At 67.9% G+C, this 49,964-nt stretch carries 47 protein-coding genes, 4 tRNA genes, 1 pseudogene and 1 riboswitch; of the genes and pseudogenes, 27 read left to right on the top strand and 25 right to left on the bottom strand.

Features of this window, described 5'->3' with window-relative positions:
• A partial coding sequence (locus ACPXB3_RS19480; RefSeq protein WP_425729154.1) for an HNH endonuclease occupies positions 1–207 on the top strand: 207 nt, incomplete at its 5' end.
• A 140-nt stretch (positions 208–347) separates the two neighbouring features.
• Here ACPXB3_RS19480 and ACPXB3_RS19485 read toward each other — a convergent pair.
• Positions 348–1,490, bottom strand: a complete 1,143-nt coding sequence (locus ACPXB3_RS19485) for an acyl-CoA dehydrogenase family protein (RefSeq protein WP_425729156.1) — start codon at positions 1,488–1,490, stop codon at positions 348–350.
• Between the two features lie 133 nt (positions 1,491–1,623).
• Between ACPXB3_RS19485 and ACPXB3_RS19490 the strand changes: the two genes are divergently transcribed.
• Complete coding sequence (locus ACPXB3_RS19490; protein ID WP_425706720.1) at positions 1,624–2,247, top strand: TetR/AcrR family transcriptional regulator; 624 nt, start codon at positions 1,624–1,626, stop codon at positions 2,245–2,247.
• On the opposite strand, the gene ACPXB3_RS19495 is transcribed toward ACPXB3_RS19490, so the two are convergent.
• Positions 2,219–5,059, bottom strand: coding sequence for a sacsin N-terminal ATP-binding-like domain-containing protein (locus ACPXB3_RS19495; protein WP_425729158.1), 2,841 nt, complete (start codon positions 5,057–5,059; stop codon positions 2,219–2,221). The genes ACPXB3_RS19490 and ACPXB3_RS19495 overlap by 29 nt on opposite strands.
• 23 nt (positions 5,060–5,082) lie before the next feature.
• The gene (locus tag ACPXB3_RS19500) at positions 5,083–5,910 is read right to left on the bottom strand and encodes a DUF3027 domain-containing protein (RefSeq protein ID WP_425729192.1); all 828 of its coding nucleotides are present in this window, start codon (positions 5,908–5,910) and stop codon (positions 5,083–5,085) included.
• Between the two features lie 117 nt (positions 5,911–6,027).
• On the opposite strand from ACPXB3_RS19500, the gene ACPXB3_RS19505 reads away from it, so the two are divergent.
• Entirely contained in the window at positions 6,028–8,037 is a 2,010-nt protein-coding gene (locus ACPXB3_RS19505; protein WP_425729159.1) for an MFS transporter, read from the top strand.
• 4 nt (positions 8,038–8,041) lie between these two features.
• The gene (locus ACPXB3_RS19510; protein ID WP_425729161.1) at positions 8,042–8,563 is read left to right on the top strand and encodes a DUF2771 family protein; all 522 of its coding nucleotides are present in this window, start codon (positions 8,042–8,044) and stop codon (positions 8,561–8,563) included.
• 58 nt (positions 8,564–8,621) lie between these two features.
• Here the strand turns inward: ACPXB3_RS19510 and ACPXB3_RS19515 are convergent, their stop codons facing one another.
• The gene (locus ACPXB3_RS19515) at positions 8,622–9,035 is read right to left on the bottom strand and encodes a cold-shock protein (protein ID WP_425706725.1); all 414 of its coding nucleotides are present in this window, start codon (positions 9,033–9,035) and stop codon (positions 8,622–8,624) included.
• Positions 9,036–9,283: 248 nt separating this feature from the next.
• Here ACPXB3_RS19515 and ACPXB3_RS19520 point away from each other — a divergent pair, with 248 nt between their 5' ends.
• The 5 genes from ACPXB3_RS19520 to ACPXB3_RS19540 all read left to right on the top strand — a co-directional run bounded on the left by ACPXB3_RS19520 (position 9,284) and on the right by ACPXB3_RS19540 (position 12,496).
• Positions 9,284–9,511 (top strand): hypothetical protein, encoded by a 228-nt coding sequence (locus tag ACPXB3_RS19520; protein WP_425706716.1) that lies wholly within the window; start codon positions 9,284–9,286, stop codon positions 9,509–9,511.
• A gap of 5 nt (positions 9,512–9,516) precedes the next feature.
• Positions 9,517–10,092 carry a flavin reductase family protein gene (locus tag ACPXB3_RS19525; RefSeq protein ID WP_425706715.1) on the top strand — a complete coding sequence of 192 codons (576 nt, stop codon included), beginning with the start codon at positions 9,517–9,519 and terminating at the stop codon, positions 10,090–10,092.
• Positions 10,089–11,180, top strand: coding sequence for a GTP 3',8-cyclase MoaA (moaA, locus tag ACPXB3_RS19530; protein ID WP_425706714.1), 1,092 nt, complete (start codon positions 10,089–10,091; stop codon positions 11,178–11,180). Before ACPXB3_RS19525 ends, moaA begins: the two co-directional genes overlap by 4 nt.
• A gap of 4 nt (positions 11,181–11,184) precedes the next feature.
• Positions 11,185–11,433, top strand: coding sequence for a MoaD/ThiS family protein (locus ACPXB3_RS19535; RefSeq protein ID WP_425729163.1), 249 nt, complete (start codon positions 11,185–11,187; stop codon positions 11,431–11,433).
• Positions 11,434–11,691: 258 nt separating this feature from the next.
• A riboswitch (cyclic di-AMP (ydaO/yuaA leader) is annotated at positions 11,692–11,868 on the top strand.
• Between the two features lie 7 nt (positions 11,869–11,875).
• Complete coding sequence (locus tag ACPXB3_RS19540) at positions 11,876–12,496, top strand: transglycosylase family protein (RefSeq protein WP_425706712.1); 621 nt, start codon at positions 11,876–11,878, stop codon at positions 12,494–12,496.
• A gap of 111 nt (positions 12,497–12,607) precedes the next feature.
• Here ACPXB3_RS19540 and ACPXB3_RS19545 read toward each other — a convergent pair whose 3' ends face one another.
• The 4 genes from ACPXB3_RS19545 to ACPXB3_RS19560 form a co-directional block, all read right to left on the bottom strand.
• Complete coding sequence (locus tag ACPXB3_RS19545; RefSeq protein ID WP_425706711.1) at positions 12,608–13,042, bottom strand: molybdenum cofactor biosynthesis protein MoaE; 435 nt, start codon at positions 13,040–13,042, stop codon at positions 12,608–12,610.
• Positions 13,043–13,055: 13 nt separating this feature from the next.
• A complete protein-coding gene (locus ACPXB3_RS19550; RefSeq protein ID WP_425706710.1) occupies positions 13,056–13,535 on the bottom strand; it encodes a MogA/MoaB family molybdenum cofactor biosynthesis protein in 480 nt (159 codons plus the stop codon).
• Positions 13,532–14,026: a cyclic pyranopterin monophosphate synthase MoaC gene (moaC, locus tag ACPXB3_RS19555; RefSeq protein ID WP_425729194.1), complete on the bottom strand. Its 495-nt coding sequence runs from the start codon at positions 14,024–14,026 to the stop codon at positions 13,532–13,534. Before moaC ends, ACPXB3_RS19550 begins: the two co-directional genes overlap by 4 nt.
• Before the next feature lie 105 nt (positions 14,027–14,131).
• Complete coding sequence (locus ACPXB3_RS19560; RefSeq protein WP_425706709.1) at positions 14,132–14,335, bottom strand: hypothetical protein; 204 nt, start codon at positions 14,333–14,335, stop codon at positions 14,132–14,134.
• 167 nt (positions 14,336–14,502) lie between these two features.
• On the opposite strand from ACPXB3_RS19560, the gene ACPXB3_RS19565 reads away from it, so the two are divergent.
• From ACPXB3_RS19565 to ACPXB3_RS19575, 3 genes are all read left to right on the top strand, one after another.
• Positions 14,503–17,037: a protein kinase domain-containing protein gene (locus tag ACPXB3_RS19565; protein WP_425729165.1), complete on the top strand. Its 2,535-nt coding sequence runs from the start codon at positions 14,503–14,505 to the stop codon at positions 17,035–17,037.
• A gap of 37 nt (positions 17,038–17,074) precedes the next feature.
• Positions 17,075–19,399 carry a helicase-associated domain-containing protein gene (locus ACPXB3_RS19570; protein WP_425706707.1) on the top strand — a complete coding sequence of 775 codons (2,325 nt, stop codon included), beginning with the start codon at positions 17,075–17,077 and terminating at the stop codon, positions 19,397–19,399.
• 221 nt (positions 19,400–19,620) lie between these two features.
• Positions 19,621–19,776, top strand: coding sequence for a hypothetical protein (locus ACPXB3_RS19575; RefSeq protein WP_425729166.1), 156 nt, complete (start codon positions 19,621–19,623; stop codon positions 19,774–19,776).
• An 88-nt stretch (positions 19,777–19,864) separates the two neighbouring features.
• Here ACPXB3_RS19575 and ACPXB3_RS19580 read toward each other — a convergent pair whose 3' ends face one another.
• Complete coding sequence (locus ACPXB3_RS19580) at positions 19,865–21,376, bottom strand: MFS transporter (RefSeq protein ID WP_425706705.1); 1,512 nt, start codon at positions 21,374–21,376, stop codon at positions 19,865–19,867.
• A 295-nt stretch (positions 21,377–21,671) separates the two neighbouring features.
• On the opposite strand from ACPXB3_RS19580, the gene ACPXB3_RS19585 reads away from it, so the two are divergent.
• Positions 21,672–23,339, top strand: a complete 1,668-nt coding sequence (locus ACPXB3_RS19585; RefSeq protein WP_425729168.1) for a DNA repair helicase XPB — start codon at positions 21,672–21,674, stop codon at positions 23,337–23,339.
• A gap of 11 nt (positions 23,340–23,350) precedes the next feature.
• Here the strand turns inward: ACPXB3_RS19585 and ACPXB3_RS19590 are convergent, their stop codons facing one another.
• Positions 23,351–25,120, bottom strand: coding sequence for a serine/threonine-protein kinase (locus ACPXB3_RS19590; protein WP_425729170.1), 1,770 nt, complete (start codon positions 25,118–25,120; stop codon positions 23,351–23,353).
• An 81-nt stretch (positions 25,121–25,201) separates the two neighbouring features.
• Positions 25,202–25,798 (bottom strand): pyridine nucleotide-disulfide oxidoreductase, encoded by a 597-nt coding sequence (locus ACPXB3_RS19595; RefSeq protein WP_425729172.1) that lies wholly within the window; start codon positions 25,796–25,798, stop codon positions 25,202–25,204.
• Between the two features lie 155 nt (positions 25,799–25,953).
• On the opposite strand from ACPXB3_RS19595, the gene ACPXB3_RS19600 reads away from it, so the two are divergent.
• The gene (locus tag ACPXB3_RS19600) at positions 25,954–27,108 is read left to right on the top strand and encodes a pyridoxal phosphate-dependent aminotransferase (RefSeq protein WP_425706701.1); all 1,155 of its coding nucleotides are present in this window, start codon (positions 25,954–25,956) and stop codon (positions 27,106–27,108) included.
• 39 nt (positions 27,109–27,147) lie between these two features.
• On the opposite strand, the gene ACPXB3_RS19605 is transcribed toward ACPXB3_RS19600, so the two are convergent.
• The 3 genes from ACPXB3_RS19605 to ACPXB3_RS19615 all read right to left on the bottom strand — a co-directional run bounded on the left by ACPXB3_RS19605 (position 27,148) and on the right by ACPXB3_RS19615 (position 30,908).
• On the bottom strand, positions 27,148–27,960 hold the full coding sequence (locus tag ACPXB3_RS19605) for a mycofactocin-coupled SDR family oxidoreductase (RefSeq protein ID WP_425706700.1): 813 nt from the start codon (positions 27,958–27,960) through the stop codon (positions 27,148–27,150).
• 70 nt (positions 27,961–28,030) lie between these two features.
• Entirely contained in the window at positions 28,031–28,657 is a 627-nt protein-coding gene (locus ACPXB3_RS19610; protein WP_425706699.1) for a TetR/AcrR family transcriptional regulator, read from the bottom strand.
• 10 nt (positions 28,658–28,667) lie between these two features.
• On the bottom strand, positions 28,668–30,908 hold the full coding sequence (locus ACPXB3_RS19615; protein ID WP_425706698.1) for an MMPL family transporter: 2,241 nt from the start codon (positions 30,906–30,908) through the stop codon (positions 28,668–28,670).
• 288 nt (positions 30,909–31,196) lie between these two features.
• On the opposite strand from ACPXB3_RS19615, the gene ACPXB3_RS19620 reads away from it, so the two are divergent.
• Entirely contained in the window at positions 31,197–31,835 is a 639-nt protein-coding gene (locus ACPXB3_RS19620) for an alpha-ketoglutarate-dependent dioxygenase AlkB (RefSeq protein WP_425706697.1), read from the top strand.
• 21 nt (positions 31,836–31,856) lie between these two features.
• Here the strand turns inward: ACPXB3_RS19620 and ACPXB3_RS19625 are convergent, their stop codons facing one another.
• The 3 genes from ACPXB3_RS19625 to ACPXB3_RS19635 all read right to left on the bottom strand — a co-directional run bounded on the left by ACPXB3_RS19625 (position 31,857) and on the right by ACPXB3_RS19635 (position 35,578).
• A complete protein-coding gene (locus ACPXB3_RS19625) occupies positions 31,857–32,744 on the bottom strand; it encodes an oxidoreductase (protein WP_425706696.1) in 888 nt (295 codons plus the stop codon).
• Between the two features lie 47 nt (positions 32,745–32,791).
• On the bottom strand, positions 32,792–34,426 hold the full coding sequence (locus ACPXB3_RS19630) for an adenylate/guanylate cyclase domain-containing protein (protein WP_425706723.1): 1,635 nt from the start codon (positions 34,424–34,426) through the stop codon (positions 32,792–32,794).
• A gap of 159 nt (positions 34,427–34,585) precedes the next feature.
• Entirely contained in the window at positions 34,586–35,578 is a 993-nt protein-coding gene (locus tag ACPXB3_RS19635) for a helix-turn-helix transcriptional regulator (protein ID WP_425706695.1), read from the bottom strand.
• A gap of 102 nt (positions 35,579–35,680) precedes the next feature.
• Between ACPXB3_RS19635 and ACPXB3_RS19640 the strand changes: the two genes are divergently transcribed.
• Positions 35,681–36,103 (top strand): VOC family protein, encoded by a 423-nt coding sequence (locus ACPXB3_RS19640; protein WP_425706694.1) that lies wholly within the window; start codon positions 35,681–35,683, stop codon positions 36,101–36,103.
• 585 nt (positions 36,104–36,688) lie between these two features.
• The gene (locus ACPXB3_RS19645; RefSeq protein WP_425729174.1) at positions 36,689–38,314 is read left to right on the top strand and encodes an ABC-F family ATP-binding cassette domain-containing protein; all 1,626 of its coding nucleotides are present in this window, start codon (positions 36,689–36,691) and stop codon (positions 38,312–38,314) included.
• A 63-nt stretch (positions 38,315–38,377) separates the two neighbouring features.
• On the opposite strand, the gene ACPXB3_RS19650 is transcribed toward ACPXB3_RS19645, so the two are convergent.
• Positions 38,378–38,740: an Rv2640c family ArsR-like transcriptional regulator gene (locus ACPXB3_RS19650; RefSeq protein WP_425706692.1), complete on the bottom strand. Its 363-nt coding sequence runs from the start codon at positions 38,738–38,740 to the stop codon at positions 38,378–38,380.
• 98 nt (positions 38,741–38,838) lie between these two features.
• Here ACPXB3_RS19650 and ACPXB3_RS19655 point away from each other — a divergent pair, with 98 nt between their 5' ends.
• Entirely contained in the window at positions 38,839–39,333 is a 495-nt protein-coding gene (locus tag ACPXB3_RS19655) for an ArsI/CadI family heavy metal resistance metalloenzyme (protein WP_425706691.1), read from the top strand.
• A gap of 26 nt (positions 39,334–39,359) precedes the next feature.
• On the opposite strand, the gene ACPXB3_RS19660 is transcribed toward ACPXB3_RS19655, so the two are convergent.
• The 5 genes from ACPXB3_RS19660 to ACPXB3_RS19680 form a co-directional block, all read right to left on the bottom strand.
• The gene (locus ACPXB3_RS19660) at positions 39,360–39,773 is read right to left on the bottom strand and encodes a low molecular weight phosphatase family protein (protein ID WP_425729176.1); all 414 of its coding nucleotides are present in this window, start codon (positions 39,771–39,773) and stop codon (positions 39,360–39,362) included.
• Positions 39,766–40,851, bottom strand: coding sequence for an ACR3 family arsenite efflux transporter (gene arsB / locus ACPXB3_RS19665; RefSeq protein WP_425706722.1), 1,086 nt, complete (start codon positions 40,849–40,851; stop codon positions 39,766–39,768). The genes ACPXB3_RS19660 and arsB overlap by 8 nt, the downstream gene beginning before the upstream one ends.
• The gene (locus tag ACPXB3_RS19670) at positions 40,848–41,210 is read right to left on the bottom strand and encodes an ArsR/SmtB family transcription factor (RefSeq protein WP_425729178.1); all 363 of its coding nucleotides are present in this window, start codon (positions 41,208–41,210) and stop codon (positions 40,848–40,850) included. Before ACPXB3_RS19670 ends, arsB begins: the two co-directional genes overlap by 4 nt.
• A 240-nt stretch (positions 41,211–41,450) precedes the next feature.
• Positions 41,451–41,642, bottom strand: coding sequence for a hypothetical protein (locus tag ACPXB3_RS19675; RefSeq protein WP_425729180.1), 192 nt, complete (start codon positions 41,640–41,642; stop codon positions 41,451–41,453).
• A gap of 110 nt (positions 41,643–41,752) precedes the next feature.
• Positions 41,753–41,828 (bottom strand) — tRNA-Lys (locus tag ACPXB3_RS19680).
• Between the two features lie 180 nt (positions 41,829–42,008).
• On the opposite strand from ACPXB3_RS19680, the gene ACPXB3_RS19685 reads away from it, so the two are divergent.
• The 6 genes and pseudogenes from ACPXB3_RS19685 to ACPXB3_RS19710 all read left to right on the top strand — a co-directional run bounded on the left by ACPXB3_RS19685 (position 42,009) and on the right by ACPXB3_RS19710 (position 44,766).
• Positions 42,009–42,081, top strand: a tRNA-Glu gene (locus tag ACPXB3_RS19685).
• 33 nt (positions 42,082–42,114) lie between these two features.
• Positions 42,115–42,191, top strand: a tRNA-Asp gene (locus ACPXB3_RS19690).
• A gap of 29 nt (positions 42,192–42,220) precedes the next feature.
• Positions 42,221–42,294, top strand: a tRNA-Phe gene (locus ACPXB3_RS19695).
• A 147-nt stretch (positions 42,295–42,441) separates the two neighbouring features.
• Complete coding sequence (locus ACPXB3_RS19700; RefSeq protein WP_425706687.1) at positions 42,442–43,083, top strand: nucleotidyltransferase domain-containing protein; 642 nt, start codon at positions 42,442–42,444, stop codon at positions 43,081–43,083.
• Positions 43,083–43,470: pseudogene (locus ACPXB3_RS19705) on the top strand (hypothetical protein). Before ACPXB3_RS19700 ends, ACPXB3_RS19705 begins: the two are co-directional and overlap by 1 nt.
• 444 nt (positions 43,471–43,914) lie before the next feature.
• Positions 43,915–44,766 (top strand): SDR family oxidoreductase, encoded by an 852-nt coding sequence (locus ACPXB3_RS19710; RefSeq protein WP_425729182.1) that lies wholly within the window; start codon positions 43,915–43,917, stop codon positions 44,764–44,766.
• Between the two features lie 21 nt (positions 44,767–44,787).
• Here the strand turns inward: ACPXB3_RS19710 and ACPXB3_RS19715 are convergent, their stop codons facing one another.
• The gene (locus ACPXB3_RS19715) at positions 44,788–45,747 is read right to left on the bottom strand and encodes a cytochrome c oxidase assembly protein (protein ID WP_425729184.1); all 960 of its coding nucleotides are present in this window, start codon (positions 45,745–45,747) and stop codon (positions 44,788–44,790) included.
• Positions 45,748–45,909: 162 nt separating this feature from the next.
• Here ACPXB3_RS19715 and ACPXB3_RS19720 point away from each other — a divergent pair, with 162 nt between their 5' ends.
• Positions 45,910–46,566: an NUDIX hydrolase gene (locus ACPXB3_RS19720; RefSeq protein WP_425729186.1), complete on the top strand. Its 657-nt coding sequence runs from the start codon at positions 45,910–45,912 to the stop codon at positions 46,564–46,566.
• Positions 46,567–46,699: 133 nt separating this feature from the next.
• On the top strand, positions 46,700–47,251 hold the full coding sequence (locus tag ACPXB3_RS19725) for a YceI family protein (RefSeq protein WP_425729188.1): 552 nt from the start codon (positions 46,700–46,702) through the stop codon (positions 47,249–47,251).
• 238 nt (positions 47,252–47,489) lie between these two features.
• Here ACPXB3_RS19725 and ACPXB3_RS19730 read toward each other — a convergent pair whose 3' ends face one another.
• Positions 47,490–48,401: an alpha/beta fold hydrolase gene (locus tag ACPXB3_RS19730; protein WP_425706681.1), complete on the bottom strand. Its 912-nt coding sequence runs from the start codon at positions 48,399–48,401 to the stop codon at positions 47,490–47,492.
• 127 nt (positions 48,402–48,528) lie between these two features.
• On the opposite strand from ACPXB3_RS19730, the gene ACPXB3_RS19735 reads away from it, so the two are divergent.
• On the top strand, positions 48,529–49,446 hold the full coding sequence (locus ACPXB3_RS19735; protein WP_425729190.1) for an alpha/beta fold hydrolase: 918 nt from the start codon (positions 48,529–48,531) through the stop codon (positions 49,444–49,446).
• Positions 49,447–49,964 lie beyond the last annotated feature (518 nt).

A 49,964-nucleotide genomic window follows, 5' to 3' on the forward strand; every position in this document is an offset into this window, starting at 1 on the left:
CACTGGATTGACGGTGGGGCCACCGACCTCGACAACGGCTGCTTGCTGTGCACCAGCTGCCACCACGACGTCCACGATAGTGGGTGGGACGTGATCATCGGCTTCGACCGGCATCCGTGGCTGATCCCACCCGCCACGGTCGACCCCCGACGACGACCACTACCGGCCTACAACCGACGCTCACTACGCCTCGACGACGCTGCCTGAAACCGATTGCCTGAAATCAGCTGCGTGACATCAGCCACCTGACTGTGGTCACCTGACTGTGGTCACCTGACTGTGGCCGCCCGGACCGTGCTTCTGCGGAAGCCACTGTGTACCTTGACAACTCCATAGTGAATGGGCGCTCAGCCGTGTGCCAGCGCCCTGCTGATCACCAGACGCTGGATCTGGTTGGTGCCCTCGAAGATCTGGGTGATCTTGGCTTCACGCATCAGTCGCTCGACCCGGAAGTCGCGGGTGTAGCCATTTCCGCCGAGCACCTGCACCGCATCCGTGGTGACCTTCATCGCGGCGTCGGTGGCGACGAGTTTCGCGGTGGCGGCAGCGCGTGAATACGGTTGTCCCGCATCGCGGCGCCGGGCGGCGTCGAGATAGGTGGCGCGTGCAGAGTCGACTGCCGCGGCCATGTCGGCGAGCAGGAATCCGAGACCTTGGTGGTCGATGATCTTGCGGCCGAACGTCGTCCGCTCCTGGGCATACTCGATCGCGGCGTCCAGTGCGGACTGGGCCAGTCCGGTGGCGCACGCGGCGATACCCAGACGTCCGGAGTCCAAGGCGGAGAAGGCGATCGGCAGGCCCTGCCCCTCGACACCGATCAGCCGGTCGGTGTCGACGATGGCGTCGTCATAGGTGGCCGAGGTCGTCGGGACCGCGTGCAGACCCATCTTCTCCTCGGGCCTGCCGAAGGTGAGACCGTCGGTGTCGCGGGCGACCAGGAAGCACGAAATCCCCTTGGACCCTTCGCCGGTCCGCGCGAACAGGTTGTAGAGGTCGGCGATACCGCCGTGCGTGATCCACGCTTTGGTACCGGTGACGTGGTAACCGCCATCGGCAGGGACGGCACGGCAGTTCAGCGCAGCCGCATCCGATCCGGCCTGCGGCTCGGACAGACTGTACGCGCCGATGAGTTTGCCGTTCAACAGGTCCGGCAGCCAGCGCTGCTTCTGCTCGTCGGTACCGAAGTGGAACAGCGGGTGGCACGCCAGACCGTGCACACTGGTCGCGACGGCCACCGCAGCCCACCGCGCCGCAAGTTCCTCTAGCACCTGCAGGTACACCTCATACGGCTGGCCGCCGCCGTCCCACTCGACCGGGTACGGCAATCCGAGCAGACCCGCCGCACCCAATTCGGCGAACAGGCCCATGGGATACGTCTCGGCCTTCTCGTGCTCGTCGACGATCGGGGCGAGCCGCTTGTCGGCGATGTCGCGGGTCAACGCGATGAGGTCACGCGCCTCGTCGTCGGGGAGCAGACGGTCAACAGCCATTATCCGGAACCTCTCGTTCACAACATTCTCAAATCAGTACCCAAGTACGGTCTACGGTACTATTCGGAGAGCGGGAACACCATCGGCACCCCAACTTGCCGACATCGCGGCCCGCTGAACGAGAGGAGAGTCCGTGGCCGGCCCACAGCACCCCGACTTCGGTACGCGCAGACGCGCCGCATTGTTCGACGACCTTCTCGCATTGTTGCTGGCGGAAGGCTTCGCGCATCTGTCGGTCGCCGATCTCGCGACCCGGCTGCGCTGCTCCAAGTCGACGATCTACACCCTCGCCGACAGCAAGGAACAGCTGGTCACCAAGACCGTCACGCACTTCTTCCGCACCGCCACCGAGCGCGTCGAGGCGCACGTCGCCGCCGCCGGGTCTCCGCGCGTGGCCGTCGTGGACTACCTGATCGCGGTCGGCGAGGAGCTGTCGCCGGCGTCGGAGGAGTTCATGAGCGACCTACATGCGTTCGGTCCGACCCGTGACTTGTACGAGCGCAACACCGCGACCGCCGCGCGCCGAGTGCGGGAGCTGATCGACGCGGGCGTGCGCGCCGGCGAATTCCGCGACGTCAACGCCGCCTTCGCCGCCGACATGGCCGCGACCATGATGAGCCGGATTCAGCGTCGCGAGGTCACCGCGACCACGGGACTCGGCGACGCAGCTGCCTACCGGCAGCTCGCGGCACTGCTGACCACCGGTATCGACGCGCCGTCCGCGCAGGTCAGTCGCGACGCCGGGACAAATGCGTGACACCGTGCCGATCAACCCACCAGCGCACCCGGACCTCGCGCGCACCCGACGAACCGTTCCGCGACAGCAGGATTCGAAGGTCATCGTGAATACGAACCTCGCCCGCCGGTGACCGCCCGGTCTCCGCGGAGAACAGCACCACCTCGGTCGAGGCCGCCGTCGTATACGTCCCGGCATCGATCGGGTCGGCGGTGAATTCCTCCGACGCCGGCGGGAGATCGAGGATGTCGGCGAGCGTGCCGGCGGCCTCGGCATCGGATGGTCCGACGACGAGCAGGTCGGGGTCGACGGCCTGCGCCCACCACGGTTCGTCGAGTATCACCGGCACCGTGACGCCCTGAGTCCCCGCAACACCCCCGGACACCACACGCACACCGCCGGGATCGTCGATGTCGGCCCAGCCGATGGCACCCGACCGGCACGACGCCACCATTGCGGCATAGATGCCCCGGGCGACGCCGGGCGCGACCACGCACTCCTCGTCACCGACGCGCGCAAGGAACAGCGATGCCTCGTCGGCCGATTCGGGCGGCAGCGCCGCGAGGGCCGGTGCGAGCGTGTCGGCCAGCGGATGGTCGAGCGGATCGAGGACGCCGGCCAGCGACATATCCGACGGCGCCCGATACTCCCCCAGCAACAGCCCGTCGACCTCGGCGAAATGACGCAGCCACCATGCGGTGTAACCACCACGGTCTCCCAGGGCCTGCGCCGAGGACTCGTCACCGACGATCAGCGACAACGCCGTCGGCCACCGATCCGGGTCGACCAGGTCGAGATCGCGGACCGCGCTGAATGTTTCGGGAGCCTCCGGGCCATCAGAGGACGCATCCCACCACTGCTCCTCATCGGGCAGTTCGTGATCGGGCCCGGTGGGCAACTCGTCGCGCACCACCGAGAAGCCCCATCCGACACCGAGGCGGCGCACCGCATCGGCACCGAACCGCTCGGCGAAGCCGTCGTCGAGCAGACCGAACGGATGGTCGTCGACGAGTACCGTGGCCAACGGGGAGTCGGCGAGAAGCAGTTCATCGGCGCTGCGCCACTCGCCATCGCCGGTCGGCAATGGCAGTCGCGACAGCCACTCCGGAACCGGTGCCGCGGCGTCGGCCACGATCAATGCGAGGACCTCGTCGGCCAGCCCTGCGGCGCCGGAATCAGCCCCGTCGCCGTCCTCGACGGACTCGGCCGCCTCCTCGACGAGGGTCTGCAGCACCGGGTCGGCGAGCGCATCGGCAACCGAAAGTCGTTGCACACCCAGTCGTTCCAGGATCGGATGGTCGGCCACCGGGTCGACGGTGCGAATCCAGCGCAACGGCGTCTGCACGGCATGCGTCGTGAACAGTCCGCGGGCACCGATGTTCATCCGACCGTCGGCGCGTGGGATCGGCAGCGCGGCAAGCTCTTCGACGTCGACCGCGGTCGCGACCAGCGGCGCCAGCGCGGCGTAGAGCCGGCCCCACCACGCGGCGTCGCGTTCGACGCCGGTGAGTCGCTGCGCCACCTCGGCGAGCCCGATCTGGGTGACGCCCAGCGACTCGAGGAGCGGAACATGTTGAGCGAGAGCGAGGTCGGGGTGGACGAGGTCGGCGAACACGTCGTCGAGGACGTCGGCCAGCTCCGCACTCAGGCCGACCAGCACCGCCGCACGTGACGGCACCAGCGTCGTCGCGTCGGTTCCGGGAAGCCAGGTCGCGGCCCGCAGTTCGTCGAGGACGGCGTCGATCAGCCGGGCGTCGTCACCACCTCGTGCGCGGTGTGGCCGCGGGATGAGCGCCAGGCTGTCGGCGGGTTCGGCCAGGCGAATCAGGTCGACGTAACCTGCTGCGGCACTGGCGATGTCGGCGTCGGGGTGAATATGCCGACGGTCGTGGGTGAGCGCGAGCCGGGCGATCAGCCGGCAGGGTAGCGACAGTTCGATGTCGGTAGGGGTGGGCGCCCACAACACGTCCCGGCCGGTGCCCACGGGCTGCCCGTCATCGGCGACGAGCCACCGCGACGGCCCGTGCTCGACCTCGGTGAACGACCGTTGCTCGGCCGGTCCCCCGCCGGTCGCCACGGTGACGACGAGCCGGTACGCCCGTACCCCCGGCGCCAATCCGTCAGCCGGGCGATCTGGGCGATCGGTGCGATCGATCTCGAAGACGGTGTCGGCAACGGCGATCCGGTGCAGCCCGGGCAGTGCGAGGAGCAGGTCGGCCGCCTGTGCCGTGGCGGCGGCGAGTAGGTCGGCCGGCACGACGCCCTCGGCGAGACCGAGGACGATCTCGGTGGCGAAGCCCGCGCGCGGCGCGCCGGCACTCGACCAGGCCAGGCGCAACAGCGGAACCCGCGGGCCCCCAATGATTCCCGCGTCGGCGACCGCATCGGCGGTGAGCGCGCGGTCGAATCGGATGGCGCCGGTGACCGAGCGGATCTCCACGGTCGCCGCGACCGCGGCGGTGGCGGTGAATCCGACCCCGAAGCGGCCGATCACCGCGCCCGTGTCGTCGGGCACCTTGGCCGACACCCGCAATGCGAGCAGCGACCGGACACCGGAATCGGTCAGGGGCGCCCCGGTGTTGGCGATGTGCACGCCGTCGCCGTCGGCCCAGATCGCGACCTCCCCGACGATCCCGCCCAGCCGCGCCGCATCGGCGGCATTGGTGACGAGCTCGACGAACAGCCGATCGCGGTAGCCGACACTCGCCAGATCAACCTCGGCGGCAACATCTTCGGCCAGTCGGGTCGGCGACTCCCGCCACGCCGACAACGTCGCCGCACGCGCAGCCGCGGTACCGAACGGATCCGGGCCGATCGGATCTGGACCGGACATATCTGGGCCGGACAGATCTGGGGTCAGGACTGTGCGTCCGACTCGCCGCCGGAGCCCCCGGAGCCCGCACCGACCGCGACGATCTCGAGAACTCCGTCGTCGAAGGCATCGTAGGCAGGCGAACCCTCACCACTCGGGGCCACGATGTCGGAGTGGGCACCGCACCCGTATTCGGCGGAGACCACCTGGGCGTCGGCGGAGTACTCGTTGGCACATGCCCCGAAAGCGACCCGCAGCGCACCCGACAGCGGGATGTAGAAGCCGCAGGTGCAGCACGGGAACGGAGCGGCCACCGCCATCTCCGCGCCGGGACCGTGCTCGCCGTCGTACCAGCGCTGCGCGGCGGCATCGCGCCCCTCGCGACTCAACAGGCGTTTGCGGCCGAGGCCGAGCGCGCCGGCCACCTCGGCCAGATCCTCCGGGTCCGGGGCCGACGCCTCGACACCGTCGGCCGGGTACTCGTCGGCGACCCCGGGAACAACAGCAGTCGAGGTGTCGATGTGATTGGGCACCAGCCGCGGATCATCGGGCCCGGCGGCGAGCATGTCACCGACGGAAAGATCACCGGGGGCGACGCGATCGCTCCACGGCAGCCACTCCGGCGCGAGCAAAGCCCCTTCACCGGGCAGCAGGACGACCTCGCTGACGGTCACCACATCCGTGCCGGGCGCACCGGCGACCACCACGCACCACTGCCATCCGCGGTAGCCGGGCAGGTCCGAATCGAAGTAGTGCGCCGCCGCCCACTCGCCTTCGGCGACCGCCTGACGATGAGCCCCCGGCTCGTGCCCGTCCTCGACGAGCGCGCCTCGGGCGACCTCGACGGCATCGAGCAACCGCGTACCGTCCATTACTCCAGTCACGCCCTCCAGTGTGCCTCACCGGCCGGATCCGTGACACATCGCCCGGCGACACTTCCGAACGACACCGTCCGGGCCTCCGGGACCGCGATGAGGAACAATTGGTATGTGATCGGACGGAAGCCGAAGGACAACGCCGCAGGGCACGCGGGGGCATCGCAGCCGCAGAGTGCCGCGCGTACCCGCGACCCCGTCGACCACCCCGGCGCCGCCAACTATCCCGCCGACGGGCCGCGTCGTCGGGCCACGCCCACGCGCGTCGGTACCCACGGCAATCCGCCGGGCGGCAACCGGGGCGAGGCCTATCTGCCTCCGCGAACGCACAATCCGCACCTGCCGCCGCTCGACGACGCCCCCACCGATCCGCACGATGCCGGCGGTGCCCAACGGTCGCGCACGCAGGCGCTGCCCACCGATCCCGAGCAGCATGACGTGCCGAAGAAGATCACCGTCGCCCGCGTCGCCGCGATGCGCAGCCGCCAGCTCACCGTCAAGGGCCTCGGCAAGATCCACCAGGCCGCGACCGCCGACGGCGCCGACCAGTCCGGGCTGACGGCGCTGACGCTGCCGGTGATCGTCAACTTCGCGGTCGACGCGGCGATGGCGGTGGCGCTGGCCAACACCCTGTTCTTCTCGGCGGCCACCGGCCAGTCCAAGGTGTCGGTGGCGATGTATCTGGCGTTGACGATCGCCCCGTTCGCATTGATCGCCCCGCTCATCGGACCGCTGCTCGACCGCCTGCAGCAGGGACGCCGGATCGCGATGGCGGCCACCTTCGCCGCACGCGTGGTGCTGGCGTTGCTGATCATGGCCAACGTCAGCTGGGATCCGATCGCCGATCAGCTCAACTACGACCCGTGGGTGCTCTACCCGTGTGCGCTCGGGCTGCTCGTGTTGTCCAAGTCGTTCGGCGTCCTCAAGTCGGCGGTCACCCCGCGCGTGGTGCCCCCGACGATCGATCTGCCGCGCGTGAACTCCCGCCTGACCACCTTCGGCCTGATCGGCGGCACGATGATCGGCGGCGCGGTCGCCGGGCTCTTCGAAATACTGTTGGCCAAGGCATTGCCGTGGCATCTGCCGGGCGCGATGCTGTGGCTGGCGATCATCGCCGCATACGGCGCCTACCTGTGTATGCGCATCCCGGCGTGGGTGGAGGTCACCGAGGGCGAGATCCCCGCGACGCTGACCTATCACGCCCCGCACGGCGAGCCGCCGACCTCACGCGGGCGGGCCGGCGTGCGCGGCGGCGCCAAGGCGCTGGCCGCCAAGATGCGCCAGCCGTTGGGCCGCAAGGTCGTTGCCGCGTTGTGGGGCAACGGCACCATCCGCATCCTGACCGGATTCCTGACGCTCTACATCGCGTTCTACGCCAAGTCCCAGCAGGGCGTGCACTCGGACTGGAAGCAACTCGGCCTGCTCGGCGCGGTCGGCGCCGCCGCGGCCGTCGGCAACATGATCGGCAACGGCGTCGGCACCCGGCTCACGTTGCGCAATCCGTCGAAGATCGTCCTGTACTCCACGGCCGCGTGCTTCGTGATGGCCGCGCTCGCAGCGGTGTTCGGCAACATCGTGCTGGCCACCCTGACCGCGCTGGTGGCGTCGGGAACCAGCGCCATCGGCAAGGTCTGCCTGGACTCGTCGATCCAGGACGACCTGCCCGAGCAGTCGCGGGCGTCGGCGTTCGGCCGGTCGGAGACCGTGCTGCAGCTGTGCTGGGTACTCGGCGCGGCATTGGGTGTGCTGCTGCCGACGACACTGTGGATCGGCTTCACCGTGGTGGCCGTGCTGCTGGGACTCGGGCTGGCACAGACCGCGACGACACTGCGCGGGCGCACTCTCGTACCGGGCCTCGGTGGTGAACGTCCCGTGCATGCCGAACCGACGATGTCCTTCCCCGATCTGGGGCGGCCCGCCTACAGCCATCCGACGCAGCGTCATTCGACGCCGCGCACCCAGCCCGGGCCGGCGCCACGTCCGGGCCCGGACCGGCCCGGAGACCCGGCGTCGGCACCCACGCGACCGCATCGGGCGGCGAGCCCCGGCCCGGATGCACCCCTGCCCGACCCCGACGCGAGCGGACCGGGTGGGCAGCCGACGAAGCGGATGGGATATCACTAGAGACGTGCTCAACCCGGGTGAGAAGAAGGCGATCGCGATCATCGCCATCGTGGCCGTCGTATTCGTGGCCGTCGTCGGCGTGACCGTCGGTGTCCTGGTCCAGGGCAAGTCCCACAAGGACGACGCGTACATCCAGATCGCCGTCGGCGACGAGCTCCACCAGGTCGAGCCGGCGCGTTGGTGCGACGTGTTCGTGCGGGACTGCACGCCCCCGCACGATCAACCGCAGCGGGCGACCCCGCGGGTGCCGGTGCCGGTGAACTCGACGGTGCTGCTGTCGGTTTCGCAGTCGATCGCCGAGTCACCGTGGAATCTGACGACGCTGTACTGGACGCCGCAGGGCATCGTCGAGGAGGAGTCGCCGAAGGCCTCCGACTCGACGTACACGGTGGCCTTGCGATCGCGTCCCGGCCGGGTGTTGCTCGGTGTGACGGTCACCGCCGCCTCTGCGCTGAGCATCGATCAGGACGGCTCGGGCAACATCGCGCGCGGACTCGTGACCGCCGACACCGCCCCGCCCAAGTGAGCCCAGTGCTGTTGAGCCCAGTGCGGTTGGGTCCGGTGCGGCGAGCGCACGCCGCGACCTACGCGTCGAGTTCGCGGGCGACGGCGCGGACCACCTCGGAAATGCGCTGTGCCGTCTTGCGATCCGGGTAACGGCCCTTGCGCAGGTCGGGCTGCACCTTGCCCTCGAGCAGGGTGATCAGATCGGCGACCATGCCGTGCAGTTCGTCGGGGCTGTGACGCTTGACCTCTTTACGGGCGGCTTCCCGGGTGTTCTTGGCGACGCTCGGCGCCGGTTCGAGCACGGTGACACTGAGCGCCTGCGGACCACGACGGCCGGCGGCCATGCCGAACTCGACCCGCTGACCGGGCTTGAGCGCCTCGACGCCCTCGGGCAACGCCGACGAACGCACGTACACGTCCTCACCGCTCTCCTGCGAGAGAAACCCGAAGCCCTTTTCGGCGTCGTACCACTTCACCTTGCCGCTCGGCACTGTGCTCACCCTCATCTGAACGTCGATTCGTCACATGTGGCCGATCCACCACATGAAAGGGCGCCTTGACCCACGACAATGAGCAAGGCGCCTGGTACCGACAGTCTAGCCAACGGACAAAACGGTTTCCGCGGGTGCACGTCACCACTGCTGACCGGGCACGACGCGGTCGCGACGGGCGCAGGTGCTCTACCGTGGAATGTATGGCACGGAATTCACCTACCCGAAGCGCGCAGCGAGCGGGGCGAATGGCACCGACCGGGAGCGCCGAGCGCAAACCGGGTTCGCGGTTGCTGCAGGTGGCGGGCGTGGCATTCGCAATCGGGGTCGTCGCGATCATCGCGCTCTTTGTCACGCCGTTGGTGGCCGGCGGCGCGACGGCACCCACCGCGGTCTATCTGCTCACGATGTGCGCGCCGCTGGGGTTGCTGCTGGGCGTGATCTATGCGCTGCGGTCGGCGCGGAGAGCCGGGTGAGGCGAGTGTCGGCCTCCGTCGATCCGGATTCCGCGGTGATCGCGGCAGACACCGACCTGGCGCCGGCGTCCGACGAGGATGCCCTGCGGCGGGCATACGGCTGCTTCCCGTCGGGGGTGGTCGCCGTGTGCTGTCACCGCGCCGGTGCGGCCGGAACCGAGCTGATCGGCATGGCCGCGAGCGCATTCACCTCCGTGTCGCTGGATCCGCCGTTGGTGAGCGTCTGCGTGCAGGACACATCGACGACCTGGCCACGTCTGCGCGATGCGGGCACCGTCGGAGTCAGCGTGTTCGCGCACGATCAGGCGCAGTTGTGCCGGCAGCTCGCCGGGCCGGCACCGCACCGGTTCGACGGCATCGAGCTGCTCGGTTCCGACGATGGCGCGCTGTTCATCCCGGGCGCGGCCGCACACCTGTCGTGCACCATCGACACCGAGATCACCGCAGGTGACCACATTCTGGTGCTGCTGCGTATCCGGCGTCTCGATGCCCATCCGGATGTGGAGCCACTTGTCTTCCACGCCAGCACTTTCCGGGCATTACAGGCGCGCACGTCCGACGACGGAGGCGGCGGGCGATGACCGCCGTCGACCTCGGACTCCCACTGCCGTCGGCACATACCGCCGACGAGCCGGCCGCGCCCGCACCGACGTCCGGTCCACTGCGGGACACCTTCGGCCGCGTCGCCACCGACCTGCGGGTGTCGGTGACCGATCGCTGCAATCTGCGCTGCGACTACTGCATGCCCGCCGAAGGGCTGGACTGGCTGCCCACCGAGGCGGTGCTGAGCACCGCCGAGTTCATCCGGGTCCTGACGGTCGCGGTCACCGAGCTGGGCATCCGCACCATCCGGTTCACCGGCGGTGAACCGCTGCTGCGCCGCGATCTCGAGGAACTCATCGGGGCGGTTGCTTCGCTCCCCGAGCGCCCCAAGATCGCGTTGACCACCAACGGTCTGGGCCTGGCGCGGCGGGTGGACGGGCTCGTCGAGGCCGGCCTGGACCGCGTCAACGTCTCCCTCGACACCGTCGACGCCGCACGCTTCGCCGAGGTCACGCGGCGCGACCGGCTGCCCGATGTGCTGGCCGGCCTCACCGCGGCCGGGCGCAGCGGCCTGTACCCGGTCAAGGTCAACGCGGTGGTCCCGGATCGCGGGGACCTCGCGCGGTTGCCCGATCTCGCACAGTTCTGCCTCGACGCCGGATATCAGTTGCGGGTCATCGAACAGATGCCGCTCGATGCCGGGCATCGCTGGGATCGCGGCCAGATGGTCACCGCGGACGAGATTCTCGCCGAGCTGTCCACCCGGTTCCGGCTGCGCCCGGACACCGTCCCTCGCGGCGCCGCCCCGGCCCAGACGTGGCTCGCCGACGGCTACACCGACGCCCGCGGCGCACCCGCCCGGATCGGGGTGATCGCCTCGGTGACGCGGCCCTTCTGCGGCGACTGCGATCGCACCCGCCTCACCGCTGACGGCGCGCTGCGCAATTGCCTGTTCGCACAGTCGGAGACGTCGCTGATGCCGGTGCTGCGCGGCGGCGGCGACGACATCGATAGTCGCCTCGCCCGACTGTGGCGCGAGAACATGTGGGCCAAGCGTGCCGGACACGCCGTCAACACCGCAGGCTTCCGTCAGCCGGACCGCCCGATGTCGGCGATCGGGGGCTGACGGGGTGCAAGTGTTGATCCGCTACTTCGCCGCCGCATGCGCGGCCGCGAAGTCCGAATCCACGATGGTCGACGTTGCCGACGACATCACTCTCGGTGAGCTCGAACACATTCTGGCAGCCGACAATCCGGATTTGGCGCACGTGCTGCCGCGCTGCTCGTATCTGCGTGACGAGATCGCGTTGGCCGACCGCACCCGACAGCTCGGTCCGACGCGCACGATCGACGTCCTGCCCCCGTTTGCGGGTGGCTGACCCGCCCGGATCGTCTGTGACCTTTGTCACATAACGAGTCCATAACGAGATGGACACGAACGGGGCATCATGCCCGTGAACTGCATGGACGCCCGAATGGGGCCGAAATACCCACTGGCAGCCCCGAAATCCGCTGCGCCGAAGGGTATGAATCACCGGCCCGGACGTCGTACTGTACGAAGCGTCCTTCACCGAAGGTCACAACACTGCAAACGACACCATGATTTCCACCGGTCGCGCCGAGCCTCGTTCCCCCGGTGGAATGACGAGCACACATATGGGAACGAGGGCGGGGGACCCACCCCTTCCAGCACGGAAGAACGGACGTCCACGACGTCCTTGGGGTTAAGTCCGGCGACCACCCGGTCTGGCCGGACCGAGCACCTCTCGCTCGAACCCGACAGCTGACTTCGCAGGCGCGTGGAGAGAGGTAATTCGACACATGTCCGGACGTCACCGCAAATCGACGACCAACACCGCAACCAAGACCTTCGCCAAGGTCGCACTGACCGGAGCCGTTCTCGGTGGCGGCGCTGCACTGCTGGGCACCGGCTCGGCACATGCCGCCAGCGATTCCGAATGGGATCAGGTCGCCCAGTGCGAATCCGGTGGCAACTGGGCCATCAACACCGGCAACGGCTACCAGGGCGGACTGCAGTTCAGCCCGAGCACGTGGGCCGCGAACGGCGGTACCCAGTACGCGCCGAGCGCCGACCAGGCTTCCAAGGAACAGCAGATCACCGTCGCCGAACGCGTCCTGGCATCGCAGGGCAAGGGCGCCTGGCCCGTCTGCGGCACCGGCCTGTCGGGTGCGACCCCGCGCACGGCTCCCACCGCGACTCCGGCTCCCCCGGCCGCCCCCGCTGCGCCTTCGACGACCCCGGGCCTGGCACACACGCCGAACGCCCAGAACACCGATGAGGCTCTGGCACAGGTCGGCGACGCCGGCGTGAGCCCCGAGGTCAAGAGCCTGCTGAAGGCCGCCAAGGACAGCGGCTACCAGCTCACCCCGGATCAGCTGCGCCTGTTCAACGACAACAAGGGCCTGATCCCGCTCCCCTGAGCCACCCGGCACTGCCGGCTGACTCGGCCCCAGACAAAGGGCCCCGCACGATGTTCCGACCGTGCGGGGCCCTTTTTCCAATTCTCCGGTCTTCCAACCCACTCAGGTCCCTCAGGCGGAGCCGACCCATTCGTCGCGCCCGTCCCCGAAGTACTGGTGCTTCCACACCGGCAGCCGGGCCTTGACCTCGTCGACGAGCCGCGCGCACAGCGTGAACGCCTCCTTACGGTGATCGGCGGCGACCGCGACCACGAACGCCACGTCCCCGATCTCCAGGTCGCCCACCCGATGAGAGACGGCGACCGCGCGCACACCGTCGGCACCGGCGGCGATCTCGGCGACCACGTCCGCCAACACCTGCGGTGCGGTCGGATGTGCCGAGTAGGACAGCCGGGTCACCTCCCGCCCACCGTCGTGATCACGCACGGCTCCGACGAATCCGACCACCGCGCCCGCATGTCCGCCTGCGGCCTCGACGACGAGCGCCTCATGCTCGGCCAGGCCGATCGGATCGGCGCTCACCGCGGCCCGGATCACCACTGCCATCAGCGGATACCCATCAGTGGTCGCCGCCGCGGATCTGGTCGAGCGCGTGATCGAGCACGTCCTCGAGAACCGACAGGCCGTCGCGCACCCCGCCGACGGAGCCGGGCAGGTTGATCACCAACGTCGTGGCGGCCACCCCTGCCGTGCCGCGCGAGAGGACCGCCGTCGGCACCTGCGGCAGCCCGGCCTCGCGAACGGCTGTGGCGAGACCCGGGATCTCGATGTCGAGCAATGGGCGGGTCTGTTCGGGCGTGCGGTCGGTCGGTGCCAGACCGGTACCACCGGTTGTGAGGACGAGGTCGACGTCGGCGTAGATCGCGGTACGGATCGCGTCGCCCACCGGTCGGCCGTCACCGACCACATCGACCTCGTCGACAGCGAATTCGTGGGCGGTCAGCCACTCGGCGATGATCGGGCCCGTGCGGTCGGGGTAGACGCCGCGCGCCGCCCGGGTCGAGGCGACGATCACCCGGGCGATGCGCCGGCCGCTCATCGGCGTGTTCCGGCGCCGTCGGGCGCATCATCGTCACGGCGCCAGTCGCCCGAGCGGCCACCGGACTTCTCGAGCAGGCGGATGCCATCCATCCGGGCGTGCCGGTCGACGGCCTTGACCATGTCGTGCAGGGTCAGTCCGGCGACGGCGACCGCGGTCAGCGCCTCCATCTCCACGCCGGTCGGACCGGCCGTGGCCACGGTGGCGGCCACGTCGATGTGGTCGGCGCCGATCTCGAATTCGACGTCCACCGACGACAGCGACAGCTGATGACAGAGCGGGATGAGTGAATCGGTCCGTTTGGCCGCCATGATCCCGGCGATGCGGGCGGTGGCGAGGACATCACCTTTGGGCAGCGATGCCGAGGTGAGCAGGTCGATGACGGTGGCGGTGGTGCGGAAGGTACCGCCGGCGCGCGCTCGCCGGCGGGTCACGGATTTGTCGCCCACATCGACCATCCGGGCTGCACCCGCCTCATCGACGTGCGACAGGCGTGCCGCGGGGCCGGCACCGCCGACCGAGGCGGTCCCGGTCTCACCCTGGTTCCCGGTCTCACCCTGGTTCACGGTCTCACCTCGGGGCTCACGGCGGTCCGGTCAGCGGTTGATGACCGTCTTGGGAGAGATGTAGTTGATCTCGTCGGCCGGCAGCGGGAACTCCACATCCCCGAACGGGGACAGCGCACCCGGCAGGTCGGCCGCGAACTCCGAGACCGCGTGCTCAGGGGCGTCGTCGCCGGAGGACTTCGGCCAGCCGTTGTCCACGTAGTGCTTCTTCGAATTGCTCTCAGCCACGCGCATATTGTGCCATGCCGCGCCTGCCGCCACGTGCGTGCTCCCGCATCCGGGGCCCGGTGATGTCGATACCGAGCGGGCCGGACCCTTCGTTCGAATGATACAAAGGCCGACCTGCGAGCCCGTTGGGTAAGGTCACCGCCAACGGCCCGCCCCCGATCAAAGGAATAATCGTGCCTCTGAGTCCAGGTTCACAGGTCGCCGGGTACAAGGTGATCTCGCTGCTCGGATCCGGCGGCATGGGCGAGGTCTACCTCGTCGAGAACCCGACCCTCCTGCGTCGGGAGGCACTCAAGGTCATCTCACTGGCCGGCGCGCACGATCCCGACTTCCAGAAGCGCTTCACCAACGAGGCACGCACCACTGCTGCGCTGGATCACCCGAGCATCATCTCGATCCACCAGTACGGCATCAACGAGGACGGCACCCCGTGGTTCACCATGAACCACCTCGAGGGCGCCGATTTGACCCACGGCGCCGTCTCGGCCGCCGACACCGCCGCGCTGACCGCCCGCGTTGCCGACGCCCTCGATTACGCGCACCGCCGCAACATCATTCACCGCGATGTCAAACCCGCCAACATCTTCGTCAGCCGTGACGAGCGCGGCCAGATCGACCGCGTCACCGTGTTGGATTTCGGCATCGCCAAACTCGTGAACTCGACGTCACTCACCGCGACCAGCGCCTTCATCGGCACGCTGGCGTATTGCGCCCCCGAGGTCATCGAGGGTCACGATGCCGGCGCCGCCTCCGACCAATACTCGTTGGCCTGCACCGTCTTCCAACTGCTCACCGGCCAGGCCCCGTTCACCACCACCTCACCGTCGGCGTTGGTCATGGCACATCTGACCAAGCAGATCTCGCCGATCAGTTCGTTGCGGCCGGATCTCGCTCGCCTCGATCCGGTACTGCAGAAGGCGTTGGCGAAGAATCCCACCGACCGGTACCCAGACTGCCGCTCGTTCGCGACGGCGTTGCGCCAGGCCCTCGAGAGCCACGGCGGCGCCGCATCGGCGCCGCGCCCCGGGGGCCCGGGAGCGGTCGGGGCAGCGGGGGCAGTCGGGGCAGCGGGGGCACCGGGAGCACCGGGAGCACCGAACCGCCCGTACTCCCAGCCCACCGTGCCTCCGCCGTATGGTCCCGGCGCGCCCTCCTACGCGCCGCAATCGACTCCCGCACCCGCCTATCCGGGCCCGGCACCCCATACCCCGGCACCACACACTCCGGGTCCCCAGACACCGGGACCCCAGACTCCGGGACCCCAGACACCGGCGCCGGCCTTCGGCGGATTCGCGCCCCCCGGCCCGACGGTCGCCAGTAACCCGTCGCCCCAAGCCAATTCGTCGTATCCACAGTCGCCACCCGGGGCCGCCTACCCCGGCAACCAGGCCGGGCAACCACCGGCGTACCCGCCATCGCAGCCGAATCACCTTCTCGGCGGGGGCTATCCCCCACCGGGCCCGGCCGGAGCACCCAAGAAGAAGCACACCGGGCTGATCGTCGGCGTGATCGCGGCGGTCGTCGTCGTGGTGGTCGTCCTGGGCGTCGGAATCGCCTTTGCCACCGGCGCATTCAGCAATGATGAACCGTCTGCGCCGACGGCCCACCCCGGAATCCTGGCGGTCTCGGGCAACTCGAGCTGCGGAATCACCAACGCGCAATTGTATTGCTGGGGAGGCAATTACGACGGGCAGCTCGGCAACGGGACCGAGACCGCGTCGTCGTCACCGGTGAAGGTCGATCTCCCGAACGTGACCGCCGTGAGCCTCGGTGGCTACACCAACACCGACAAGAAGCTCGTGACCACCGCATGCGCGGTATCCGACGGTTCGGCGTATTGCTGGGGCGCCAACAAGTTCGGCCAGATCGGCAACGGCTCCACCACCGACACCCAGTCGCCGGTCAAGGTGACCGGACTGTCCGGCCGGGTGACCGCGATCGCCACCGGATACGGCAGCACCTGCGCGATCGCCGACGGCAAGCTCTCGTGCTGGGGCGACAACGACGACGGCCAGGTCGGCGTCGAGTCGATCACCGACCAGACCGCCACCCCGACCGCGGTACCCGGGATCTCCGGCAACGTCACCGCGGTCGCCACCGCGCAGGGCACGACGTGCGCGGTTGCCGACACTGTGTACTGCTGGGGCAACAACGACAGCGGCCAACTCGGCACCGGCGCCACCACCCGGGCGAACACGCCGCAGAAGGTCGCGCTGACCGGCGCGGATTCGATCTCGGTCGGCTCCTACAGCATCACCGACCAGCCCGATCAGTACACGACGGTGTGCGCGTCGGCGTCAGGTAAGGGGTACTGCTGGGGCGACAACCGCTATGGCCAGGTCGGCGACGGCACCAAGGAATCACGCCACACGCCGACACCGGTCACCGGCCTGGGGACCGTCAGCCAGATCAACACCGGCTGGGGCTCGACGTGCGCGGTGTCGGACTCCAAGCTCTTCTGCTGGGGCGACAACGAGGGCCAGCAACTCGGCACGGGCGCGGGCGACGGCACCACCAAGCCGACCCAGGTGACGGCGTTGCCGGGATCGGTCGAGGCCGTCTACACCGGCCTGGGCACCACGTGCTCGCTCGTCGACGAGAGCTCGCTCTACTGCTGGGGCCGTAACGCCGCAGGCCAGGTCGGCAACGGCTCGAGCGGCGAGGATCAGAAGGTATCGAGCCCGACACTGCTGAACCTGCCCGCGTGAACCGGCCGGGCGCACCGCGCTCGGTAGAATCGGCCGAATGAGTCAGGATGATCGGGCCGAGGGGCTCGCCCAGGACCTGATCTCGCGCACCGACGAGGCGTTGGCCGACCTGTTCACGCTGCGGCCCGATCTCGCCTCACCACCTCCGCAGGGCAGCCAGGTCCTCGCCCAACGCGCACTGTCGGCGGCTTCGGTCGCCGCCGCAGGCGATCAACTCGATCTGCTCGATCTCGCCGTCCTCGAGGACGCCATCGCCGCCGGGCCGCCGGCCGCCGAGGTGGTGTCCGCGTCATCGATCGTTGCGGCGCTACGCGACCGCGCCGATCCCGATGACATCGCGGCACGCATCGCGCATCTGCGGCGACTCGCGCTCCTCTGGGGCCCCGACGACGCCCTGAACATCGGTGCGAATGCATCATCGGCGCTGCCGTGGCGCGGTCTGCACCTGACCGGCCCGATCGCCCGGTGGGCCCCCGAAGAGCTCCGGGCGCGCCTCGACGCCGTCGACGAACGCCAACGGGAGCTGCTCGGTGCGCTCTCCCGCGGCCCGGCACTCGGCCGCAGCCGCGACGCCGCCCCCGACGCCGACCCCAGCGCACCGGTTGCCCGTCTGATCGCCGACGGCATGCTCGCACGCATCGACCACCAGACCGTCGAGCTGCCACCACAATCGGGGCAGTTGCTCCGCGGCGAACCGGCGTTGCGCACCGACGAGCTGCAACGGCCGCAGCCCGACGACGAATCGGCGACCCGCCGATTTTCCGCACGTGACATCGACGCCGCCGGCGGCGGTGAGGCTCTCGAGCTGATCCGCCATGCCACCGCGGTGCTGCGCACGCTCGGCCGTACCCCGGCCACGGTGCTGCGCTCGGGCGCCCTCGGCATCCGCGAGTTGCGTCGATTGACCAAGGCCACCGGCATCGAGCAACCGCGGCTCGCGCTGCTGGCCGAACTTCTCGCGCATGCGCGGCTGATCGACGTGGGATTCCCCGATCCGCCGCCCACCGGCGACACCGGCGAACACGCCTTTGCCCCGACCACCACCGCCGACACCTGGTTGCATCAGCCGCGCGAACGGCAGTGGCTCACCCTCGCGCAGGCATGGCTGACGATGCCGCGACAGGCCTGGCAGGTCGGCGAACCCGACCGCGACGGCACCACGATCCCCGCGTTGTCCGGCGAGAACTACGATTCGCACGCCCCTGCGCAGCGGCGCACGATTCTGACCGCGCTGGCCCGAACCGCTCCCGCGACGCCGGTGTCGGTCGCCGGGATGGTGGCCACCCTCGGCTGGGATCATCCGCACCAGCTGCGGCGGCTCACCCTCCGCGTGGTCGGGGCGACCCTCGACGAGGCCCGCGCCGTAGGACTGGTCGGCCACCATGCGCTGACCTCGGTCGGCCGGGCGGTGCTCGACGCGGATGCCGACGACGATTCCGCGATCCTGACGGCAATGCGCAAGGCCCTGCCTGCCCCGGTCGATCACTTCCTCACCCAGGCCGACCTGACGATCACCGTTCCCGGGCCGATGACGGCCGAACTCGCCGAGCGGGTGGAAATGGTCGCCGACCTCGAATCCGGTGGCGCCGCATCGGTATACCGGGTCAGCGAGAACAGTGTCCGGCGAGCCCTCGACGCCGGCCGGTCGAGCAGCGAACTGCTCACCATGTTCACCACCCACTCGCGCACCCCGGTGCCCCAGTCACTGACGTACCTCATCGAGGACGTCGCCCGGCGCCACGGACAGCTACGAGTGGGGATCGCCTCGTCGTTCATTCGCTGCGAAGACGCTGCCACTCTCGCGGCCGTCCTGCGCAGCGACGCCGCGCAACACCTCGCGCTCCGCGCGTTGGCACCGACGGTTGCGGTGTCGCCCAGCGGAATTCGTGATGTGCTCGACGCGCTGCGCGCCGCCGGGTTCGCGCCGGCCGGCGAGGACTCGGCAGGCGAGGTGGTCGACATGGCCGACCGTGGCAGCCGGGTCGCCACCAACCGCGCCCGGCGCCACCCGAGTCCCGCACCACGCCGCGGCGCGCTCGGCCCCGACCAGATCGCGGCCATCGTCGGCCGGATGCGATCGGGCGATCGGGCCGCGGTCGCCACCCCGGCCACCGGACCGGCCACGGGATCGGTACGCGCTTCCGGCGGCGGTGAACCGACCACTGCCCTCATCCGATTGGCGTTGCGCGCCAACCGGAAACTGCGGGTCGGCTACGTCGACGCACATGGCAGCGCGTCGCGGCATGTCGTCTCCCCGCGGACCCTCGGCGCCGGGCAGCTCGTCGGTGTCGAGGACGGCACCGACGACGAACAACGGTTCTCGCTGCACCGCATCACCAGCGTCGAACTCCTCGACAGCTGACCGACGGGACCGCGCGGGGCACGAAAGTTGCACCACTGCAACCGATGCCGCGCCACCGCCGCCCGATGCCACATCCGTCTGACAGAATCGCGTATTCACCTTCGGCGCGAAACCTGTTGTCCACAAGCAGTATTCGATACACAGATGCCACAGATCTGGGTGCCGTTGTCGGCGCATGCGGGTAAGATGGAGACATCGCATCGATCGCTTAGGGGGGCACCATGATCGCCGACATCACTTTTGAAAGCACCGATACCGCAGCAATTCTGGCCGGCATTGTCGACCAGCTCACCGAACTCCGCACCAACCCCGACATGAGCGGGCCGCAAGCACACGCGGCGATGCAGCGCACTCTCCGATTGGACACCGCAGCCTGAAACAGGCTCACCCGCAACAACTTCCGACCCGTGCACCCGGCCCGCCGGGACCGCAACTGTTGTTTGAGAACTTCATAGAGGGCCCCGGCTAGGCAGCCGGTGCGGCGACCGGCTCGTCCTCGTGCGCGGCCCCGATCGGCCGGCGCACATTGATCAGGAGGCCCGCCTCGAGTGCCACGAACGCCAGAATCGCCGCGGCGACATAGAAGCCGATGCTCTGCCCGTGCACCAGCGCCGACGCCTGCAGCGCCGCCGCATCGGCGGGTCCGTGGACCGATGACATGTGATCGGTGACGTAGGCGGCGGCCGCATTGGCGGCGATGGTGTTGAGCAACGCCGTGCCGACCGCGCCGCCGACCTGCTGCGAAGTGTTCACCATCGCCGACGCGACGCCGGCATCTCGGGGCTCCACCCCATAGGTGGCGAGGTTGATCGACGTCATGAACACCGTGCCCATACCGGCGCCGAGCAGCAGCAGTGCGGGAAACACCACGCTCCAATAGCGGGTCGAATCCGCCGAGATCTGGCTCAGCAGCAGCATCCCGCACGCACCGAGCAGTGCGCCGGGCACGAGAAGGTAGCGCGGCGGGACCCGCGTGATCAGCCGCGCCGCGATCTGGGTGGAGCCCACCAGCATGCCGCCGACCATCGGCAGGAAGGCGACGCCGGCCGACAGCGGCGAATAATGGTGGACGTCCTGCATATAGAGCGTCAGGAACAGGAACGATCCGAACATCGCGATCACGGCGAGCGCGACGCTGAGGTAGGCACCGCCTCGCGCGCGGTCGGCGACGACCCGCAACGGCAGCAACGGGTACCGGGCGCGCGCCTGCCAGCCGACGAACACCACCAGCAAGACCACGGCGGCGATCAGGCAGGTGATGGTGCCGGTATCACTCCACCCCTTCTCCGCCGCGCGACTGAACCCGTAGACGACAAGCGCGAGTCCTGCACCGCCGAGGATGACCCCGGGGATGTCGAGGTGGGTGGTGTGGTCGTGGGCGCGGGGCGGCTCCTTGATCTCGAAGATCGCGCCGGCCAGCGCAACGGCGGCGAACACCACGTTGATGTACATGGTCCAGCGCCAGTCCAGGGTCTGAGTGAGCAGACCACCGAGCAACAGCCCGACCGCGGCGCCGCCGCCGGCGATCGCACCGAAGATGCCGAAGGCCCGGGCGCGTTCCTTGGGCGCGGTGAACATCACTGTCAACAACGACAGCGCCGCCGGAGCCAGCAGCGCGCCGAAGACGCCCTGCAGTGCCCGCGCGCCGAAAAGCATTGCCTGATTGACCGCAGCGCCACCCAGCGCCGAGGCGAACGCGAAACCGACGAGACCGATCATCATCGCCCGTCGGCGTCCCCACAGGTCGGCGATGCGGCCGCCGAACAGCAGCAGGCCACCGAAGGCCAGCGCATAAGCCGTGATCACCCACTGCTGATTCGAGGTACTGATACCGAGATCGATCTTGGCGTCGGGCAGCGCGATGTTGACCACGGTGCCGTCGAGCACCACCATCAGCTGCGCCAGACAGATGAAGACCAGCGCCTTCCAGCGTCGTGGATCGGGTTGCGCCTGCTGCGAAAAGTCGGAGGTGGACATTCGGGACCCGCTTCAAGTCGAGGTGAGGTGGGGGCGCCAGGTCTGCCGACGCGCGGTGCAAGCCACGTGGACCACCGGGAAATGTCACCTGAAAGGCTGCACGCCGACCAGCCTACCGCGCCGTCGGGTCGCGGAATGTGCCTTCTCGCTGCGGCTTTCGGCCGCCCACTATCGGACATACCGGGCATAGTGGGCAGACGCGAGCGAACGTCGGCCCGGGTCCGTCGGGTGCCGCCTCCCTGGCCAGGGCTGCGAGCCGGACGCACCGGCTTGCCACGTCATTACACTGGATCCGGTGACTGATGGACCCCTGATCGTGCAATCCGACAAGACGCTGCTGCTCGAGGTCGACCACCCTGATGCGGCGGCGGCCCGAGCGGCGATCGCACCGTTCGCCGAGCTCGAACGCGCACCCGAGCATGTACACACCTACCGGGTGACCCCGCTGGCCCTCTGGAACGCACGCGCGGCCGGCCACGACGCCGAGCAGGTGGTCGACGCGCTGGTGCGCTATTCGCGGTACGCGGTGCCCCAGCCCCTGCTGATGGACATCGTCGACACCATGGGGCGGTTCGGCCGGCTGCAACTGGTCAAGAGCCCCGTCCACGGTCTGTCGCTGGTGAGTCTCGATCGCGCCGTCCTCGAGGAGATCCTGCGCAACAAGAAGGTCGCGCCGATGCTCGGTGCGCGCATCGACGACGACACCGTCGTCGTACATCCCTCCGAGCGGGGCCGGCTCAAGCAGATCCTGCTCAAGGTGGGATGGCCGGCCGAGGACCTCGCCGGCTATGTCGACGGGGAGGCGCATCCGATCGCGCTCGACCAGGACAACTGGCACCTCCGCGACTACCAGGAGATGGCCGCCGATTCCTTCTGGGCGGGCGGCTCGGGCGTGGTGGTCCTGCCCTGTGGCGCGGGCAAGACGATGGTCGGCGCCGCAGCGATGGCCAAAGCCGGTGCCACCACCCTGATCCTCGTCACCAACACCGTCGCGGGACGGCAGTGGAAGCGTGAACTCATCGCCCGCACCACCCTCACCGAAGACGAGATCGGCGAATACTCGGGCGAGCGTAAAGAGGTACGCCCGGTGACCATCGCCACCTATCAGGTGATGACCCGGAAGTCGAAGGGCGAGTACAAGAATCTCGATCTGTTCGATTCCCGGGACTGGGGTCTGATCATCTACGACGAGGTGCATCTCCTCCCCGCACCGGTGTTCCGGATGACCGCCGACCTGCAGTCGCGGCGCCGGCTCGGGCTGACCGCGACCCTGGTCCGCGAAGACGGCCGCGAGGGTGATGTCTTCTCCCTCATCGGTCCCAAGCGTTATGACGCGCCGTGGAAGGACATCGAGGCCCAAGGCTGGATCGCACCGGCCGAGTGCATCGAGGTGCGCGTGACGCTGACCGACGAGGAGCGCCTGCAGTATGCGGTCGCCGAGAACGACGCGAAGTACAAGCTGTGCTCCACCGCCCACACCAAGGTCAACGTCGTCAAGTCGATCCTGGCGCGGCACGCCGATTCGCAGACGCTGGTCATCGGGGCCTATATCGATCAGCTCGAGGACCTCGGGCGCGAACTCGACGCCCCGGTGATCCAGGGCTCGACGAAGAACAAGGAACGCGAGGCCCTGTTCGACCGCTTCCGTTCCGGTGAACTGCAGACGCTCGTGGTCTCCAAGGTCGCCAACTTCTCCATCGACCTGCCCGAGGCGTCGGTGGCGGTCCAGGTGTCGGGAACCTTTGGCTCACGCCAGGAAGAGGCCCAGCGACTCGGCCGGCTGCTGCGTCCGAAAGCCGATGGCGGACAAGCACACTTCTATTCGGTGGTGTCTCGCGACACCCTCGACGCCGACTACGCGGCGCACCGCCAGCGGTTCCTCGCCGAGCAGGGCTACGCCTACCGGATCACCGACGCCGACGACCTCCTCGGGCCGACGATCGGCGAGGAATCGGCGGGCTGAGACCCAGGGACTCACGGACCCTCGACGAGGCAATAGCCCAGCGACTCGGGCTGCTCGAACACCCAGCGCAGCTCGCCGCCTGCGCAGACCAGCGCGCTCGTCGAGCGGTTGGTGACCCGGAACAGCACGGTCCCCGCGGCGGCCGCACTGCCGCAGGCCACCTCGTGGTAGTCGGCGAGCGAACCACCCGACCGCGGGATCTGATAGCACTCCTGGGGAGCGAAATTCGGTGTGAGACAGAGCTTCTGCGTCGAGTCACCAAAACCCAGACTGGCATTGTGCTGGTTGGGGCAGTCTGCGGTACCGGCGATGAACCCCGCCGCGTAGAACGTCATCGCCGGGGTGGCGCAGTCGACCTTGGACGTCGACACATTGCCCTGCGCGTCCCGCTGGCGCCCGAACTGCACGCACTCACCCACCGTGAGCTGGTCGGCTCCGGTGATCGCGGTCGGCGCCTCGGTCACCGGCGGGCGGACATAGGGCGTCGTCACGCCGGGGGCCGGCCCCGCCGTCGACGATGAACCACCGGCGGTGCTCGTAGCCGGTCCGGACGAACCGGAGATCAGGTTGGCGACCACCACGCCCGCGATGACGACGAGCACCAGCGCAACCACCGACGCCAGCACGATCATCGCCGTCGGGCGCGAGCGGCGCGGCGGCTGGCTGGGCAGCGCGCCGGTCTGAAGCGGACCCGACTGAAACGGACCCGTATGGGGCGGCGCGAGGTACTGGGGCGCCGACTGCCGGCCCGCCGGGTACTGCACGGGCGCAGGCAGCGGTGAGTAGACCGGGGCCGGCGGCAACGTCGGGCCCGGTGGATGCGTCGGGGCCGGTGGATGCGTCGGGCCCGGTGGTTGCGGCTGCGCGATCACCTCGGCCGGCCCGAGGACCGGCGTGGCGATCCGGGTGGGCGGCGCCCGCAGTGCGCCGGTGAGTTGATCGGCGAGCTCACCGCACGAGGAGTAGCGATCCTCCGGCGACTTGGACAGTGCGCGGTTCATGACGTCGTCGAGCGCCGGCGGTGTTGCCGGCCGCAGCGCCGAGATCGCCGGTGGGGTATCGCTGAGGTGCGCCGCGATCACGTTCGCCTGGCTCGTCCCCTCGAATGGCGGTCGGCCGCAAAGGAATTGGAACAGGGTTGCGGCAAGACTGTACTGGTCGGCGCGGCCGTCGGCCACCGACCCCAGTAACTGTTCGGGCGCCACGTACGCCACGGTGCCGAGGAACATGTTGGCCGACGTCAGGTTGCTGACGTCGTCGGTCGTCTTGGCGATGCCGAAATCGGCGAGCAGTACCCGCTCCGGCGGCCCGGCCGAGGTGTGCGTCGGATCATCCGAATCACCTTGGGCCACCAGTATATTGGCGGGTTTGACATCGCGGTGCAGCAGTCCCCGCGCATGTGCCGCGTCGAGCGCGGCGGCCACCGCCGTCGCGATCGCCGACACGAGGACCGGATTCAGGCCGCGCGGGCTGCGCCGCAACAGTTCCCCGCCGTCGACTCCGTCGATGTACTCCATCGACAGCCACAGGTGACCGTCGTGCTCGCCGGAGTTGTAGATCGTGACGATCGACGGGTGCACGATGCTCGACGCGAGTTCGGCCTCCCGCGCGAACCGCTGCCGGAACATCGGGTCCCGACTGAGGTCGGCGGGCAGGATCTTGACCGCCTCGTTGCGCGGCAGGCTCGGGTGCCGGGCCAGATAGACCTCGCCCATCCCGCCGCGGCCGATCAGGCGCACGATGGTGTAGCCGGCGAACGAGTCACCTGGTTGGTAGACCACTCGGCCCTCCTCGGCAGCGGACACGCGTACTCGCCACACGGCCCGCGGGGGCGGTCAGGCCCTGGTCACATTACCTGCGTCTCACACCGGCCGCAGGCAGTATCCGAGCGAACGTGGCGCGGTGAACGACCACATCGTCTCGTCCGCACCACAATTGATTGCCTCGTCGCCACGACCGACGGTCTCGGCGACCAGGGTCTGCGACTGTGCCGGATCCCCGCAACCCACCTCGCGATAGTCGGCGAGCTCGCCGCCGACCGGGATCTGATAGCACTTGCCGGACGCGAAATTGGGGGTCAGACACAGCTTCTCGCGTCCGGCCCCGAAGGTGAGCGTCGAGGTGTTGGCCGCCTCGCACTCGGCTCCGGCGGCGATCTGACGTGCCACGTAGAAGGTGAGCCCGTCGGCACCCTCGCACGAGGCCTTCGACGCCCGCACCTTGCCGGATTCCTCGTCGGGCCCGAGGGCCAGGCATTCGCCGACGGCCGCGTCATCGGGCGCATCGATGGCATCCGAGCCGACGCTGACGTCGCAGGCGGCCAGCAATGCGACGCCCAGCGCGCCGGCGATGACGCCGAGGCGCCAGGCCAGCCGGCGGCCGGGTCGCAACAGTGGCGCGACGACCGGGTCGGCAAGGGGCCGAGGCGCGGGGCCGTCTTCGGTTTCGGTGGTGAACATCGCGGGTCCTCTCATCGGGGTGGGGTCTGCCCGAGAAGGTTCGCGCCGCGCGCTTGTGGCCACCTTGGCGTCGACATGGAATCGGCGCCCGAGTGGCACCGACGTGGAACCACGTGGCCGCGGCAACTCGTGGGTGGATGTGACAGCCTGAATCCATGGCCACCGTGACCCGACTGCGCCCGTTCACCGAGACGATCTTCGCCGAGATGTCGGCGCTCGCACTCACCCACGACGCGGTGAACCTCGGTCAGGGCTTCCCCGACACCGACGGCCCCGAGTCGATGCTGGCGGCCGCGTGTGCAGCGATCAACGACGGCCACAACCAGTACCCGCCCGGCATCGGGGTGCCGCGGTTGCGGCGGGCGGTGGCCGAGCATCAGCGCACGCACTACGGCCTCGACTACGACCCCGACACGGAGGTGTTGATCACCGTCGGCGCCACCGAGGCCATCGCGGGCGCTGTCGTCGGGCTCACCGAACCGGGGTCCGAGGTGGTGATGATCGAGCCGTATTACGACTCGTATGCCGCGACGGTGGCGATGGCCGGCGGCGTGCGACGCACGGTGCCGCTCGTCGCCGACGGTGACGGCTTCCGCCTCGACCGTGACGCGCTGGCCGCCGCATTCGGTCCGCGCACCGCGTTGCTCCTGCTCAACTCGCCGCACAATCCGACCGGCACGGTCCTCGGCGACGACGACCTCGCCGAGATCGCGCGCCTGTGCATCCGCCACGACGTCATCGCGGTGACCGACGAGGTCTATGAGCACCTCGTGTTCGACGGCCGGCGCCACACCCCGCTGGCCACGCTGCCCGGCATGCGCGAACGCACCCTGCGGATCTCGAGCGCCGCCAAGACCTTCAACTGCACCGGCTGGAAGGTCGGCTGGCTCTGCGGGCCACCGGAACTGGTGGCTTCCGCGCGCGCCGCCAAGCAGTACATGACCTATGTCGGTTCGGGTCCGTTCCAGCCCGCCGTCGCCCACGCGCTGGAGTCGGAGATGGACTGGGTCTCGCGCAGCGCAGCCGCACTGCAGGACAAACGAGATCTGCTGTCAGCGGCGCTGACCGACGCCGGCTTCGGCGTATACCGCAGTGACGCAACATACTTCGTCTGCGCTGATCCGCGTCCGCTCGGCTATGCCGATGGGGAAGAACTCTGCCGGAAGCTTCCGGAGAGGATCGGGGTGGCCGGTGTCCCGGTGAGCGTCTTCGCCGACCACAAGGAGCCGTGGCGGCATATGGTGCGCTTCGCCTTCGCCAAACGCGACGACGTGATCGCCGAGGCCGCTCGACGCCTGCGCCGGCTCTGACACGAGACGAGCCGCGGCACCGGCGACGGATCGACGATCTCAGTAGTGCTGGGCGCCGCCGTCGACCGAGATGTGTTCGGCGGTGACGAATGTCGATTCGTCGGAGGCGAGGAATGCGACCACGTTGGCGATGTCCTCGGCCTCGGCGGCGTACCGATTCACGAACACCGTGCCCATCCCCGCGAGGCGCGGATTGGCCTGATTGGTCGTCTCGATACGTTCTTGCATGCTCCCCGACCCCATCGGTGTGTTCACCGCACCGGGGTGCACGGAGTTCACCCGGATGTTGTGTGCGCCGAGCTCGGCGGCGAGACCGCGGGTCATCCCCACCAGCGCGTGCTTGCTGGTGGTGTAGTGGATCATGAAGGGCTGCACCTTCTTGCCCGCGTACGAGCTGGTGATGATCACCGATCCGCCACCGCGCGCGATGAGATGGCCGACCGTGGCCGTCACCGTGTTCCACACGCCGGTCACGTTGATGTCGAGGGTGTCACCGAAGCTGCTCGGCGTGATCTCGTCCCAGGTCTGGGGAATGCAGATGCCGGCGTTGGCCACGACGATGTCGAGTCCGCCGAACCTCTCGACGCCGGCCGCCACCGCCGCGGTGACCCCGTCGGCATCACGGACATCACATTGCGTCAGGACCGCGGTGCCACCTTCCTCCTCGACGAGCCGGCGTGTCTCCTCGAGATCCTCGGGTGTGGCCGAATCATAGGGAACGCCCGGCAGTGGTCCCGCGAGATCGATGCCGATGATCTGCGCCCCCTCCCGCGCCAACCGGATGGCGTGTGCGCGGCCCTGCCCGCGCGCGACGCCGGTGATGAATGCGATTTTGCCGTCCAGCCGTCCCATGATCTCCTCATCTCTCCTCGGTGAAATCTCTTCTCTGGGCTTGTCTCCCAAGGCTTCTCGTATCAGACCGTCAGAGCGGCAGCCCTTGTTCCAACAGGTCGATGGCACCGAGCAACTCCGTCAGCACACGGTCGTCACGGGGGTCGACCACCCCCTCGGCCACGTGGAACATGACCCCGGCGATCGCCGCGACGAACACCTGCAGGCGCGCGTCGTCGGCACGCACCCCGAGATAGTCGGCGAAGTACTCGCGGCCCTGCGAGATCGCCGCGTCGGCCTCGATCTGATAGGCCATGCGCAGAATCGGTTCGGACTGGATCAGTCGCATCCGCTCGACACTCGAGGCCCATGGATCCGACGCCGTGATGGCGACCTGCGCGCGGACGACCGCACGCAGCAGATCGAAATGACCGAGCCCGCGGGGGATCTCGTCCATCGCCGCCGCCCGCACGTCGTCGAGGTCGTCGCCGATGACCACCTGTTCCTTGGAGGCGAAGTACCGGAAGAAGGTGGTGTGCGACACCTGGGACTCACGCGCGATCTGTTCGACGGTCGTGTGCGCGTAGCCATCTCGGGCGAAAAGCCGCATCGCGGCATCCCGGATGGCCTGGCGGGTGCGCTGCTTGTGCTGCTCGCGCAGCCCACCCGGCCGGGGCCGAACCGATTCCGGCGGTTCGGCGCCGGTCGTCGCGGTCACGGTGACGTCCTCAGCTCGGCGCCACCGCGGTGTCGGCGGTCTCTGCGGTGTCCTTCTCTTCCGGCAGCCCGCGGTTGCGCACCGCGCCGCCCTCGATGTCGAAGTCGATGACCAGTTTGTCGAGCCACTTCGGCAGTCCCCAGGCCCGGTCGCCCAGCAGCGCGATGACCGCGGGGACGACCGTCATGCGGATGATGAAGGCGTCGAAGAAGACCGCGATGGCCAGCGCGAAGCCGAGCATCTTGGACGTGGTGTCGGGTGCGAGCATGAACGAGGCGAAGACGCTGATCATGATCACCGCCGCGGATGTAACCACGCGCGCACCGTGCCGGTATCCGGCGACGATCGCGTCCTTGGCGTTCATGCCGTGCACGTATTCCTCACGCATTCGCGTCATCAGGAAGACCTGATAGTCCATCGCGAGCCCGAAGACCACACCGATGAGGAAGATCGGCAGGAACGACAGGGTCGGGCGGGTATCGCTGATCAGCCCGAGGTAACCCTCCTGGAAGATCGCGACGGTGATCCCGAAGGTGGCCAGCACGGAGAAGATGAAGCCGATCGTGCCCACCAGCGGCACCCAGATCGAGCGGAACACCCCGATCATGATCAGGAATGCCAGGCCCACCACGACGACGAGATACGGGATCAGCGCCTTGTCGAGTTTGGCCGACAGATCCGACATGATCGCCGTCTGACCGCCGACGTGTACCTCCACCCCGTTCTTGGCGATTGTCGGTGCCCAGTCCCGGATCTTCTCCATCAGGTCGTGGGTCGCCTGTGCCGACGGTGCACTCGTGGGGGTGACCATGATCAACGCCGTCTTGGCACCGGCGTTCGGGTTCGCCCCGGTGCCGTCACCCATCCACATCAGGGTCGCGGCGTTGGCGACGTCGGGCAGGGTCTTGATGTGTGCGACGGCCTGGTCCGCGGCGGGGGCGATCTGGCCATCGCCATCGTGCACGATGACCAGCAGCTGGCCGTTGACGCCTTCGCCGAATCCCTTCTGCAGCAGGGTCGAAGCGCGCGCCTCGTCCGAATTGGACAGGTCCATGCCCAGTTGCAGTTTGCCGACCGGGATCGCCGCCAGGACGAGGATCGCGAGTCCGACGATGATGAACGGCAGCGGACGTTTGACCACCGCACGCCCGTAGCGGACGCCGTTGCTGTCGGCGGTCGCGGACTCCTCGGCATGGCGAATCCACGGGATCCGCGGGGTGAAGGCGAAGCGTCCGACGGCCCCGAGCAGGGCCGGGATCAGCGTGAGTGCGGCCAGCACCGCCAAGACCACGGCCACGGCCGCGCCCGCACCCATCTGGGTGATCAGCGGGATGCCGACGACGGTGAGCGCCACCACCGCGATGACCACGGTCAGACCGGCGAACACCACCGCCGAACCCGCGGTGCCGACCGCACGGCCGGCCGCATCGGTCCGGTCACCGCCGCGTTTCACCTCGCTGCGATAACGCGAGACGATGAACAGTGCATAGTCGATGGAGACGGCGATACCCAGCATGGTGACGATGCCGGTGGCGGTCTGGTTGACCGTCATGATCTTGGCGCTGAGCGTCACCAGCATCATCGTGAGCGCGACGCCGGCGATACCGGTGATCAACGGGATGAAGGCCGCCACGAGCGCGCCGAAGGCGACGATCATCACCACAAAGGCGATCGCGAAGCCGATCAGCTCGGCCTTGCCGCCCTGCTCCATCACCTGCACCAGCGAACCGGTGGCCTCGACCTGCAGACCGTCCCCGCGATGTTTGGCAAGGACGTCGAGCAGTTGGTTCTTCTGGTCGAGGGTCAGGTCCTGGATGTTGGTGGTGATACCGACGGAGATGAGGCCCACGTGTCCGTTGTCGCCGAGCACCTTGGCCGCCAGAGCGGGTTGCGCCTGTGCGGCGAGCAGCGGGCTGACCACGGTCTTCTGGTCGGCGATGTCGGGCATCTTGCGCAGGTCATCGGCGAGCGCGTTCAGCTGGCCGGCGTGTGCCTGCAGGCCGTCGGGCGCGTACACCACGACGGTGGCCGCACCGCGGGACTGCTCGTCCATGACCTTGGGGAAGTACTCCTGCAACTGACTTGTCGCAGTGCCCGAGTCGGTCCCGGGCAGATCGAAGTCCTGCGCGAACTTCGGTTTCAGCGCGCCGACCAGTCCGGCGACGACGACCAGTGCCAACAGCCACGTGGCGATCACCCACCACTTGTGTCGGAACGAGAACCGGCCGAGCCGGAAGAGTACTGATGACATCCGTTTCCCCTTGGAGGCTGTGGTGTGGACCAGCGATTGCGAACGTGACCTGTGGAGCACGATCTCGATCGGCGGCGAGCGTTCGGGCGGGCAGGACACATCACACCAAAGTGTGAGTGACTAACACTTGATACTGTTTACTCCGCTTTCCCCCGGCCTGCCACCGTGGAGCGCAAGTGTGGCCAACGACATGCCGGGGTGCCGCGTGTGATGTCCGAGCATACCGGGCGGCCAGATGGACCGGCACCGGATCTAGAACATGCGTTCGGGTTGCGCTACCGTGGTCGGATGACCGTAGGCATGCAGGGGTCGATCTTCGATTTCGCGGAGTCCGCCGGATCCGATCCGGCGATCGGCGGCCTGCAATCACAGATCACCCGGCGGGAACTCTCCGACGGCGCGTGGGTGGATCTGCGCCCCGGATGGATCTCGGGGTCGCAGACCCTGTTCGACGCGTTGCACGACAACGCGGCGTGGCGGGCCGAACGCCGCCGGATGTATGACCGCGTCGTCGACGTCCCGCGGCTCGTCGCCACCTATCGTGCGAACGCCACGCTCCCCGATCCCCTTCTCGTCCAAGCCCGTTCGGCGCTGACGCAGCACTATCGCGGCGAGTTGCCCGAAGGTTTCTCGACCGCGGGCCTGTGCCTGTACCGCGACGGCACGGACTCGGTGGCCTGGCACGGCGACCGATTCGGCCGCGGGGCCACCCACGACACGATGGTCGCGATCCTGTCACTCGGTGCACCACGGCCGCTGACGCTGCGGCCGCGCGGCGGCGGTCCGTCGTTGCGGTTCGTGCTCGGTTCGGGCGATCTGCTGGTGATGGGCGGCAGTTGCCAGCGGACGTGGGAGCATGCGGTACCGAAGTGCGCCGGGGTCGGCGCCCGCATCAGCGTGCAGTTCCGCCCGCCCGGCGTCTGGTGAGGCGCGGCGGCGCTCGCGGCCTCAGGCTCCGGGTATCGGCCCGTCGAAGCTGACGCCGGTCAGTCTCTCCGACGCCGCCCACAGCCCGTCACGCAGTGCGCGGTCGTTGGCGCGGCCACTGAAGGCCGACACCCCCGGCGCGCCACGCATGCCGAACCATTGGGTCGGACCATAGAAGGTGCCGTTGACGACGTCGGGTGCGGTGGCCGCGTACAAGGTGGGCAGGGCACCGCCGGCGGCGGATTGCGCGAACAGATTCCCCACCTTCATCACGGCGTCCATGAGGGACTCGGTGCGGCCTTGTAGTCCGGTCGCAGCGTAGCCGGGGTGGGCGATGAGCGAGAGCCGGCCGTCGTTCGCGGCGTCGAAGCGGTCGGCGAGATCCATCCCGAACATGAGGTCGGCCATCTTGGAGTCGCCGTAGGCCTGCCAGCGCTTGTAGCGGCGCGTACGCCAGTCGAGATCCCCGAGATCGATGCGGCCGAGCTGATGCAGCCCGGACGAGAGCGTCACCACCCGGTCGCCGATCTTGGGCAGCAGCAAACCGGTCAACGCGAAATGGCCGAGATGATTGGTGCCCATCTGCATCTCGAACCCATCGGCGGTGCGCCGCAGCGGCACCGCCATCACACCCGCGTTGTTGATGAGGACATCGGCGCGGGAGATGCCGTCGGCGAAGGCGCGCACCGACGCGAGGTCGGCGAGATCGAGTCGGGCCGCCCGCGCACCGCCGCCGATGTCGCGGGCCGCGGCCTCGGCCTTCGCGGTGTCGCGGCAGGCCATGATCACCTCCGCGCCGGCGCCCACAAGTGCTCTCGTCGTCTCGGCACCCAGACCGGAGTTGGCCCCGGTGACGATGAAGGTCCTACCGGACTGATCCGGGATGTCGCTCGTCGACCATCCGCTCATGATCTCTCCCTTGTGTTTTCGTGAATTGCCGCGTTCTTCCTGGGCCGTCACCGCATACGCAGCAGTCCCGCCGATCCGAGCCACCGCACCGGCCGCAGCAGCCCGGAGATCATGTCCCCCACCGTAGGCGGACTCGCAACCATCAGACCGGTCGGTCCGTAGATCTCGGTCGCCTCACTGCGGCCACGGACGACCCGCTTGTCCACCATCGTCCATTCAGGCGCCTCGGCGTGGGCCGCGTCGATCGCGGCACCGCTCGCCAGAACCGGCACCCGACTGGTCTTCGCCAGGTCGGACAGGCGCGCACACTCGTTGACCGGGTCGCCGATCACGGTGTACTCGTAGCGGCGTTCGGCCCCGATGTTGCCGGCGAACGCCGTACCGAACGAGACCCCGATGCCCCAGCGGATGTCGAGGGCCTCGGTGAGTCCGCGTGCCAGATCCCGGGCCGCGGCCAGTGCCGCGCCGGCCGGGTCGTCTATCTCGACGGGTGCACCGAACACCGCGAGCGCGGCGTCGCCCTCGAACTTGTTGACGAACCCGCGGTGCTCGTCGACGACCTGCGCGACGATCTCGAAGAACTCGTTGAGCAATGCGGCGGTGTCCTGCGGGCTCCGCTCCTGCGCGATGGTGGTGGAACCGACGATGTCGACGAGGAGCACCCCGACCCGGGTGTTGGTGCCATGCAGCCCCATTCCGTTCTCGATCGCGAGGTCGGCGACAGTGTCCCCGACATGACGCGCGAACAGTTCCCGCATCCGTTCACGTTCGTCGAGCCCCGTCACCATCTCGTTGAATCCCTGTTGCAGCACACCGAGTTCGGAGGAGTCGTAGACGTCGACGTGCACGTCGAGATCGCCGTCGTGCACCTTCTCGACGGCATCACGCAGTTCGGTCAGCGGATCGATCAATGATTGACCGACGAGGACGATGATCCGGATGCCCGCGGCGAGCCCGACGATCGCGAGAACGACGCTGGCCCAGTCGACGTCACCGACCACCGGCGGCAGCATGTGGAGACGACGGCCGGCGTTCAGAACGATCAGGCCGACCATCGGTACCGCCGAACTCACCGCCCACACCGCGAACATCCGGCCCCGCACCCCGTGCACGACCCGAGTGGTCGGGTCGGAGGCGAGCGCCAGCATCATCAGCGGCCGCGAGGCGCGTTCGGCGAACAGATAGGTCAGGCAGGCGCTCGACAGACTTGCCAGACCGAACGCCACCGCGACCCCGAACGCGGTGGCCGCGCTGAGCGAATCAGCGGATATCGCAATGTAACTCACGACCGAAGCCAGCCAGGCAAGCATCGTCCCGAGCACCTGCCGAATCGGGATTCGTTGGACGGCAACGCGTCTGGCATGATCGGCGGGTTCGCCGCGGATGAACCAGCGGATCTGCGGCCGCAGCAGGAGCACACCGAGGATCAGATTGGCCACGATGCATACGGCGATCGCGGTGACGATCCCGGGGAAATTGGGGGCGCGCAGCGTCTCGTCGACCGACAGCGTTCCGCCGTTGTACGACAGCTGCACCAACAAGAAGGTCTCGACGCCGATCAACGCGTTACTGCCCACGATCGCGCTCACCGCGATGGCGACCGCGCGGCGGGCGAGGCATCGGCGTTCGCCCTCGTCGAGCCGCAGCCACTTCCCGGTACCCGGCTCGCCGTCACCCCACACCCGCGCGGCGAGGCGTCGCCGGGCGTTGCGCCGACGAATGCCACCACGACGACGCCGGACATGCTGCCCGGCAGCGGACGGCCCGACCTCGGAACTCGGTGATGAAGTCATGGGCGTCCCTGCAGTCGATGTCACCTCGAGATTACCGAATGGCGCGGGTCACACCGTCGGTCGATGCGGTGGTCCCTGCCGTGCCGCGTCCGCGAAGCGGTGCGCGAGGGTGGCAAAGGCATCGGCGAGCTCATGTGGTGCCACCTCGAGCACGGGCCCGTCGAAGCGGGCGATCGAAGCCGCCAATGCCACCCACGACCACGACCCGACGATCAGTCGGCACCGATCGGGGCCCAGATCGTCGACCATCCCCTCGTGAACGAACGGCGCCACCTCGGCCGCGGGCAGGCCCAGCACCACCTCACCCATGCACGGCCACCGATTTCGGTGGTCGGAGCCCTTGAATCGACCGGCCAGGAAGGCGTGCACGTCACCGCCGGGAATACGACGCGGCGTGAATCTCGGACCGGTCGGAACACGCGGGGTCATCCGGTCGAGCCGGTATACGCGCCAGTCGTCGGCATCGAGGCTCCATGCGACGAGGTACCAGCGGCTCTCGGCGAGCACCACGTGATGCGGCTCCACCGTGCGTGGCGACGCGGCGGCATCGCGATCGCGACCGACCGGCACGTAGTCGAAGCGCAGCACCTCCCGGGCCCGGACCGCCGTACTCACCGCGATCAGCACCTCCGTCTCGACGACCGCGGCGTTCGATGCCGGCAAGGTCGAGAACGCCACCTCGTCGATCCGGTGCCGCAACCGGGAAGGCATCACCTGCCGCACGGTCTGCAGCGCCCGCAACGCCGACTCACCGTCGGCGATCGCCGATCCCGCGGCGATCTGCAAGGCGACCGCGACCGCGACGGCCTGGTCGTCGTCGAAGTGCATGGGCGGCAATTCCGAGCCGGCATCGAGCCGATACCCACCGTCGGGACCCTTGATCGCGACGATCCGGTAGCCGAGTTCCCGCAGGCGATCGACATCGCGCCGCAGCGTGCGGTCACTGATCTCCAACCGCCCGGCCAGCACCCGACCGGGCCAGTCGCGCCGCGTCTGCAGCAGCGACAGCAGCGTCAGCATCCGCGAGGGCGATCCGGTCATGGGTACATCTTCGCCCGAGAAGCGGACGCAAGATGACCGGTACTACTGCGAGGCTCGTCATGCGGCCGAAGACATCGGCTGCATGACAAACAAGGAGTCACCGTGTCCGTCAGCGTCACCCCGCACCTGAACTTCCGCGGCACCGCCCGTCAGGCGCTCGAGTTCTACCAGTCCGTGTTCGGCGGCGAGCTGACCATCGCCAGCTACGCCGACATGGGGATCACCGATCCCACCACCGCCGACCACGTCACCTTCGGGCAGGTCATCGGCGACAACGGCTTCCGCATCATGGCCTACGACGCCTATCCCCAGCTCGAATGGGATCAGGGCAAAGACCCGTTCTTCGTGTCCGTGCGCGGCACCGACGCCGCCGAACTCCAGAGCCACTGGGACAAACTCGCCGACGGCGCGGAGATCAAGGCGCCCCTCGCCCCGGCCCAGTGGGCGCCGTTATACGGGCAGCTCACCGACAGGTTCGGCATCACCTGGGTCCTCGATATCGCCGCCGAATATCCCGCCGCCTGAGCGAGTCGGGGTGGGCCGCCCGCGTCACTGCGACTCGGGCGGCCCGCCCTCGGCTCGGCCGCGCCGAGAGTTCCATCGTCCGAACATCTTTCGCCAGCACCGACCCCCAGGACATCGAGACCTCCGGCGGATTCAACCTCTGATCACCGATGACACGGGTGCACCCCGCCATGCCTGCCCACCCCACGCCGCTCGGCAAGCCGGGCGTCGTCGGGACCGCGGCTGATAGCATCTCTGTTCATGGAGCTGATCGAGGTCGACAGAGTCTAGCCACCGAACTGCCGGTGGCTTTCACTTGTGCGGGGTCCTCCGCATCGGTGAATACTCGTTTCGCCTATCCACGCGCATGGGCCCACCCCCGTTTCGGGATGCGGCCATTCGCGTGACGCTCACCGGCATGTTCGCATCGCCCCGGCCCCGGTCGCGTGACTGCGAATGTGCGAATCCACCTCTCGGACTTCTCATTTCGTCGACAATCGGCCTGTGGTCGGTTTGGCCCCGGCGTGCTGCGCTGCGCCCATCGATACCGCACCGATTCCCGTCACACCCGCCGGTGCTCGACGGCAGAGAAAGTGAACACCGCACATGTCTACGAAATCCGCTGTCACACTACGTGATCTGACCTTCGAATGGCCCGACGGCAGCGTCGCCCTCGTCGGCGTCAACGGCACCTTCGGCACCGGCCGCACCGGCCGCACCGGACTGATCGGCCGCAACGGCGCAGGCAAATCCACCCTGCTCCGCCTCATCGCGGGCGAACTGCAGCCGACCTCCGGCCACATCGACACCAGCGGCGAGGTGGGCTATCTACCGCAGACACTCACCCTGCAACCGGACACCACGATCGCCGAGCTGCTCGGCATCCGGCCCACCCTCGACGCGATGAAGGCCATCGAGTCGGGTGACGCCGACCAACGGCACTTCGATGTGATCGGCGACGACTGGGACATCGAGTCCCGCGCCGACGAGGCGCTACAGCAGATCGGGTTCTCGGCTGCCGACCTCGATCGCCGCGTCGCCGAGGTCTCCGGTGGGGAGGGCATGCTCATCGCGATCACTGGTCTGCGCGTCCGTCGCACGCCGATCACGCTGCTCGACGAGCCCACCAACAACCTCGACCGCGCCACGCGCGACCGACTCGCCGAGTTCGTCGATCAATGGCCGGGGACGCTCGTCGTCGTCAGCCACGACCTCGAGCTGCTCGAGCACATGGACAACACCACCGAGTTGTACGGCGCCACTCTGGAAACGTTCGGTGGTCCCTACAGCGCGTGGAAGGCACACCAGGAGCAGGAGCAGGCCGCCGCGATGCAGGCAGCGCGCTCTGCCCAGCAGGCGCTCAAGGTGGAGAAGCGGCAGCGGGTCGAGGCCGAGACGAAGCTCGCGCGCCGTGAGCGGACGGGTAAGAAGACCCAGCGCGACGGGGGCATCCCGAAGATCCTCGCCGGAAACAGGGCGAGCAAGGCGCAGGCATCGGCGGGGTCACTTCGTTCCACGCTCGACGACAAGGTCGCGGCGGCGCAGGCCGCCGTCGACGCGGCCGACGGGCGGGTTCGCGAAGAAGAGCACATCCACCTCGCCCTGCCCGACCCGGATGTCCCGCGCGGGCGGCGTCTGGCCGAGTTGGCCGACGAGGAGCGGACCATCGTGATCCAGGGGCCGGAGCGGGTCGCGCTCGTCGGCGCGAACGGAACCGGGAAGTCGACGCTGATCGCCCAGCTCGTGGAGCGGACCGAGCCGGCCCCCGGGCGGCCGCACGGACGCCTCCTCACCGACCACGTCGGCTTCCTCCCGCAGCGTCTCGACGGCCTCGACGACGACGCCAGCGCCATGGAAAACGTCGCGGCCGTCGCGCCGGAGACCCCGGCCGGCACCATCCGCAACCAGCTCGCCCGGCTCCTGCTCCGCGGCGAGGGCGTCGACCGGCCGGTCCGCACGCTCTCCGGCGGAGAGCGGTTCCGGGTGTCCCTCGCGCGGCTGCTCCTCGCCGACCCGCCGGCTCAGCTGCTGATCCTGGACGAACCGACCAACAACCTCGACATCACCAGCGTCGAACAGCTTGCCGAGGCGCTCGACGCCTACCGCGGCGCGCTGCTCATCGTGAGCCACGACTTCGCCTTCCTGGAGCGCATCGGCATCGAGACCGTCCTGGAACTGGACGAGAGCGGCCGGATGCACCAGCGACCGGAGTTGCCGCGGCAATGGAGCTGAGCCGACAGCGTTGAGGCCGGTGGCAGCGTCAGCGGTCGCTTGAGAATTCGTAAAGACGCCGGTTCAGCAGCACCCCGTCGTGGCGCTGAGGACGTTGCGCAGTGCTTCCAACGCGTCCGGCAATGCGCGGTAATAGACGTTCATCCCTCGGCGGTCAGGTGTGACCATGCCGGCTTTGCGAAGCTGCCCCAAGTGGTGACTCGTGGTGGCCTCGGCGAGACCGACCGCGGTTGCGAGGTCGCAAGTGCAGATCCCGTCGGCGGTGTCGGCGAGCAGAATCGAGACGAGCTTAATGCGCACGGGGTCGGCAAGAGCCTTGAGCCGCAATGCGATTTCCAGCGCGGTGTCGTCATCGAGCGGGGCCGCTGAGACCGGCGCGCAGCAGATCGGGGCGCTGATGTCGACCATCGGCAAGGTCTTCGGCATAACCGGATCGTACGCTCGTACTTGACATATGTCGAAAAGGTGGCACTCTGCGCTTTGACCGTATTTCGATATATGTCTCACAGGTGAAGGTGATGGTCATGTCCCGTATGCAGCTCGCACTCAACGTCGATGATCTCGACACCGCGATCGAGTTCTACTCCAAACTGTTCAACACCATTCCGGCCAAGCGCAAGCCGGGATACGCCAACTTTGCGGTCGTCGAGCCGCCGCTGAAACTGGTGCTTCTGGAGAATCCTGGCCAGGGCGGCACGATCAACCACCTCGGCGTTGAGGTGGAATCGAGCGAGAAGGTGCATGCCGAGATCGCCCGGTTGTCTGGCGAGGGCCTGATCACGCAGGAGGAGATCAACTCCACCTGTTGTTTCGCGACCCAGGACAAGGTGTGGGTGACAGGGCCGGCGAACGAGAAGTGGGAGGTTTACACCGTGCTCGCCGACTCCGACACCTTCGGGACCAGTCCGAAGTTGTTGGAGCAGAACGCCGTCGATGACACCGATCAGGGTTCGGTGTGTTGCGGTGGTAGTTCCGCCGATGCCGCCGATCCGGTGAACGCTCGTCCGGCTTGCTGCTGACGAGTGTTCGTATCTCGCGCTCTCGCCTACCGCGTGATGCGGTCGGCGAGGGTGCGGATCCGGTTGGTGATGTCGTCGCGGATCAGGCGCATCCGTTCGATGCCGTCGATCCCACGCTCGGAGGGCTCGTCGGTGTTCCACACCTCGAGAGCGACGCCGTCGGGTGGGGTGACCTCGGCGGCGCCGACGACCACGACCAGGTCCGCGGCGATCATCAGGTCGTCGGTGAGTTGACGAGGACGGTGACCGGCGACACCGGAGACGCCGACTTCGGCGAGCGCCTGGGCCGACAATTCGTTGACCTGCCCGCCGATCTTTGCACTGGTGCCGGCTGACGACGGGGTGACCAGATCGGTGACCGTCGGTGTGAGGTGCTCGGCCATCACGGACTTGCCGCGGTTGCTCACACAGACGAAGAGCACTTCGAGGGGATCAGGCATCGCGCATGGGCCCCTTCGGTGCGGTGGTTGCGGCAAATCGTCTCCGCAGCGCGAGGGACACATAGACGAGGGCGACGAGGACGGGCACCTCGATGAGTGGACCGATGACCCCGGCAAGAGCTTGCCCGGAAGTTGCACCGTAGGTCGCGATCGCGACCGCAATGGCGAGCTCGAAGTTGTTGCCGGCAGCCGTAAATGCCAGCGTGGTGGTGCGCTCGTAGCCCAGACCCATTGCGGCGCCGAGAACGAACCCGCCACCCCACATCACGGCAAAGTAGATCAGCAGCGGCAGCGCGATCCGCACGACGTCCCACGGCTGCGAAGTGATCTGATCACCCTGCAACGCAAACAGGATGACGATGGTGAACAGCAATCCATAGAGCGCCCACGGACCCAGACGTGGCAGGAATGAGGCCTCATACCACTCGCGCCCTTTCGCGCGTTCGCCGATGCGTCGGGTGAGGTAGCCGGCGACAAGCGGGATACCGAGGAAGATCAGCACCGACTTCGCGATCTGCCACGGCGAGGTGTCGATGGCCGTCTGCTCCAGGCCGAACCATCCGGGTAGCACCGAGAGGTAGAACCAGCCCAGAACGGCGAACATGATCACCTGGAACACCGAATTCAGAGCGACGAGAACGGCAGCCGCTTCACGATCACCACACGCCAGGTCGTTCCATATGATCACCATCGCGATACAACGGGCCAGACCGACGATGATCAGTCCGGTCCGGTACTCCGGCAGGTCCGGAAGCAGAAGCCATGCCAGCGCGAACATCAACGCCGGACCGACGATCCAGTTCAGCAGGAGCGATCCCAGCAGCAGACGGCGATCGCCGGTGACCGAGTCGAGTCGGTCGTAGCGCACCTTCGCCAGCACCGGATACATCATTATCAGTAGCCCGAGAGCGATGGGCACCGAGATGCCGTCGAGTTCGACGGCCGCCAGTGCGTTACCCAGCCCCGGGACAGCTCGGCCCAGGAGTAGACCGACGACCATCGCCGCACCGATCCACACCGGCAGGAACCGGTCGAGTATCGACAACTTGCCGGCAACCGCGTCCTCGGTGGCGATCACCGGTCCGCTTCGCACGCGCGAGCCTTCCCCACGACAGAGGCGAGGCCGCCCAGCAGAACCGAGAGTTGTTGCAACGCTTGGGTGTTCACGCGGTAGTACACCCAGGTCGACCGACGCTCACTGGTCATCAAACCCGCTTGCCTCAGCACCTTGAGGTGGTGCGAGATCGTCGGTTGCGAGACGTCGAACGGCCCGGAGATATCGCACACGCATGCCTCACCGCCCGGATGCGCAGCAACCTCCGACAGCAACCGCAATCGAACCGGGTCCGCGAGCGCCTTCAACAGCGGTGTGACCAGCCCGGCCTCGTCCACGCTCAGACCGCGCGATACCGGCGCCAGCATGTTCTTATTCGACATCCATCAATATTGACATGCATCAATCTACCGAGCAAACGGTAGCATTCCGCGTGCATACATGCGTTCCGCATTGATCACCACGGGGGCCACCAGACGTCGATCGTCGATTCGGTCTCAACCGAGGCGCACGCCGACCACGACGTCGGGCCGGCCGAAGTACCCGCGACGCTCCTAAACTTCACGGCCTCGACGGATAGACCGACGCTTGGGGTCTTGTTGCCGACCCGGGCTAGGCTCCAGTCACCGCTCGCGCCCAATCTGATTGGCCGCCAACCACACTGCGGCGATACCGAGCCATGCGGCGGCGATGCCGACTTCAGGCCATGGACCGCGCGCGGCCATCCCGGCGGCGCCGTCGACCGCGAGCACCACGCCCGTGGCAAGCCAGACCTTGGGGTTTCGCACGATGTGTTGCACGCTGAAGTTTCTCATCACGACCTCAGCTGCACATCGTGGTCGGGGCAGCGACGAGTGCGAAGATTGTCCGTTTCATGCGGCAATCATAAGGTGCGGCACCGACACGACCGTGTCGGTGCATGGGATGGTGCCCCCAGTAGGGCTCGAACCTACGACCTGCGGATTAAAAGTCCGTAGCTCTACCAACTGAGCTATAGGGGCGGGCCCTCGGCGCCGAGGGCGGATGCGAGTTTACCCGGTGGGTCACGGCCACCCGGCAGCCGGTGATGCCTACGCGTGTCGAAACCGCGTTGCCGCCGGTGACATGGCGATTTGTGTTTTCCGCGCGCCGTGTCCTAATCTGAGTCGGCTCCCAAACGGAGTCTCCCGAACGGAGAACCGGCCCCCTTCGTCTAGCGGCCTAGGACGCCGCCCTTTCAAGGCGGTAGCGCGGGTTCGAATCCCGTAGGGGGTACGCCTGTTCGCTCGCGAACAGACAACTGAACAAGGCCCTGTGGCGCAGTTGGTTAGCGCGCCGCCCTGTCACGGCGGAGGTCGCGGGTTCGAGTCCCGTCAGGGTCGCCAGAGGTGTCGGTATTGCACCACTGCCGTCCGGCCAGGTAGCTCAGTTGGTACGAGCGTCCGCCTGAAAAGCGGAAGGTCGTCGGTTCGATCCCGACTCTGGCCACAAAGATGAACCACCTGTTCGCAGGTGGTTTTTTCTTATTTTCTGGGATGCCTCGCCCGAGAACCGTTCTCACGGCGGACTTCCTTGTCGTCAGCAGCAACTATAGTTGCGGTACTCCAACTTTAGTTAGGGCGAGGGAGGTTTTCCATGCAGCTCAACAGGCCGATCGCAACTGTGACACCGACCCTGGACGGCGACGTGCTCGCGGTCCTGGCGAGCGCAGACGCGACATTCACCATCAGCCAGATCCAGCGCATCCTCACCACCGCGTCCGGGGAAGGCATCCGCAAGGTCCTGAACCGGCTCACCGGACAGGGTGTGGTGCTGCACGACCAGGTGGGTAGGACCAACACCTACCGCTTCAACACCGAGCACCTCGCTGCCGAGCCCATCATGGCCCTGTCACGGTTGAACGTCACTTTCCGCAGCCGCCTCGGGGAGCACTTCAACAAGTGGGGCAAAGAGCTCAAGTACGCTGCGGTGTTCGGCTCCGCCGCGACCGGGCGCATGAAACTCGACAGCGACATCGACCTGCTGCTTGTACGGTCCTCCGAGTCCGGCCGCGACAGCGATGACGCGTGGCAGCAACGGGTGACCGAACTCGCCCGACTTGTCACCGCGTGGACCGGCAATGACGGACGGATCGTCGAGTACGCCGAGAATGACTTCCGAGCCGCGGCCGCCACCGGTGAACCCTTGCTCCGTGACGTGGCGAAGCAGGGCCTGACCGTCGCGGGGACACGGACATGGTTCAACGCGCAGCTGCGCCCCGCCGCGAGGAGACCCTGATGGCGGGACAACGCGACTGCGACTCCGTGGTCACGGCGGGGCGGATGTCCAAGGCGAACGAGTTCTTCGGCGCCGCCGACTATCTCGGCGAGGAGATGCCGAACGCCGCCGGGGACCTATACGTCGATGCGGGGATCGCCGCCGCGGACGTGATCTGCTGTGTACGCCTCGGCGTGCACTCGAACACTGGCAACCACAACGAAGCGGTCGCCCTACTGAAGCGTGCGGACAGCGGGTCCGAACGGCGCCTGAATACGGCTCCTGAATTTGAAGAGCAAGGCTGCCTACACCCATCAAGACCTGACCGCTGCGGAGCTGAAGAAGATGAACCGAGCGGCCGAGTACCTGGTCGAGGTAGCCAAACAGACACTGGCCGCTCGGCCGTAGTCCGCTCCTCACCGGATCTCCGGACGACTACGACTGTGTACGTGCTGGGTACGCCAATCGCCCTCCCGCGCAGTGCACATGTTCGCGCGCACGCTATACGGCACGCGAATTGGCAATCCGCCTGCTCATAGAACTGGGCGAACTCGATGGACAATCGATCCGGCAAATGTCGGATATCGCAAGAACGCCCAACACAACCGCGCAGCGATGGGTGAAGAACCCGCTCGAAGTTCCGCAGCTACCCGAATAACTGACGCGGATCCGTGACCCCGTTCCGTGATGTGGCGAAGCACGCCTGACCGTCTCGGGGTCCGAGCAGACATTGCGTGCCAGCCCGCTCCGTCATCTGTCTCGGCATTCGCCGGCCCGTACGTTACGTCAGTTCCATTCCCGCGAGCCGTCCGCAGGTTTGCCCGACCGAGGACCCGGGGTACCCGGCAGCACATGGCTGAGACAAAGGTGTTGGTGACCGGAGCGGGAACGGGTTTCGGAAACGAGATCGCATTCCGGCTCGCTGAGCGGGGCCTCGACGTGATCGCGGGCGTCGAGATCTACGCGCAGGTGTGGGCTCTCGAGCAGGAGGCGGCACGACGCGGCGTCACAGTGCGGGTGGAGAAGCTCGATGTGACCGATCCCGGTGATCGGAAGAAGGCTTCGGGTTGGGACGTCGACGTCCTGCTCAACAACGCCGGCGTCGCCGAGGGCGGCTCGATGGCCGACATACCGGGCGACAATCTGCGTCGGCAGTTCGAGGTCAACGTGGTCGGCCCGGTGCTGTTGACGCAGGGGATCGCCAAGAAGATGGCGCAGCGTCGCAGCGGCAAGATCATCTTCATGTCCTCGATCGCCGGACTGACCGCCGATCCCTTCGCCGGCGCGTACTCGGCGTCCAAGCACGCGATCGAGGCCGTCGCCGAGTCGCTGTTCCAAGAGCTCGCGGAGTACGGCATCGAGGTGGCCACCATCAATCCGGGTCCATTCCTGACCGGGTTCAACGACCGCATGCTCGAAACGTGGAAGAGCTGGAACGATGACCCTGGTGCCCGACTCTTCGACTACAGCGAGATCGCCTTCCCACACGAGCAATACGATCCCGAACCGGTCTACGAGACGGCCGTCCGGGTGGTCACCGGCGAGACCGACGCCTATCGCAACGTCGTACCGACCGAGATCGTCGACGATCTGCGCGGGCAGGTCGACGCGCCGTGGGATCGCAAGTCGACCGACGGGCGCGGCCAGCGGTCCGAGTTGGTGGCAACCGCATACAAGATGCAGCCGGAAACTCCGGTTGAATAGGCGAATTCGAGAGGATCTCGGTCACCGGAATCGGTCACGCAGCTCCGGATGACTCTCCCACCAGAGCGTCGTCGACCCGGACGCGGAATCGATGGCTCCCTCCCCTGCGCGCGGTATCGGCTCGGCGGCGGCGAGTTCGGCAGCCTTGAGTTCGGCAGCATCGAGTTCGGCATCGGCGGCTTCGGCGCGCAATCGCTCGTCGGCGCGGAAGCGTGAGAAGAGCACGAGAAGGAACGGTAGGCCCAGGGCGTCCCCCAGAATCCAGAACACCCCGGCCCCGATGGTCTGGTCGGTTCGCAGCGACGGACCCCAGACTCGGTGCAGCGCTTCGTAATACGATGCGGCGAGCAGACCTCCCTGCCACATCACCACCCCGAGCACGCCGTCGCCGAGGGTCTCGCCGAGCGTGATGAGCAACGACATCGACTGCGGGTAACGCCGCGGCACCGGATCGAGTTGCAGCCGCGTGTAGAAGTAGCCCGCACCGCAGATCACCAGCAACAGCCGGGTGAGGGTGTCGACGGCCCCGGACTGCAGCATCGCCGGATACCAGCCGGTGAGATAGATGAGCCAGGGCGTGACGATGATCCCGGCCGACGTCGTCGCCGGCGACGCGAGCACCCGCGCGGGCTTCGACCCCAGCACCCGGTCGAACGCGGCGTGCCCGACGATGTCGCGCGCCATCGTGCCCGGCATCCCGAGCGCAAGGCAGAACGGCACCACCATCAGCAGGAGCACCACCTGCAGCGCCCGCACCCAGAACAGCACGTCGGAGTACACGCCGACGAAGCCGCAGCCGGCGATCAGCCATACCGCGGCACCTATCAACACCGGCACCGCCCGCGACGAGGGCACCGTCGAACGTCGGAGTCCGACGAGGTAGATGCCGACCACCAACACGACGAGGATCGACGACGGCAGGTCGAATCGCCATGAGGTGACTGCGGTCTGCAACGTCAACGGTGTCGAAAGGGCTGCCACGACCTATCAGTGTGCGCCGCCAGGCATCAGGTAATCGACTCGTAAAAATTTGGCGCGCAGGCTATCCGGACAATTCGGCCATGCGGGTGGACCATCCGGGGCCGGGGCGTCGCCGGCGAGCCCGTCCTTCGGCGACGATGGCCGACGTGGTGAACTAGAGCGGTGACCACCGTCGAGCACGACGCCCTGACCACCCGGCTGTCGGCCTTCGACCGTCGCGCCGCCACCGCACCCGGGAGACCCGCCGCGGTCGCGGTGGTCGTCGTCGAACGAGTCGATGAGCACGACCGGCCCGAACAGGGCATCTGGCTGCTGCGCCGGCCGATCACGATGCGCAGGCACGCCGCCCAGTTCGCGCTCCCGGGCGGTCGCTTGGATCCCGGCGAGGATGCACGCACCGCCGCGCTGCGTGAATTGCACGAGGAGATGGGAATCGCCCTGTCCCCCGACGATGTCGTCGGCATGCTCGACGACTACCCGACCCGGTCGGGCTTCGTCATCACGCCGGTCGTCTGCTGGGCCGGCCGCCCGCCCACACCGACACCCAGTCCCGACGAGGTGTCGGAATGGTTCTTCATCCCGCTTGCCGATCTCCTCGTGCCGCCGCGGTTCATCTCCATCCCGGAGTCGCCGCGGCCGGTGATCCAGATGCCGATTCCCGGCCTGCGCCGCGACCCCGACGACCACTCCCCCAGCGGCGCGACCACACTCGTGCACGCGCCGACGGCCGCAGCGCTCTATCAGTTCGCCGAGGTGTGCCTGCGCGGCCGCCACACCCGGGTCGACGAGTTCGAACAACCGGTCTTCGCCTGGACATGAGATTGCCCGACAAACTTCCGCAAACGGGGAATGAAATCGGACCGCGGTCCGGTTATGCTGGGTGATGGGCCGACACGACCCAGAAACCACTGCAGTCATCGAGCCCGGGCATCTCCCGGACAAGGAGCACATCATGAGCACATCCACCGTCACCGCACCGATCGCCGCCGGTACCTGGACCATCGATCCGGTCCACTCGACCGTCGGCTTCGCCGTCAAGCACCTCATGGTCAGCAAGGTTCGCGGCACGTTCGACGCGTTCAGCGGCACCATCACCGTCGCCGAGGACGGCACCCCGTCGGTCCAGGCCGAGATCGATGTCACCTCGATCAGCACCGGCAACGAGCAGCGCGACGGCCACATCCGCTCCGCCGACTTCTTCGACGCCGAGACCTTCCCGAAGGCGACTTTCACCTCGACGTCGGTCCGTCCCGATGGCGACGACTACGTACTCACCGGCGACTTCACCCTGCACGGTGTGACCAAGCCGGTCGACCTCAAACTCGAGTTCAACGGCGTGAACCCCGGCATGGGCCACGGTCCGGTCGCCGGCTTCGAGGCCACGACCGTGCTCAACCGCAAGGACTTCGGCATCGACATCGACATGCCGCTCGAGGGTGGCGGCGTCGTCGTCGGCGACAAGGTCACCATCACCCTGGAGATCGAGGCCGGCCAGGGCGCCTGATCCCACCCCATGACCCGATGACTCGCCCGATCGGCGAGGTCATCGCAGCAAGGGACCGGTACCGCAAACCCCGTGTGCGGTACCGGTCCCTTGCGCTTTTTCGCCGACGCAGTCCGGTCCGACATCGCGGTCCTCAGTGACGCGCTGCCCGACGCCGCCTCCACCGGAAGCGATGTCGCGGTGCACCGCGCGATCGGCGACCTCCCCGACGCGTGGCGACTGCGCCTGACACGACTGCCTAGGGAACGATGATGCGCGAGGTGGTGCGCAGATCGGCGGCGCGGACCACCTCGTCGACGGCGTCGAGGAAGGGCGGGAGAAACTTGTCGGCGCCGATCACGCAGGTTGCGTGTCCGCCGTCGACGTCGAAGCGGCGCGCACCGGGGATACCGTCGACGAGCAGTTGCTGACGTTCCGGTTCGACGACCTTGTCGCGCGTCGAGACAACGACCGCGGTGGGCACGTCGATCTCAGCGAGCCAGTCGCGGGAATCGAAGCGGCCCAAGCCTTCTCCGAAGTCGCCGGAATGCGAGAGAGGCGTCGAGAGGAACTGCCGCATCCCCCAAGCCAGGGTGCGGCCGGCGGGGCGATCAAGACTCGCATCGGAAGGGCGCGGGATGAGTTTGTACACCGGTCTGAGCAGCCGCCCGGCGCGTTCGGCCTGTGCACGCTGATGCGGGTCATGGGTGCTGAAGTACGGACCGGTCGAGCACAGCACCAGCCCGCCGACCCGGTCGCGATGGCGACGCCAGACGAGCTGGGAGATGCCGCCGCCCATCGAGAAACCCGCGGACACGAAGTGCTCGATCCCGAGGACGTCGGCGAGTGCGGCGACATCGTCGGCACAATCGAGCAGATCGAACCGGTCCGATCGGATACCCCGGCCGTGCCATCGATGGTCGAGAGTGATCACCCGGTAGCGCCGGTTCAATTCCGGGAGTACCGGATACCAGCACAGCAGGCCGGTCGTCATCACCGAATGCTGCAGGATGACCACCGGGGCGTCGGCGGGCCCGGAATCGGTGACGAAGGTCGCGCCCCGTCCCGGCAACTCCACCATGGTCCCGGTCGGCAGATCCCGCACCGCCGGGTAGAAGGAAAGGGCATGCGGGAGACGTCGGAATTTCTGATCCAGAACGGCAGGACTCACGGTTACGACGTTACGCGAGGAACCGTCTGTTGTGACTGCTCTTACCGCATGCGCCGCCACTTCGGCGGGAGGCCACACACACCCGCCGGCTCATCGTGACCGAACTCACCGTGAGATGCTGAGGCCCATGATGCGGATCGATCGTCCCAAGATCGAGGGCTCGGTCGCCGTCGACAACGGCAGGCGGCGGATCGGGTTCGCCGAGTATGGGTCGGCACACGGACGGGCCGTCGTGTGGTTGCACGGCACTCCCGGTGCGCGACGTCAGATACCGCTCGAGGCGCGGGCGTTCGCCGCCGAACACGGCATCCGGCTGATCGGCCTCGACCGGCCGGGCGTCGGCAGCTCCACCGCCCACCGCTACGACTCCGTGGCCGACTTCCCCAGCGATCTCACCGTAGTTCTCGATGCCCTGGGCATCGAGCGGTTCGCGGTGGTCGGCGTCTCCGGCGGCGGCCCGTACGCCCTTGCGACGTCGCACGCCCACCCCGGCCGCGTCGCGGTCGCCGGCATCGTCGGCGGCGTCGCACCGACCACCGGGCCGGAGGCGATCGCCGGCGGCGCGATGCGTCTGGGTTCCCTCGCCGCACCCATCGTGCAGGTGGCCGGCGTACCGCTGGGCAAGATCCTCAGCTCGGCGCTGGGCGTGGCCCGCCCGATCGCCCCTCCGGCGATCTCCCTCTACGGCCGGCTCTCACCGCGCGCCGACCGAGAGTTGCTGGCCCGACCCGAGTTTCGCGCGATGTTCCTCGACGACCTGCTTCACGGCGGCAGCCGGCGAATGGAGGCTCCATTCGCCGACATCGTGATCTTCGCCCGGGACTGGGGATTTCGCGTCGCCGACATCACCACTCCGACGCGGTGGTGGCATGGCGACCGCGACCACATCATCCCCTACGCGCACGGGGAGCACATGGTCTCGCTGCTGAGCGATTCCAAACTCTTCCGCCTGTCCGGCGAGAGCCACCTGAGCACCTTCGGGATGTCGACGGCGATCCTCGCCGAGCTGCTCTCCGTGTGGGATCACGCGGATTCTGCGCCGTAAAGACTCCGCCGTAAACTGGTCTCCGGATCTTCTGCCGATCATCGAGATCCGCGGCACCGGTGTCACACAATGCGCGGGTCATGCCATCGGTCCGGCAATCCTGTTGCGCGACTTGGTAACCCGAGCCGAATCCGCCATCGACGAGAGCCTGGCCGCACCGGTGGTCGACACCGACATCCTGCGGGCCGCGATGTAGAGGGCCGCACACGACGGACTCGACGGCAACGACGCGTCAGCGACGGCTCTTCACCGAAGGAGCAACCGCGACCGAACTCGTCGATCTGGCTGCCGCCGACTTCACCCGGTGAGCGACGCCCCTACCACACGCCACCGACAAGAATCGGCCGACTCGGACCGCGCGAATGATGTTGTGTACAAACAGTATTCGTCTTCTGAGGCCTTGCGCTCAGCGGATTTCCATGTAGACTGGACCCATCGCAGCGATCGCCAGGGGAGGGCACATGATCGACGACACCACCACCAGCTCTACAAGCTCAAACAGTTCCACCGCCCGCATC

Origin of the sequence: Gordonia sp. DT219, from assembly GCF_049847065.1 — a bacterium.
GTDB lineage: Bacteria > Actinomycetota > Actinomycetes > Mycobacteriales > Mycobacteriaceae > Gordonia.

Bases quoted from the DNA above. Each gene is read 5' to 3' on its own strand.
- ACPXB3_RS19485 (WP_425729156.1), bottom strand. From the start codon at position 1,490: ATGGCTGTTGACCGTCTGCTCCCCGACGACGAGGCGCGTGACCTCATC.
- ACPXB3_RS19495 (WP_425729158.1), bottom strand. From the start codon at position 5,059: ATGTCCGGTCCAGATCCGATCGGCCCGGATCCGTTCGGTACCGCGGCT.
- ACPXB3_RS19500 (WP_425729192.1), bottom strand. From the start codon at position 5,910: ATGGACGGTACGCGGTTGCTCGATGCCGTCGAGGTCGCCCGAGGCGCG.
- ACPXB3_RS19520 (WP_425706716.1), top strand. From the start codon at position 9,284: ATGGCACCGACCGGGAGCGCCGAGCGCAAACCGGGTTCGCGGTTGCTG.
- moaA (WP_425706714.1), top strand. From the start codon at position 10,089: ATGACCGCCGTCGACCTCGGACTCCCACTGCCGTCGGCACATACCGCC.
- ACPXB3_RS19540 (WP_425706712.1), top strand. From the start codon at position 11,876: ATGTCCGGACGTCACCGCAAATCGACGACCAACACCGCAACCAAGACC.
- ACPXB3_RS19545 (WP_425706711.1), bottom strand. From the start codon at position 13,042: ATGGCAGTGGTGATCCGGGCCGCGGTGAGCGCCGATCCGATCGGCCTG.
- ACPXB3_RS19550 (WP_425706710.1), bottom strand. From the start codon at position 13,535: ATGAGCGGCCGGCGCATCGCCCGGGTGATCGTCGCCTCGACCCGGGCG.
- ACPXB3_RS19560 (WP_425706709.1), bottom strand. From the start codon at position 14,335: ATGCGCGTGGCTGAGAGCAATTCGAAGAAGCACTACGTGGACAACGGC.
- ACPXB3_RS19570 (WP_425706707.1), top strand. From the start codon at position 17,075: ATGAGTCAGGATGATCGGGCCGAGGGGCTCGCCCAGGACCTGATCTCG.
- ACPXB3_RS19575 (WP_425729166.1), top strand. From the start codon at position 19,621: ATGATCGCCGACATCACTTTTGAAAGCACCGATACCGCAGCAATTCTG.
- ACPXB3_RS19580 (WP_425706705.1), bottom strand. From the start codon at position 21,376: ATGTCCACCTCCGACTTTTCGCAGCAGGCGCAACCCGATCCACGACGC.
- ACPXB3_RS19595 (WP_425729172.1), bottom strand. From the start codon at position 25,798: ATGTTCACCACCGAAACCGAAGACGGCCCCGCGCCTCGGCCCCTTGCC.
- ACPXB3_RS19600 (WP_425706701.1), top strand. From the start codon at position 25,954: ATGGCCACCGTGACCCGACTGCGCCCGTTCACCGAGACGATCTTCGCC.
- ACPXB3_RS19605 (WP_425706700.1), bottom strand. From the start codon at position 27,960: ATGGGACGGCTGGACGGCAAAATCGCATTCATCACCGGCGTCGCGCGC.
- ACPXB3_RS19615 (WP_425706698.1), bottom strand. From the start codon at position 30,908: ATGTCATCAGTACTCTTCCGGCTCGGCCGGTTCTCGTTCCGACACAAG.
- ACPXB3_RS19620 (WP_425706697.1), top strand. From the start codon at position 31,197: ATGACCGTAGGCATGCAGGGGTCGATCTTCGATTTCGCGGAGTCCGCC.
- ACPXB3_RS19625 (WP_425706696.1), bottom strand. From the start codon at position 32,744: ATGAGCGGATGGTCGACGAGCGACATCCCGGATCAGTCCGGTAGGACC.
- ACPXB3_RS19635 (WP_425706695.1), bottom strand. From the start codon at position 35,578: ATGACCGGATCGCCCTCGCGGATGCTGACGCTGCTGTCGCTGCTGCAG.
- ACPXB3_RS19645 (WP_425729174.1), top strand. From the start codon at position 36,689: ATGTCTACGAAATCCGCTGTCACACTACGTGATCTGACCTTCGAATGG.
- ACPXB3_RS19650 (WP_425706692.1), bottom strand. From the start codon at position 38,740: ATGCCGAAGACCTTGCCGATGGTCGACATCAGCGCCCCGATCTGCTGC.
- ACPXB3_RS19655 (WP_425706691.1), top strand. From the start codon at position 38,839: ATGTCCCGTATGCAGCTCGCACTCAACGTCGATGATCTCGACACCGCG.
- ACPXB3_RS19660 (WP_425729176.1), bottom strand. From the start codon at position 39,773: ATGCCTGATCCCCTCGAAGTGCTCTTCGTCTGTGTGAGCAACCGCGGC.
- ACPXB3_RS19670 (WP_425729178.1), bottom strand. From the start codon at position 41,210: ATGTCGAATAAGAACATGCTGGCGCCGGTATCGCGCGGTCTGAGCGTG.
- ACPXB3_RS19675 (WP_425729180.1), bottom strand. From the start codon at position 41,642: ATGAGAAACTTCAGCGTGCAACACATCGTGCGAAACCCCAAGGTCTGG.
- ACPXB3_RS19700 (WP_425706687.1), top strand. From the start codon at position 42,442: ATGCAGCTCAACAGGCCGATCGCAACTGTGACACCGACCCTGGACGGC.
- ACPXB3_RS19710 (WP_425729182.1), top strand. From the start codon at position 43,915: ATGGCTGAGACAAAGGTGTTGGTGACCGGAGCGGGAACGGGTTTCGGA.
- ACPXB3_RS19725 (WP_425729188.1), top strand. From the start codon at position 46,700: ATGAGCACATCCACCGTCACCGCACCGATCGCCGCCGGTACCTGGACC.
- ACPXB3_RS19735 (WP_425729190.1), top strand. From the start codon at position 48,529: ATGATGCGGATCGATCGTCCCAAGATCGAGGGCTCGGTCGCCGTCGAC.